The following is a 56,878-nucleotide window of genomic DNA, read 5'->3' as shown; positions in this document are numbered from 1 at the left end:
ATTTCTTCCGCTACATGAAGACACCGAGCACTACGACACGCTAATAAAGTTCCAGCGGTTTTAAACCAGCAAAACCACCGGCATCCCCATGGATGCGGTGGTTTTCTTTTTATAAAAGGACGATGGATGAATTCAACAATTTTGCTGGCGCTCGCGCTGGTTTTGGTGCTGGAAGGCCTGGGCCCTATGCTTTATCCCCGTGCGTGGAAGAAAATGATTTCCGCAATGGCGCAACTTCCCGAAAATACTTTGCGTCGTTTTGGTGGAGGTCTTGTGGTTGCGGGCGTTGTGGTCTACTACATGTTGAGGAAAACGATTGGCTGATCAATAAGTAGCCTATTTTGCGGATTTTTGCATGCAAAAAGTGCTGTATATCTGAAAAAGCGGTGGTAGAATCCATTTTTAAGCAAACGGTGATTTTGAAAAATGGGTAACAACGTCGTCGTACTGGGCACCCAATGGGGTGACGAAGGTAAAGGGAAGATCGTCGATCTTCTGACTGAACGGGCTAAATATGTTGTGCGCTACCAGGGTGGTCACAACGCAGGCCATACTCTCGTAATCAACGGTGAAAAAACCGTCCTCCATCTTATTCCATCAGGTATTCTTCGCGAGAATGTCATCAGCATCATCGGTAACGGTGTTGTACTGTCTCCGTCCGCGCTGATGAAAGAAATGAAAGGACTGGAAGATCGTGGCATCCCGGTTCGCGAGCGCCTGCTGTTGTCTGAAGCTTGTCCGCTGATCCTTGATTATCACGTTGCGTTGGATAATGCTCGTGAGAAAGCGCGTGGCGAGAAAGCGATCGGTACTACCGGTCGTGGCATCGGTCCGGCTTATGAAGACAAAGTAGCTCGTCGCGGTCTGCGCGTTGGCGATCTGTTTGATAAAGCAACCTTCGCTGAAAAACTGAAAGAAGTGATGGAATATCACAACTTCCAACTGGTGAATTTCTATAAAGTTGAAGCAGTTGACTACCAGAAAGTGCTGGATGATGTGATGGCGATTGCCGACATCCTGACCTCTATGGTTGTTGATGTTTCCGATCTGCTGGACCAGGCGCGTAAGCGTGGCGATTTCGTCATGTTCGAAGGCGCACAGGGTACCCTGCTGGATATCGACCACGGTACCTATCCGTACGTAACGTCTTCCAACACCACCGCAGGTGGCGTGGCGACCGGTTCCGGCCTGGGTCCACGTTATGTGGATTACGTTCTGGGTATCATTAAAGCTTACTCTACACGTGTAGGCGCGGGTCCGTTCCCGACTGAGCTGTTTGATGACGTTGGCGAGTTCCTGTGCAAACAAGGTAACGAGTATGGCGCGACCACCGGTCGTCGTCGTCGCACCGGTTGGCTGGACTCCGTTGCGGTACGCCGTGCAGTACAGATTAACTCCCTGTCTGGCTTCTGCCTGACCAAACTGGACGTACTGGACGGTTTGAAAGAGGTGAAAATCTGTGTCGCTTATCGTATGCCGGATGGCCGTGAAGTAACGACTACCCCGCTGGCTGCAGACGACTGGAAAGGTATCGAGCCGATCTACGAAACCATGCCGGGCTGGTCTGAATCCACCTTCGGTGTGAAGGAACGTAGCGGTCTGCCGCAGGCAGCACTGAACTACATCAAGCGTATTGAAGAACTGACCGGTGTGCCGATTGATATTATCTCAACTGGCCCAGACCGTACTGAAACCATGATCCTGCGCGACCCGTTCGACGCATAATTCTGGTTATAGCGTGGCGTCGAATGGCGCTGCGCTTGCACTATCTTAGGCCGGATGAGGCGCTTTGCATCATAATCCGGCTTAAAATCACGTAAGTTCCTCGCTTTTTTCCTTCCTGAACTGAAATAAATTAGCGACCTGGCTGGTGGCTGGTTTATCATCAATGTAATTAATACCACCAGGTTTATCCGTTTTATCCCTTTTCCTGAGGTTGATGTGCAGTTAACAAGTTTCACCGATTACGGATTACGTGCGCTAATCTACATGGCGTCACTTCCCGAAGGACGTATGACCAGTATTTCTGAGGTGACAGAAGTCTACGGCGTGTCCCGTAATCATATGGTCAAAATAATCAATCAACTTAGCCGTGCGGGCTTCGTTACTGCTATTCGAGGAAAAAATGGCGGTATCCGCCTGGGTAAACCAGCTAAGGATATTGGTATTGGTGATGTGGTTCGCGAGCTGGAACCACTATCGTTGGTCAATTGTAGCAGCGAGTTTTGCCACATTACCCCAGCCTGTCGACTTAAACAGGCGCTTTCTAAGGCAGTGCAAAGTTTTCTCACGGAACTGGACAACTACACACTTGCTGATTTGGTTGAAGAGAATCAACCGCTTTATAAATTATTGCTGGTGGAGTGACGAAAATCTTCATCAGAGCTGACAATGGAGGAACCTCGATGTCACAAGATCCTTTCCAGGAACGCGAAGCAGAAAAATACGCGAATCCTATCCCGAGCCGGGAATTTATCCTCGAACATTTAACTAAACGTGAAAAACCGGCCAACCGCGATGAGCTGGCCGCTGAACTCAACATTGAAGGTGAAGAGCAGCAAGAAGCGCTGCGTCGCCGCCTGCGCGCCATGGAGCGTGACGGGCAACTGGTCTTCACTCGTCGTCAGTGCTATGCGCTGCCGGAGCGTCTTGACCTGCTGAAAGGTACCGTTATTGGCCACCGTGATGGCTACGGCTTTCTACGCGTTGAAGGCCGCAAAGATGACCTGTACCTGTCCAGCGAGCAGATGAAAACCTGTATTCATGGCGATCAGGTGTTGGCACAGCCGCTGGGAGCGGACCGTAAAGGTCGTCGCGAAGCGCGTATTGTGCGCGTACTGGTACCGAAAACCAGCCAGATTGTCGGTCGCTACTTCACTGACGCTGGCGTTGGGTTTGTCGTCCCTGACGACAGCCGCCTGAGCTTTGATATCCTGATCCCGCCGGAAGAGGTGATGGGTGCTCGTATGGGCTTTGTGGTCGTGGTTGAGCTGACCCAGCGTCCGACGCGTCGCACTAAAGCGGTGGGTAAAATTGTTGAAGTCCTGGGCGACAACATGGGAACCAGCATGGCCGTTGATATGGCGCTGCGTACTCATGAAATCCCGTATATCTGGCCTCAGGCGGTCGAAAAACAGGTCGCCGGACTGAAAGAAGAAGTGCCGGAAGAAGCGAAAGCCGGACGTGTCGATCTGCGCTCCCTGCCGCTGGTCACTATCGATGGCGAAGATGCGCGTGACTTCGATGATGCGGTTTACTGCGAGAAGAAGCGCGGCGGCGGCTGGCGTTTATGGGTGGCGATTGCTGACGTAAGCTATTACGTTCGCCCGCCGACTCCGCTGGACCAGGAAGCGCGCAGCCGTGGCACATCCGTCTACTTCCCATCGCAGGTTGTTCCGATGCTACCGGAAGTGCTGTCTAACGGATTGTGTTCGCTCAACCCGCAGGTGGACAGGCTGTGTATGGTCTGTGAAATGACCATTTCGTCGAAAGGCCGCTTAACAGGCTTTAAATTCTACGAAGCGGTTATGAGCTCCCATGCGCGTCTGACCTACACCAAGGTCTGGCACATGCTGCAGGGCGATCAGGAACTGCGTGAGCAGTACGCGCCGTTGGTTAAACACATTGAAGAGCTGCATAACCTCTACAAAGTGCTGGATAAAGCGCGTGAAGAGCGTGGCGGTATCTCGTTTGAAAGTGAAGAAGCGAAGTTTATCTTCAATGCTGAACGCCGTATTGAGCGTATTGAGCAGACGCAGCGTAATGACGCGCACAAACTGATTGAAGAGTGCATGATCATGGCGAACATCTCAGCGGCGCGATTCGTTGAGAAAGCCAAAGAGCCGGCACTGTTCCGTATTCACGATAAGCCGACGACCGAAGCGATTAATTCGTTCCGTTCGGTGTTGGCGGAGCTGGGGCTGGAGCTGCCCGGCGGTAATAAACCCGAGCCGCGTGATTACGCTGAACTGCTGGAGTCGATTGCTGACCGTCCTGACGCAGAAATGCTGCAAACTATGCTGCTGCGTTCAATGAAGCAGGCGATTTACGATCCGGAAAACCGCGGTCACTTTGGCCTTGCGTTGCAATCTTATGCACACTTCACCTCGCCGATCCGTCGTTACCCGGATCTCTCCTTGCACCGGGCGATTAAGTATCTGCTGGCGCAGGAGCAGGGCCATAAAGGCAACACCACGGAAACGGGTGGCTACCATTATTCGATGGAAGAGATGCTGCAGCTGGGTCAACACTGTTCGATGGCCGAGCGCCGTGCTGACGAAGCCACACGCGACGTCTCTGACTGGCTGAAGTGCGACTTCATGCTGGATCAGGTAGGTAATGTCTTCAAAGGCGTGATCGCCAGCGTGACCGGGTTTGGTTTCTTCGTCCGTCTTGATGAGCTGTTTATCGACGGTCTGGTGCATGTCTCCTCCCTGGATAACGACTACTACCGTTTTGACCAGGTTGGGCAGCGTCTGACGGGAGAATCCAGCGGTCAAATGTATCGCCTGGGCGATCGCGTGGAAGTTCGCGTGGAAGCGGTCAACATGGACGAGCGTAAAATCGACTTCAGTTTGATCTCCAGCGAACGTGCACCGCGCAATGAAGGTAAAACCGCGCGTGAAAAAGCGAAAAAAGGCGATGCGGGTAAAAATACCGGTAAGCGTCGTCAGATGGGCAAAAAAGTGAATTTCGAGCCGGATAGCGCTTTCCGCGGCGAGAAGAAAGGCAGAGCCAAACCTCAGGCGGATAAAAAAACGGCTGAGAAGAAAGGCGATAAAAAAGCGAAAAAACCATCGGCAAAAACGCTTAAAATCGCTGCCGCCACCAAAGCTAAACGCGCGACGAAAAAGAAAGTCGCGCAATAACAGCCATAAACAGTAAGTCGGGCAACCTCGCGTTGCCCGCGTTACGCATAAACTATTAACGAGTACATTCATGAGTGAAATGATTTACGGCATCCATGCGGTGCAGGCTCTGCTGGAACGTGCGCCTGAGCGCTTCCAGGACGTCTTTATTCTCAAAGGTCGTGAAGATAAACGCCTGCTGCCGCTGATCCACGCACTGGAAGCACAGGGTGTTGTCATTCAGCTGGCTAACCGCCAGTTCCTGGATGAGAAAAGCGAGGGTGCGGTACATCAGGGAATTATTGCTCGCGTGAAGCCGGGTCGTCAGTATCAGGAAAACGATCTGCCGGATCTGATTGCTACGCTCGATCAGCCGTTCTTTTTGATCCTCGATGGTGTTACCGATCCGCATAACCTGGGGGCATGCCTGCGTAGCGCCGATGCTGCTGGCGTCCATGCTGTTATCGTACCGAAGGATCGTTCTGCGCAGTTGAATGCAACGGCGAAAAAAGTGGCTTGCGGCGCGGCAGAAAGCGTACCGCTGATCCGTGTGACCAACCTGGCGCGCACTATGCGTATGCTGCAGGAAGAGAATATCTGGATCGTCGGAACCGCAGGTGAAGCTGACCATACTCTCTACCAGAGCAAAATGACCGGACGTCTGGCGCTGGTGATGGGCGCAGAGGGTGAAGGTATGCGTCGTTTGACCCGCGAACACTGTGACGAACTGATCAGCATCCCGATGGCTGGGAGCGTTTCGTCGCTGAACGTTTCAGTTGCGACGGGCATCTGCCTGTTTGAGGCTGTACGCCAGCGCGGCTAAACTATCTCCCTCATTTCTCTCTTCTCTCAAGCCATCCTTCGGGATGGCTTTTTTGTGACCGTTGTCCCATGCGTGCTCCCCTCTGTCTGACCATACTTAAGGTGACGGCCATTGACGGAGGGAGACACAATGCACTGGCAAACGCATACCGTTTTTAACCAACCTGTACCGCTCAATAACAGCAACTTATATCTGTCCGATAGCGCGCTGTGTGAAGCGGTTATCCGTGAAGGCGCTGGCTGGGACAGCGATCTTCTCGCCAGTATTGGTCAGCAGCTAGGGACTGCCGAGTCGCTCGAGCTTGGCCGTCTGGCCAATGCTTTTCCACCCGAGTTGTTGCGCTACGACTCGCAGGGTCAGCGGCTGGATGATGTGCGTTTTCATCCTGCCTGGCATTTACTGATGCAGGGATTGTGCGCCAATCGCGTACATAATCTGGCCTGGGAAGAAGACGCGAGGCAGGGAACATTTGTTGCCCGGGCGGCCCGTTTCATGCTGCATGCGCAGGTGGAAGCGGGCACGTTGTGTCCGGTTACCATGACTTTTGCCGCCACGCCGTTGTTACTTCAGATGTTACCTGCCCCCTTTCACGACTGGTTTACACCGCTGCTAAGCGACCGTTATGACTCGCATTTACTGCCCGGAGGGCAAAAGCGTGGGTTATTGATCGGCATGGGAATGACCGAGAAGCAGGGGGGGTCAGATGTGCTGAGCAATACCACTCAGGCAGAACGTCTTACAGACGGCTCGTATCGGCTGGTGGGACATAAGTGGTTTTTCTCCGTGCCGCAAAGCGATGCCCATTTGGTACTGGCCCAGGCAAAGGGAGGCTTATCCTGCTTTTTTGTACCGCGATTTTTACCCGACGGGCAGCGTAATGCTATCCGTCTGGAGCGGCTGAAAGATAAGTTAGGCAATCGCTCCAACGCCAGCTGCGAGGTTGAATTCCACGATGCGATTGGCTGGCTATTGGGTGAAGAAGGGGAAGGGATACGTCATATCCTGAAAATGGGTGGGATGACGCGTTTTGACTGTGCGCTCGGCAGTCATGGCATGATGCGACGTGCTTTTTCTGTCGCGATTTACCATGCGCACCAGCGACAGGTTTTTGGCAAACCATTGATCGAACAGCCGATGATGCGCCAGGTATTAGGTCGGATGGCGCTCCAACTGGAAGGTCAGACGGCGTTACTGTTCCGACTGGCGCGGGCCTGGGACCGTCGCGCTGATGCCAAAGAATCTCTGTGGGCCAGGTTGTTCACACCAGCAGCGAAATTCTCTGTTTGCAAGGCCGGTATGCCGTTTGTTGCAGAGGCGATGGAAGTGCTCGGTGGGATTGGCTACTGCGAGGAGAGTGAATTGCCGCGCCTGTATCGTGAGATGCCGGTAAACAGTATCTGGGAGGGCTCTGGCAACATTATGTGCCTCGATGTATTGCGGGTGCTGACAAAACAACCCGGCATATACGATATGCTCAGCGAAGCCTTTGCTGAGGTAAAAGGGCAAGACCGACATTACGATCGAATGGTACGTCAACTACAGCAGCGTTTACGTAAACCCAGCGAGGAGTTGGGACGGGATATTACACAGCAGCTTTTCCTGCTCGGTTGCGGGGCGCAGATGTTGCGCTATGCCTCTCCGCCAGTGGCGCAGGCCTGGTGTCAAATGATGCTCGATACGCGTGGTGGACTACGATTGTCCGAGCAGGTGCTGAACGACTTGCTCCTGCGGGCAACGGGGGGATTACGGTAATAATATGCCTGATGGCGACGCTGGCGCGCCTTATCATGCCTACATTCAATGTAGGCCGGATAAGTTTACGCCATCCGGCAATCTGTTAAGCATAGAGAATGGCCTGTACGCGCCAGTTGTCGGGCTGCTGGTCTTCGTACATCTGAATGATCCGATACCATGAGGCACCCTGTTCATCCGCTTTTAACGCGACTACTCGTTCTACATCCTGCGGATTCCCTGCAATGTTACTGACAGATATCAGGCCAATTTCGTTCAGGCCTGTAACGCAGTCAGCACTGGCGAACTCGGCAGACTGCGCCGTAGTACCTACCAGTCCGGCAGAAAGCAGCAGTGAGGATAAGGCAAGTGATTGTTTCATCGTCAGCTCCATTATTCGTACCCCTACACACGGCAGGGCATTCCATCGCGATTATAAACCTCAAGCTTCCTGCTGTTGGTTTATTGTGCACAGGTAAACGCATAGCGGCGCAAAGCAATGTAAAGCTGACTAAATTCCAACCCAATGTTATTTACGATACAAAATAGCCTGTGAATACCATTGGCCTGTCACGATGGTTTCATCCACTAATAAAACCACGTAGTAATCAGCTTTAGCCGCGACGGCTTTGTCACGGATCTCTGCCAGCGCATCATCCGGAGAGCCTCTTACCAGCGCGCTGACCGTTCCTATTCGCTGTAACCCATTACTCTGGTCACGGCGGATCTCCTGCGGGTGGTCGGCAACGGGCGGTGCGGGTTGGGGCGTTCCCTGTAGCACGCTACAGGCGCTTAAAAGCATCACCAGCAATAAAGAGGCAAACCGACGCATAACTCTATCTCGTTTCCTGATAGCCATAGTGTAGTGCCTTATCAATTTCCCTTTAGGGGAATGTTCCCGAAGTGTTATCTCTCACGCGATTTTCGAATGAAAATGTTGCGAAAGCGTAACCCAGTTCTCAACATTATGAATCATTGCCGAACACATTCGCTTGCGTTAAGTATTGCTGCATGGCATACCAGAAAAAAAGAGGCGAAAAATGATCGAAATTGAAACACGACAGTTGGCTGGTATCCCTGTCCTGCACGCCGTTCCGGCTGGCAAACGCGAGTGTTCACTCCCTTGCATTATTTTCTATCACGGGTTTACATCTTCAAGTCTGGTCTATAGCTATTTTGCCGTTGCTCTGGCTCAGGCCGGATTCCGGGTTGTCATGCCCGATGCGCCCGACCATGGTGCCCGCTTCAACGGTGATGCTCAGGAGCGAATGTTTCGCTTCTGGCATATATTGCAGCAAAACATGCAGGAGTTTACGACGTTACGTGCGGCGCTGGTGGCGGAAAATTGGCTATCAGATGAAAGACTTGCTGTTGCGGGGGCGTCGATGGGAGGCATGACGGCGTTGGGCATTATGGCCCGCCATCCCGAGGTTAAATGTGTAGCCAGCCTGATGGGTTCGGGCTATTTTACCCGTCTTGCACAGACGCTTTTTCCCCCTTTACGAGTCCAGACGCCAGAGCAGCAGGCGGAGTTCGATGCCGTTATCGCACCGCTCGCCGAATGGGACGTTACGCATCAGCTACAACGCCTGGCCGACAGACCGTTGCTGTTGTGGCATGGACAGGAGGACGATGTGGTGCCCGCGGTTGAAACCTTCCGCTTACAGCAGGCGCTGATTCAGGCAGGGCTGGATAACAATTTAACCTGCCTGTGGGAAGCGGGCGTACGCCACCGTATCACGCCAGAGGCGCTGGCTGCGACGGTAACGTTTTTTCGCCAGCACCTTTAAACGCGCACGATGCTTACGCCCTGAGCTTCAAGTTGTTGCAGAATCTCAGGGTTAGCATTTTTGCCGGTAATGAGCATATCGATTTGATCGGCGCGACTGAACAGCATCCCCGCGCGTTCACCGACCTTACTGCTATCGACCAGCACCACCAGTTTACCCACTACGTTAAGCATCTTCTGCTCAGCCATCGCGGTTAGCATATCGGTTTTATACAGTCCGTCCGCGGTCAACCCTTTACCGCTGGTAAACATCCAGTGTCCGGCATACAGGCTATTTTCGCTGCCTTGCGGACTAAGCGTGATGGACTGGCTTTTGTTGTATTGCCCTCCCATGATGATCACGCTGTCATGCTCCTGGTCGATCAGATAGTTCGCCAGCGGCAGATAATTGGTGATGATCTGCACTGGCTTGCCGCACATTTCACGACCAAGCAGGAAGGCGGTTGATCCGCAGTTGATCACCACGCTTTCACCCGCATTTACAAGCTGGGATGCGGCCTTGGCAATGCGAACTTTTTCATCGTGGTTCTGCGCCTGATGCAGATTCATAGGTGTCCAGCGCGGACGTTGCTGGGTGATGGCTTCTGCGCCATTGCGGACTTTCTTGAGTTTGCCGCTTTCGTCGAGTTTATTGATGTCCCGGCGTGCTGTGGCTGGTGAAATCCCCAGACGCTCAATCACGTTCTCAACGGTAACAAAGCCCAACTGCGCCAGCATATCCAGCAATATTTGATGTCTTTGTGCTTCAGTCATGAGCTATTCCGATACAAATTGATTTGAAAAGATGATATTTGAAATAGCCTGGAAATACTAAAGTAAATGGGAAAAATGCCGGAATGGCCCGGCATTTTGTAGGGGTCACAAGAAGGATTTAAACGGCAGATCCGGTTCAATCGTGAAGCAGTCATCAAAGCCGCGCGGGTAGTGATATTCAAAGTTATCTTTGTCCAACGGCCAGGTGAACTTACCGCCCACCTGCCAGATAAACGGCTTAAAGCCATACTTCAGTCGATCTTTTTTCATCTCCCACAGTACGCGGATCTCCTGAGGGTCGGCCTGGAAGTTTGACCAGATGTCATGATGGAAAGGGATCACCACTTTCGTATTCAACGCTTCCGCCATGCGCAGCATGTCGGAGCTGGTCATTTTGTCCGTAATCCCGCGCGGATTCTCACCATAGGAGCCGAGCGCAACGTCGATCTGGTGCTCGTTGCCATGCTTTGCGTAGTAGTTAGAGTAGTGCGAGTCTCCGCTGTGGTACAGCGTACCGCCCGGTGTTTTGAACAGGTAGTTTACCGCACGTGCATCCATACCATCCGGTAGCACACCTGCCGCTTTTTGATCGGCAGGTAGCGTGATTAATGCCGTACGATCAAACGCGTCAAGCGCATGAATTTCAATATCTTTCACTTTCACCACATCGCCTGGTTTTACCACGATGCAGCGCTCTTTTGGCACACCCCAACCGATCCACAGATCCACACAGGTTTGCGGCCCGATAAATGGCACGTCATCAGCGCAGTTTTGCATGACGGCGGCCGCGACATTCACGTCGATGTGATCGTTATGATCGTGTGTCGCCAGCACCGCATCGATCTGTCGAATTGCAAACGGATCAAGAACAAACGGCGTGGTGCGCAGGTTTGGCTGCAGTTTCTTCACCCCAGCCATACGCTGCATCTGGTGGCCGGTTTTCATTAGCGGGTTACCGTGACTCTGTTTACCCGTTCCGCACCAGAAATCGACGCAGATGTTCGTCCCGCCTTCCGACTTCAGCCAGATGCCGGTACAGCCAAGCCACCACATAGCGAATGTGCCCGGGGCGACCTGCTCCTGTTCGATCTCTTCATTCAGCCAACTTCCCCACTCCGGGAATGTGCTCAGGATCCATGATTCACGCGTGATGCTTTTTACTTTACTCATCGCATTTACCTTCATATTTATTCAGATTAAGTCAATTTATGATTTGTTTTGATTGATATTGACATCATTTTTTCAAGAAGGCAATGCGTTGATTTTTGGTGTTCAGCGGGGAAATGTGAGCAAATCACAGCGTGACAGGATGGTTTACTTGAATGTTTGATTTGTATTTTATTGTTTTAATAGAGTTTATTTTGGAAGTGATGAATTAGAAGTAAAGCCACTCTGCAAGTGTGTGAATTATTTGCGTACTGCATCACATTTAATCAAATTCAATCTTGTTGTGATTACTTTTGAAAACTAGAGTGAGGGCACAACATCCTGGGCATCTGTAATGAATGTTCAGCAACTTCGTCTACTGGAGATCGTTATGGAGATCCTCTACAACATCTTTACCGTCTTTTTTAATCAGGTTATGACCAACGCGCCCTTGCTGTTGGGTATTGTGACCTGTCTTGGTTACATCCTGCTGCGTAAAAGCGTCAGCGTTATTATCAAAGGCACGATCAAAACGATTATCGGTTTTATGTTGCTGCAAGCGGGATCGGGCATTCTGACCAGCACGTTTAAACCGGTGGTGGCGAAGATGTCCGAAGTTTACGGTATCAATGGTGCGATTTCCGATACCTATGCCTCCATGATGGCAACCATCGAACGTATGGGCGATGCCTATAGTTGGGTGGGTTATGCTGTGCTGTTGGCGCTGGCGCTGAATATTTGTTACGTACTGCTACGGCGTATTACCGGCATTCGCACCATCATGCTGACCGGCCACATAATGTTCCAGCAGGCGGGCCTGATTGCCGTCTCTCTCTACATCTTCGGTTACCCGATGTGGACCACCATCATCTGCACCGCGGTGCTGGTGTCCCTCTACTGGGGCATTACTTCCAATATGATGTACAAGCCGACGCAGGAAGTGACCGACGGCTGCGGTTTCTCCATCGGTCACCAGCAACAGTTCGCTTCATGGATTGCCTACAAAGTCGCGCCTTATCTGGGTAAGAAAGAGGAGAGTGTTGAAGATCTGAAGCTGCCGGGCTGGCTGAATATCTTCCATGACAACATCGTTTCTACCGCGATTGTTATGACCCTCTTCTTCGGCGCGATCCTGCTCTCTTTCGGCATTGATGTGGTTCAGGCGATGGCGGGTAAAACCCACTGGACGGTCTATATTCTGCAGACCGGTTTTTCGTTTGCCGTCGCTATTTTCATCATCACTCAGGGCGTACGTATGTTCGTTGCTGAGCTTTCAGAAGCGTTCAACGGTATCTCTCAACGTCTGATCCCGGGTGCAGTGCTGGCTATCGACTGCGCGGCGATTTATAGCTTTGCGCCCAACGCGGTGGTCTGGGGCTTTATGTGGGGCACCATCGGCCAACTGATTGCTGTGGGCATCCTGGTGGGTTGCGGCTCTTCTATTCTGATTATCCCTGGCTTTATTCCGATGTTCTTCTCGAACGCGACTATCGGCGTGTTTGCTAACCACTTTGGCGGCTGGCGCGCGGCGCTCAAGATTTGCCTGGTGATGGGGATGATCGAAATCTTCGGCTGCGTCTGGGCGGTGAAGCTCACCGGGATGAGCGCCTGGATGGGCATGGCGGACTGGTCAATTCTGGCGCCGCCGATGATGCAGGGCTTTGCCTCCATCGGCATCGTGTTTATGGCCGTCATTATTCTGATTGCACTGGCTTATATGTTTTTCGCAGGACGCACCTTGCGCGCTGAGGAAGACGCAGAAAAACAACTGGCAGAACACTCTGCTTAATAAGGAGTTCCGATTATGACCGTACGTATTTTGGCTGTATGTGGCAATGGGCAGGGGAGTTCCATGATCATGAAGATGAAGGTGGATCAGTTTTTAACCCAGTCAAATATTGACCATACGGTAAACAGTTGCGCAGTAGGCGAATACAAAAGTGAACTGAGCGGCGCGGATATCATCATCGCTTCTACCCATATCGCCGGTGAGATTACCGTATCGGGCAATAAATATGTTGTTGGCGTACGCAACATGCTGTCTCCCGCCGATTTTGGACCAAAACTGCTGGAAGTGATCAACGCGCATTTCCCTCAGGACGTGAAGTAAGGAGGCGGCCTATGAAATTACGTGATTCGCTGGCAGACAATAACGCCATCCTTTTACAGGCCGAGGCCAGCTCCTGGCAGGAAGCGGTAAAGCTGAGCGTGGATCTGCTGGTTAAGGCTGATGTGGTTGAACCACGCTACTACCAGGCCATCCTCGACGGAGTCGAACAGTTCGGCCCGTATTTCGTGATTGCGCCCGGCCTGGCAATGCCGCACGGCCGTCCGGAGGAGGGGGTCAAGAAAACCGGTTTTGCGCTGGTGACGCTGAAAACACCCCTGGTGTTTAACCACGAAGATAACGACCCGGTCGACATCCTGATCACTATGGCGGCAGTAGACGCCAACACACATCAGGAAGTCGGCATCATGCAGATCGTGAATCTCTTTGACGACGAAGCCAATTTCGACCGTTTACGTGCCTGCCGTACCGCGCAGGAAGTGCTGGATTTAATTGATAACGCCACTGTGGCGGCTGTTTAAAAGGATACCAAAATGTCATTACCTATGTTGCAGGTTGCGCTGGATAACCAATCAATGTCTTCCGCCTATGAAACGACGCGTCTGATTGCCGAAGAGGTCGATATCATTGAAGTGGGCACGATTCTTTGCGTGGCAGAGGGGGTGCGCGCCGTACGCGATCTGAAGGCGCTTTATCCGCATAAAATTGTGCTGGCAGACGCCAAAATCGCTGACGCGGGTAAAATCCTCTCGCGCATGTGTTTCGAAGCCAACGCTGACTGGGTTACCGTCATCTGCTGCGCGGATATCAACACCACCAAGGGGGCGCTGGAGGTGGCGAAAGAATTTAATGGCGACGTGCAGATTGAACTGACTGGTTACTGGACCTGGGAGCAGGTGCAGGAGTGGCGTGACGCGGGCATTGGGCAAGTGGTATATCACCGCAGCCGTGACGCGCAGGCGGCGGGTGTGGCATGGGGAGAGGCAGATATTAGCGCCATCAAACGCCTTTCTGATATGGGCTTTAAGGTCACCGTCACCGGCGGCCTGGCGCTGGAGGATCTGCCGCTGTTCCAGGGGATCCCTATCCACGTCTTTATTGCCGGACGCAGCATTCGCGATGCTGCCTCTCCGGTAGACGCTGCGCGTCAGTTCAAACGTTCCATCGCCCAACTGTGGGGATAAGGAGCGACTATGTTGTCGAAACAGGTCCCGCTCGGTATCTATGAAAAAGCGCTCCCCGGCGGGGAGTGCTGGCTGGAACGCTTGCAGCTGGCGAAGGAACTGGGCTTTGATTTTGTCGAAATATCGGTTGATGAGACCGACGATCGCCTGGCGCGTCTTGACTGGCGCCGCGAGCAGCGACTGGCGCTGGTGGCCGCTATCGCCGAGACAGGGATACGCGTACCGTCCATGTGCCTGAGCGCTCATCGTCGTTTCCCGCTTGGCAGTGAAGATGATGCGGTGCGCGAACAGGGGCTGGAGATCATGCGTAAAGCCATTCAGTTTGCGCAGGATATCGGTATTCGCGTTATTCAACTGGCGGGTTACGACGTCTATTACCAGCAGGCCAATAACGAAACGCGTCGTCGGTTTCGCGATGGGCTGAAAGAGAGCGTGGAGATGGCGAGCCGCGCGCAGGTGACGCTGGCGATGGAAATCATGGATTATCCGCTGATGAATTCGATCAGCAAGGCACTGGGTTATGCCCACTATCTCAACAATCCGTGGTTCCAGCTGTATCCCGATATTGGCAATTTGTCGGCGTGGGATAACGACGTGCAGATGGAGCTGCAGGCTGGGATGGGTCATATCGTTGCCGTACACGTGAAGGATACCAAACCCGGTGTATTCAAAAATGTGCCGTTTGGTGAAGGGGTTGTTGAGTTCGAACGTTGTTTTGCGACGCTCAAACAGAGTGGGTACTGCGGACCATACCTGATTGAGATGTGGAGTGAAACGTCGGACGACCCGGCACGTGAAGTCGCGAAGGCGCGCGACTGGGTGAGGGCGCGAATGGCCAGCGCAGGTCTGGTGGAGGCGGTGTAATGCAAAAACTTAAACAGCAGGTTTTTGAGGCCAATATGGATTTGCCGCGCTACGGGCTGGTGACGTTCACCTGGGGGAACGTCAGCGCCATTGACCGCGAGCGCGGTCTGGTGGTGATTAAGCCTAGCGGCGTCGACTACCAAACGATGCAGGTAGATGACATGGTGGTTGTGGATCTGGCCGGCAACGTAGTGAAAGGGCGCTATCGTCCTTCTTCTGATACCGCCACCCATCTGGAGCTGTATCGCCGCTATTCTTCTCTCGGCGGCGTGGTGCACACCCACTCAACCCACGCGACGGCATGGGCGCAGGCGGGTCTGGCAATTCCCTCGTTCGGCACGACGCATGCGGATTACTTCTTTGGCGATATTCCCTGCACCAGGGCGTTAACTGAAGCTGAAGTTCAGGGCGAGTATGAGCTAAATACCGGCAAGGTGATTGTCGAAACGCTGGGGGAGGTGGAACCTTTGCATACGCCTGGCGTAGTGGTGTACCAGCATGGCCCGTTTGCCTGGGGCAAGGATGCTCACGATGCGGTACATAACGCCGTGGTGATGGAGGAAGTGGCAAAAATGGCATGGATTGCGCGTGGTATTAATCCGGCTCTTAGCCCCATCGACAGTTATCTGATGAATAAGCATTTCATGCGTAAGCACGGTCCAAACGCCTATTACGGACAGAAGTAACGACTAAGTCCTGGAGCCCAATCATTCCGGGGATGTTATTGATCTGGCTGTGGGACTTTGTTGCAAAAAAAGCCCCCTGTGAAGGGGGCAAATTAAACTGCGGCAATGTTCTCGTTGGTTATTTCTGGTGCTAGCGGTAAATATCTGCACTGGCGTGCATATTTCCGTTACTACCGGGTTCCCTGGTGAGGATCACGTGGTAGTAGGTTGCGCCTTGCGCATCGGTCTCTTCATTCAGGGCCTGAGTGGCTTCACTTTCAGTGGCGAAGTTATGATTTATGTAAATGACGCCTAAGCTCTGCACATCATCCATATTCCTGGCCTGATGATTGTCAATTTTGATGGCTGCCGTTGCATTTGCACTAAGCAAAAGCATAGCCAGAAGGGTCAAAACACGGGCTCGCATATGTACCTCCTCGACTGCGGTCTCTGGTTGCCTCTCTCCTGTGAGTGATTAGCTTCTGATGTAATTTTAACCGTTACCGGCGCAGTCGATAGCGACCATTTCTGATGCAGTTGTTCAAAAAATTACCGCATGACCATCTTTTCTTTTATTAACAGGCCGCTGGTGTGTACCGCGCGGTGAAAAATACCTGTCTTTCGCGCATAAGCACTTACCAAATAGTCAATTTAATCGGGTGAGTACGCCGTTTATAGTGAGCCGGATAATTAATATAACTTTATGATAATAAGGCAAAAACTTATGGATACTTCATTCATGGATTTCAGCTACTTTGTGATTATGTTTATGGTCGCGCTGGTGGCAGGCTTTATTAACGTGGTGTCGGGCGGCGGTGGTTTTCTCTCGATTGGCGCACTGTTAATTTCTGGTTTACCCCCGGCGAATGCGCTGGCAACCAATAAAATTCAGGCGCTGGGCAGCTCGCTGACCTCCGGGATTTATTTTTTACGCCGGGGGCATATCAACGTGCAGGAGCACAAGTATGTGTTTTTATCTGCCTTTATCGGTTCTGCGATGGGAACGACGCTTATCCAGTTCATTGAACCGGAACTGCTGAAGAAACTGCTCCCGATCCTGATTATCGCGGTCGCTATCTACTTTATTTTTGCGCCAAATCTCAGCGAACCGAAAAGAAAGCAGCAGGTATCCCTGTTTCTCTTCTCGCTGATCGGCGGGGGATGCATTGGCTTTTATGACGGCTTTCTCGGTGCCGGGGCTGGCTCCTTTTATACCCTCAGCTATATCCTGCTGTGGGGATACAGCATCGATAAGGCGCAAATTCACTCGAATTTTATTAACCTGGCATCCAACATCGCCTCGATATTGTTCTTCATTTTTGGCGGTAAAATGATCTGGTCACTGGGGCTGGTGATGTTTGCCGGGCAGTCCCTCGGCGCACGTCTTGGCGCGACGGTCGTACTAACGCGCGGCAAGAAAGTTATCCGACCCATGATTGTCATTGTCTCCATTTGCATCAGCGTCAAAATGCTGCTGGATATGTATTAATGGCGACATGATAAATAATCGTACAATTACCTTGAGTTTAGTGGCAGGCGCCAGTATTATGACGCGTCAATTTTTCAGCCGACCTTTAACACGTTCCTTGCCTCCCCGGGCCTCGGCTGACCCAGACAGGAGGCTGAATAATCCGTAAGGAGCAATTCGATGCGTCATTACGAAATCGTTTTTATGGTCCATCCTGACCAGAGCGAACAGGTTCCGGGTATGATCGAACGCTACACTGCTGCCATCACTGGTGCAGAAGGCACGATCCACCGTCTGGAAGACTGGGGCCGCCGTCAGCTGGCTTACCCGATCAACAAACTGCACAAAGCTCACTACGTTCTGCTGAACGTTGAAGCGCCGCAGGAAGTGATCGATGAGCTGGAAACTACCTTCCGCTTCAACGATGCCGTTATCCGCAGCATGGTTATGCGTACTAAACACGCTGTTACCGAAGCATCTCCGATGGTTAAAGCGAAAGACGAGCGTCGTGAACGTCGCGATGATTTCGCTAACGAAACCGCAGATGATGCTGAAGCTGGGGATTCTGAAGAGTAATTTCTGATGACCAACCGTCTGGCGTTGTCCGGCACCGTGTGCAGGGCTCCCCTTCGAAAGGTCAGTCCATCAGGAATTCCTCATTGCCAGTTCGTGCTTGAGCATCGTTCTGTGCAGGAGGAAGCCGGGTTTCACCGGCAGGCGTGGTGCCAAATGCCCGTTATTATTAGCGGACACGAAAACCAAGCCATTACTCACAGTATAACGGTCGGTAGCGCAGTGACCGTTCAGGGGTTCATCTCTTGCCACAAGGCAAAGAACGGCCTGAGCAAAATGGTTCTGCATGCCGAGCAGATTGAATTGATAGATTCTGGAGACTAGCCATATGGCACGTTATTTCCGTCGTCGCAAGTTCTGCCGTTTCACCGCGGAAGGCGTTCAAGAGATCGACTATAAAGATATCGCTACGCTGAAAAACTACATCACCGAAAGCGGTAAGATTGTCCCAAGCCGTATCACCGGTACCCGTGCAAAATACCAGCGTCAGCTGGCTCGCGCTATCAAACGCGCTCGCTACCTGTCCCTGCTGCCGTACACTGATCGTCATCAGTAATCGGTCACGGTCCATTAATACGACTTTGAGAGGATAAGGTAATGCAAGTTATTCTGCTTGATAAAGTAGCAAACCTGGGTAGCCTGGGTGATCAGGTTAACGTTAAAGCGGGCTATGCTCGTAACTTCCTGGTACCACAGGGTAAAGCTGTTCCTGCTACCAAGAAAAACGTTGAATTTTTCGAAGCGCGTCGCGCTGAGCTGGAAGCTAAACTGGCTGACGTTCTGTCCGCTGCTGAAGCTCGTGCTGAGAAAATCAACGCACTGGAAACCGTAACCATCGCGTCTAAAGCTGGCGACGAAGGTAAACTGTTCGGTTCCATCGGTACTCGCGACATCGCTGACGCTGTAACTGCAGCTGGCGTTGAAGTAGCTAAGAGCGAAGTTCGTCTGCCGAACGGCGTTCTGCGTACCACTGGTGAGCACGAAGTGAGCTTCCAGGTTCACAGCGAAGTGTTTGCTAAGCTGACTGTAAACGTAGTTGCAGAATAAGTTTTTATTCTGATTACCGCGTAAAAGCGCCGGCCTCGTGTCGGCGTTTTGCTTTTCTGTTCCCTCCGCTTTTCGCTCTGGCTATTCTTTATCCTTTTCGGGATAATCATAAAAATAAAACATTATTTCAAAGTGGTGATGGAATGGAACCAACGCACCAACCTCTGTTTGCGCGTAAAAATGTTGTCTACCTGAGCGCAGCGTTCTGCTGTCTGCTGTGGGGGAGCGCCTATCCGGCGATCAAAAGCGGATATGAGATCTTCCAGATTGCCACGGATGACATTCCCTCAAAAATTGTCTTTGCCGGCTATCGCTTCCTGTTTGCTGGATTATTGCTGCTATTGCTGGCGGTGGCGCAGCGTAAACCGATTGGCCGGTTAAGCCCGCGTCAGTACGGTCAGCTCACGCTATTGGGACTGACGCAAACCTCGCTGCAATACATCTTCTTCTATATTGGCCTGGCGTTCACGACGGGGGTCAAAGGGTCGATCATGAACGCGACCGGCACCTTCTTCAGCGTGCTTCTGGCCCATTTTATCTATCAGAACGACAAGCTGAGCTACAACAAAGTGCTGGGCTGTATCCTGGGTTTTACCGGCGTAATGGTGGTGAACTTTAGCAGCGGACTGGATTTTAACTTCAGCCTGTTAGGGGACGGTTCAGTGGTGATGGCGGCCTTTATTCTTTCTGCCGCCACGTTATACGGTAAACGCATTTCTCAGACGGTAGACCCGACGGTAATGACAGGATATCAGTTGGGTGTCGGCGGTCTGGCGCTGGTTATCGGCGGCTACGCTTTTGGTGGCACGCTGACCGTACACGGCGCGTCTTCAGTGGCGATTCTGGGCTACCTGACGTTACTCTCTTCGGTCGCTTTTGCGTTGTGGAGTATTCTGCTCAAGCATAACCGCGTGGGGATGATTGCGCCGTTTAACTTCCTGATCCCGGTTTCGGGGGCGGTTCTGTCGGCGATATTCCTCGGCGAAAACATTCTCGAATGGAAATATGCGCTGGCGCTGGTGCTGGTCTGTTCCGGGATCTGGTGGGTGAACAAGGTGAAGCGCTGACGCTTCACCTTGATGTCTGATGCGCTGTGTTTATCAGGTCTACAGGTGTGCCGGTTAACGGGCGCGAATAAAACTGCCGTTAGGTTGTCGAGTAAACAGTACCTGCTGACCATTACCGGTATCAATGGTTAATCCCGTTACCACGCCGTTGGCATTCTGCCTGATTTGTACCATCTGGCCGTCTTTCAGGTTGCTCAGCGGTTTTCCGGCACCTTCAACCTGCGCCATTGCGTATACATCGGTTGGCGGGAGGTTATGGTCACGGAATACCTGCGCCAGCGTTTTGCCCGAGTCTACGCGATAGGAGCGCCACTGCTGCTCAATTCCACTATCCTGTTGGAAAGGTTGCGTCTGCGGCTGAGATTGCTGAGCCTGCGGCTGCGCGTCTGGTTCTCCTTCCTGAATTGGCTCAGGCGCAAGCGGAGCGACCTGGCCCGGATCGTTTTGCGGGGCGACCAACTGTGCCTGCAGTTGAGCTTCGGTCGGCGGCTGCGATTGTGACTGCAAATCCAGCTGGGCAGTACGCGTAACCACAGGGGCATCGCTGGTGTCACTGGAGGGCAGCAGGAAGCCTATCACCAGCACGATAGCAGCAATTATAATGCCGCGTCGGTGCATAGGCGGTAGCGGATCCATAATGCGAAAATTGTCCGGTGCATGCCAGATTTTCGCCAGGGTTGGTTTTAATTCAAAGCGCCCGGGCATGGCTTTCCTCCTGCTCCGCGTCTCGTTCCTCGATCATAGAGTATAGATGGCTAATGCTATGATGTTCGTCATATTACCCGCTTTCGTGACGTCAACGCGGGGTATTCCTATTGTTTATGTTTCCTCGCGATTTGTCATCTGTTCCCGAGACAAAGTTTTACCGGATGCGGCATGGCTGATATGCTGCCCGCTACTTTACATCCGATGAAAGGAAATATGATGGCTAACCCGACTTTTGACACTATCGAAGCGCAAGCAAGCTACGGCATTGGTTTGCAGGTAGGACAACAGCTGAGTGAATCCGGACTGGAAGGACTGTTGCCTGAAGCGCTGGTAGCGGGTATCGCTGACGCGCTGGAAGGTAAGCACCCGGCAGTGCCGGTTGATGTTGTGCATCGCGCACTGCGTGAAATCCACGAACGCGCTGATGCAGTACGTCGCGAGCGTTTCCAGGCTATGGCGGCTGATGGCGTCAAATATCTGGAAGAAAACCGTGAGAAAGAGGGTGTGAACAGCACTGAATCCGGTTTGCAGTTCCGTGTTCTGACTCAGGGCGAAGGTGCTATTCCTGCGCGTACTGACCGCGTTCGCGTGCACTACACCGGTAAACTGATCGACGGTACCGTGTTTGACAGCTCTGTCGCACGCGGCGAACCGGCTGAATTCCCGGTTAACGGCGTGATCCCTGGCTGGATTGAAGCGCTGACCCTGATGCCGGTAGGTTCCAAATGGGAACTGACTATTCCTCAGGAACTGGCTTACGGCGAGCGTGGCGCTGGCGCGTCCATTCCTCCGTTCAGCACGCTGGTGTTCGACGTTGAGCTGCTTGAGATCCTGTAAGCAGTGACTTCTGTTCCCTCCGAGGCCGGGGGGAACAAAAAAATAGCGTGAAAAGCTATAGTTACGTGGTTGTCGATATTTTATTTTGCAAATGCCTCGTTAGCGTGTATTTTTGTGAGCTGATTCGCGCTATCAGAGTGATATGACACTCACTTTAAACATTAAATTAACATTATATCTAAATCTTAGTATTCATCCCGCCAATTCTTACCTAATATCGATGAGTCCTGATAATCAGGAACGTCGTATCATAGACACACTAAAGGCCGTAGAGCCTGAACAACACAGACAGGTACAGGAAGAAAAAACATGGTAGATCAGGTAAAAGTCGACGCCGCTGAAGAGGCTTCGTCTGAACAGTCGCTACGGCGCAATCTCACAAACCGTCATATTCAACTTATTGCTATTGGTGGTGCTATTGGTACCGGCCTGTTTATGGGCTCTGGTAAAACCATCAGCCTCGCCGGACCGTCGATCATCTTTGTGTATATGATTATCGGTTTTATGCTGTTTTTCGTGATGCGTGCAATGGGTGAATTGCTGCTCTCGAATCTGGAGTACAAATCTTTTAGTGATTTCGCCTCTGACCTGCTCGGGCCATGGGCCGGGTATTTTACCGGCTGGACTTACTGGTTCTGCTGGGTTGTTACCGGGATGGCAGACGTTGTCGCCATTACGGCGTATGCGCAATTCTGGTTCCCCGAACTTTCAGACTGGGTCGCCTCGCTGGCGGTGATCGTGCTGCTGCTGAGCCTCAACCTTGCCACTGTAAAAATGTTCGGTGAGATGGAGTTCTGGTTTGCGATGATCAAAATCGTCGCCATCATCGGCCTGATTGTCGTTGGTCTGGTGATGGTGTTGACGCACTTCCAGTCGCCAACCGGCGTTCAGGCATCGTTCACGCATCTGTGGAATGACGGTGGCTGGTTCCCGAAAGGTCTGAGCGGCTTCTTTGCTGGCTTCCAGATAGCCGTGTTCGCGTTTGTGGGTATTGAGCTGGTGGGAACGACCGCAGCGGAAACCAAGGACCCGGAGAAATCTCTGCCGCGCGCCATTAACTCGATTCCGATCCGTATCATCATGTTCTACGTTTTTGCGCTGATCGTGATTATGTCTGTAACACCGTGGAGCTCGGTAGTGCCAACCAAGAGCCCATTCGTTGAACTGTTTGTGCTGGTCGGGCTGCCTGCCGCGGCGAGCCTGATCAACTTTGTGGTGCTGACTTCAGCTGCCTCTTCCGCAAACAGTGGCGTGTTCTCTACCAGCCGTATGCTGTTCGGCCTGGCACAGGAAGGCGTAGCGCCTAAAGCATTTGCCAAACTGTCTAAACGCGCAGTTCCGGCGAAAGGTTTAACCTTCTCCTGTATCTGTCTGCTGGGCGGCGTGGTGATGCTTTACGTGAACCCGAGCGTGATTGGCGCGTTCACCATGATCACCACCGTGTCGGCGATTCTGTTCATGTTCGTCTGGACCATCATTCTTTGCTCGTACCTGGTGTACCGCAAGCAGCGTCCGCACCTGCATGAAAAATCAATCTACAAGATGCCGCTAGGCAAGCTGATGTGCTGGGTATGTATGGCGTTCTTCGTCTTCGTACTGGTACTGCTGACGCTGGAAGATGATACCCGCCAGGCGCTGATCGTGACGCCGCTGTGGTTCATCGCGCTGGGTCTGGGATGGTTGTTTATCGGTAAGAAACGTATGGCAGGTATGCGTTAATTTTAGTGCCCGGTAGCGCGATGCTTACCGGGCCTGAATTCCGTAGGCCGGATTCGCGTTAGCGCTATCCGGCGATATCTTTACTCCCCGGCGAGAGCTCGCGGGAACAACACATTATTTTCCAGACTGATGTGTTCCATCAAGTCGTCGATCATCTCGTTAATGCCGTTATACATGGCTTTCCAGGTGGTGCAGGCTTCTGGCGGCGGCGTCACGTTATGGGTGATGTGTTTGATCACTTCGACCAGTTCACCGGCATCGTCATGTTCGCTTTCCATCACGCTGATTGGTCCCATCGCCTGGCTACCCATGCCCTGTTTGATCATCGGGAACAGGATCTGCTCTTCTTTCATCATGTGGCTGGACAGCTCTTCATGCAGCATGGTCAGGTTTTTCGCCAGACCGCGTGGTACGTTCGGTTTATCTGCGTGAACGCGTTCAACTTTCGTGGCCTGCAGAATCAGTTCCGGCAGCTGTTCGCGGTGTCTGTCGTGATAACGCACGATGATATGATCGATGATTTCAGCCAGTGCCACGGTACGCCAGTCTTTCTCCAGCGGCTGTTCAGCCAACTGCGCGAGCTGTGCCTCAATAACGTCTAAATCCAGCTCTTTACGCGCAGCAGCGCGTGCCAGCGTTTGCTTACCGCCGCAGCAGTAATCCATATCGTATTTACGAAACAGGGCCGAAGCGCGAGGAATAGAGAGCGCCAGTTCACCTAAAGGTTGATCGCGATAAGACATTGCCGTTACCTCATTCTCAATAATATAAGATGTATATTAAATGCAACTTATAGCGAAGGATATAACCCTTTCGGGGTGGGGTGTTTTGTAAGGAATGTCACGAAAATTTCTTGTTTCGTTAAGGTGCTGAATCTTATTAGAAAGGAGAGGGGCGGCGAAAAAAGCCGCGCGACAGGATTAAATAAGCGCACGCCGCTGCCGATAGTTAGACCTCAGACAATACCTGCATAATAAAAGGCTACAGATGTTTAAACGAATCAAAGTGATAACCTTACTTATCACCGTGTTACTCGCCCTGGGCGCGATGCAGCTCATCTCCGCGGGCGTCTTTATTGGCGCGCTCAATAACGATAAGCAAAACTTTAACGTCTCTCAGCTTTCCAGCCAGAACGTGGCCGAGTTTACCGATGCGTGGATTAGCCTGAACCAGGCTCGCGTCACGCTCAACCGGGGCATGTTGCGTTTACAGGGAACGATGGCTAGCGAGATTAACGGCGGTCAGTTGAAGGAACTGGTGAACACGGCAAATCGCCTGTTGGCCGAATCGAAAGAGCATTACGATAAATACTACGCCCTGCCGGAAACGCCGGGGCTTGATGAACATCTGGCCGATCGACTGGAAGAGCAGTACGGCATCTATTCTGCGACGCTGGCTAAAATGAACGCGCTGCTGGCTGAAGGTAAGCTGGAAGAGATGTTCAAGCAGAATGCCGAGCAAAAGCAAACGGCCATGCAGGAAGTCTATCGGGAATGGCGTAGCGCGCAAACGGCGCTGGCCACTGCCGGAGTGCAGGACAATGAGAGTGATTACCAGAAGATAATCTGGCTGTTATCCGCCGTGATGCTGATTGTCGTCACCGTGATTATCGCCAGCTGGCTGGCAATGCAGCGAGTGCTGCTCAAGCCTCTCCACGAAGTGATGGGGCATATTCGCCACATTGCTGCGGGTGATTTGACGCACAGCATCAACGCAGATGGCAGCAATGAGATGGCGCTGCTGGCAGTCAACGTTCGCGACATGCAGCAGGCGCTGGCGAACACAGTCAGCGTGGTGCGTGACGGGGCTGACACCATCTATACCGGCGCAGGTGAAATTGCCGCCGGCAGTAACGATCTCTCTTCACGTACCGAGCAGCAGGCCGCCTCTCTGGAAGAGACTGCTGCCAGCATGGAACAACTCACCGCTACCGTGAAGCAGAACGCGGATAACGCGCGTCAGGCGACCAGTCTGGCAAAAAATGCCTCACAGACGGCGCAGAAAGGCGGAACCGTGGTTGATGGCGTAGTGCGTACGATGGATGAAATTGCCACCAGTTCCAGCAAAATCGCGCAAATTACCAATGTTATCGACGGCATTGCCTTCCAGACCAATATTCTGGCGCTGAACGCGGCAGTAGAAGCGGCGCGTGCGGGCGAGCAGGGGCGCGGGTTTGCCGTGGTCGCTGGCGAGGTCCGTACACTGGCACAGCGTAGCGCTCAGGCGGCGAAAGAGATTAAGGCACTGATTGATGACTCGGGGAATCGGGTGAATGCCGGTACGGCGCTGGTGCATGAAGCGGGTGAAACGATGGCGGAAATTGTGAGCGCCGTGACCCGTGTGACCGACATCATGGGCGAGATAGCTTCGGCCTCTGATGAACAGAGCCGGGGTATCGATCAGGTAGGTCAGGCGGTTGCCGAGATGGATCGCGTGACGCAGCAAAACGCCTCGCTGGTGGAGGAGTCAGCTTCCGCCGCCGCCGCGCTCGAAGAGCAGGCAGCACGACTGAATCAGACCGTAGCGGTGTTTAAAGTTTAACGTCTACTCCGGCCTACAAAATAATATCTTGTAGGTCGGATTAGCGCAGCGCCGTCCGGGCCATTATGATTGTGGAACCACGACGACGCTTGGTTTCTGTGGTTTGGCTCTGACGGCTATGACCACCCCAACAATCAGCAGCGCAATGCCGCTTACCGTCAGCAGCGGCGGGAATTCCTGGCGCAGGATAAAGGTGTACACCAGGCCAGCCAGCGTTTCGAAGACAATCAGCGGGCCGAGGATCACCGTCGGCAATTTTTGGCTGGCGACGTTCCAGCACAGTGCGCCAACCCACGAACACAATACCGCAATCGCTATCATCAGGCCGATAAACACGCCCGGACGCGGGCCGAAGGGCAGGGCAAAGTCCGGCGTTTGCCCGTTCAGCCACAGGCAGGCTGCAATATAACCGAGCAGAGAAACAGGCAACGTTACCAGTGCCTGGGCCGTCGCCCACATCATCGGGTGCTTATCTGGATTCTCGCGCAGCCAGCGGGCATTACGCAGCGCATACCACGCCCAACACACTACCGAGATCAGCGCCAGCGCGATTCCAGAACCATAACGCCAGCCGCTAAAGTCGGGTAAGCCTTGATTCAGCTCCGAGATATTCACGCACAGCAGACCGATACCAATCAGCACCAGCGCAGGCGACAGACGCCACCATGATAATTTGCCGTCGCGCTGGCTGTAGAGCAGGTTAGCGAAGACCGGGATCACAACCGGCAATGTACCAATAATCATCGTTGAAACCGGCGCGCCAGTGCGCTGGATGGCGCTTGCCAGGCAAACGTAATAAATCAGATTACCCATCATCGTTAGCGCCAGCGCAGTGACCCAGTCTTTACGCGTCAACTGACGCAAGCGCACACGTCCCAGCCAGGCAATCGGCAACGCTATTAGCCCCAGCGCCAGATAGCGTCCCATCGACTGCAATACCGCCGGGTATTCCGGTACGATCAGCGGCCCAACAAAAATTAATCCCCACATCAGCCCAGCCAGCAGGGCATACAACACGCCGCTAATCATTTTTGACATCCACATCGCTTAACAATAAGTCGAGTGTAGGCAGGAAAAATGCAGCCGTATTGTATGAGATTGCTGTTCAACGCCGGACGACTTGTTTCTGATAACGTACCGGCGTAATACCGTAGCGATGGGTAAACGCGCGGGTGAGATGCGACTGGTCGGTGAGGCCGGTTGCGGCAGCGACCTCCGCGGCGGGCATTCCGTGAGTGAGAAAACCCTTGGCTCGCCACAGGCGGATCGCCATCAGCATCTGGTGCGGCGTGACGTGGAAATGAGATTTAAACTGGCGCTGAAAATGCCAGGGGCTCAGCGCTGCAACCCGCGCCAGTTCGTCGAGCGTGACCGGGTGCATATAATTATCGTGCAAATACTCGCGTACCCGTTCAAAGCGATGCGCTCCCTCCGGTAATACCGGCGCATGGCGGGCCAGCGGCTGGAACGTGTCGATCAGATCGAGTAATAGCCCTTTTTGCGCCAGCGGATCCTCAGTGTTCCACAGGCCATGAATCAGCGAGCAGATCTGGCGCGAGCGTAGCGGATCGTGACGCGTTACGTCATGAAACCACCAGTGGCGGATCCCGGTGACTTCTTCCAGAAGATCGGGCTCAAGATAGATCATCCGATAGCGCCAGCCGTCGGCGGTTTCCGCTTCGCCGGTATGTAGCTCATCGGGATTCATGGTGACGACAGAATGGGCGGGGGCCACGTACTGCGTGCCGCGATAGCGAAAACGTTCGGCTCCGGCTTCTATCGCGCCAATACCAAACGCTTCATGGGTGTGGGGTTCAAAGGCGTAACGCGAGATGTGCGCATGATACAGCTCAACGCCCGGCACCTGTGCCAGATGGCGAAAGCGGGCGCTGTCTTTCTCATCAATAAACTGCTCAGGTACACCTTGCACGTCTTCTCTCCCCACGCATCATCATGTCATTATCAGAGAGGATGCGCGAGGATGCCACCACAATTAACTAATTTTTAACACTTACACGATGCCTTTGACGCTGTCTGCCAGCGACGTGGTTGGGCGACCAATCAGTTTGCTCAGCGTATGGCTGTCGTCGAAGAGGCCACCTTTAGAGGCGCCAACGTCTGAGTCAGCCAGCATGTCCGCCAGTCCGGCAGGCAGACCAACACCTTTCAGCGCGGCGGCAAAATCAGCTTCGCTCAGGTTTTGATACACCACTTTTTTACCGCTCTGTTTTGCCAGTTCGGCCGCCAGCTGGCTCAGGGTCCAGCCTGCGTCGCCCGCCAGTTCATAGATTTTACCGGCATGACCGTCTTCACTGATGACGCGCGCAGCGGCAGCGGCATAGTCGGCACGGGTTGCCGAGGCGATTTTGCCTTCTCCCGCCGCCCCAATAAACACGCCGTGTTCCAGCGCGGCTGGTGCGCTGGCGAGATAGTTTTCGGTGTACCAACCGTTACGCAGCAGCGCGTACGCGATACCGGATTCAGCCAGCATCTTCTCGGTTGCGACATGCTCATCAGCCAGCCCCAGCGGGGAGCGATCGGCGTGCAGCAGGCTGGTGTAGGCGATAAATTTCACGTGGGCCGCTTTCGCCGCGTTAATCACGTTGCGATGCTGCGGGGCACGTTGTCCCACTTCGCTGGAGGAGATTAGCAGTAACTTGTCTATCCCCTGTAAGGCCGTGGTAAAGGCAGCTTCATCACTGTAATCCGCCTGACGAACGGTAATGCCCTGCTGGCTAAGCGCCGTCGCTTTAGCAGGATTACGCACAATAGCCACAATCTGGCTGGCAGGAACGGTTTTCAGTAGCGTTTCAATAACGTGTTGGCCCAGTTGGCCAGTGGCACCAGTAATCGCGATCATAGGATAACTCCTTTGGTATTGGTCTTGTGTTTAATCACATTAACACCTAAACTTACTTTTAGTAAGTACGTACAAAAAGGTTAGTATGAAAATGACAGCTTTGACGCTCTCCCAGCAATTACGTGATGGCAACTTGTTTGCCGAGCAGTGTCCCTCCCGCGAGGTGTTAAAACACGTCACCAGCCGCTGGGGTGTATTGATTCTGGTGGCGCTGCGCGACGGTACGCACCGTTTCAGCGATTTGCGCCGTAAGATGGGCGGCGTCAGTGAAAAAATGCTGGCGCAATCCCTGCAGGCGTTAGAACAGGACGGGTTTATCAATCGGGTGTCATATCCGGTGGTACCGCCGCATGTGGAGTATAGCCTGACACCGTTGGGTGAGCAGGTGAGCGAAAAAGTCGCAGCGCTGGCGGACTGGATAGAGGTGAATTTGCCGCAGGTTTTGGCAAATCATACCGTTAAGAACGAAGACGTCCCGGCATCAGCGTAAACGACCTGGTCGGGCTTGCCGGATGGCGCAGCGCCACCCGGCGTGGTCTTACTTACTCAAATCCAACTGATAAATGGCGAAGCCGATGTCATCGGTAGCGACTTTCTTCAGTGGATACTGGCCTTTCTCTTTGATAAACGCAGCGGCTTTATCAGACGGTGATGTTTCAAAGCGAATATCCAGTTGTGTCTCGCTGTGAATCGGCGCCAAACGCCAGTTGTTATCTGCCGCCGGATGAATTTCGCCTGCGCTCTTTGTCTGGGAACCTATCCATGCTGCCAGCACCGAGCGGTTTTCATCTGGTGATGCAAACGCGATGTGGCTGTCGCCGGTCCCGGCAAACTTACCGCCGTAGGCGCGGTAGTTGTTGGTCGCGACGAGGAAGGTTGCGTTCGGATCGATCGGTTTGCCGTTAAAGGTCAGATTTTTAATACGCTCCGCTTGCGGGTTAATCGTCTGGCATTCACCGTCATAGCGAGCGGGTTGTGAAACATCAATCTGATAATTCACGCCGTCAATCACGTCGAAGTTATAGGTACGGAAGCCATCCCAGTTAATTAACGACTGTGGTTTGCTGCTGTGGATATCAATCTGATTAAACTGCCCGGCAGAACATTCCAGCCACTCTTTCACCTCTTTTCCGCTGGCTTTCACCACGACCAGGGTATTGGGATAGAGATACAAATCAGCGGCGTTACGGAAGGTAAGCTGACCTTTTTCGACTTCGACAAAGCTGGCCGGATCGTTCTTGCGTCCACCGACTTTAAACGGCGCAGCGGCGGAAAGTACCGGTAGTTTTGCCAGGTCCGGATCGCCCTGGATAAAATGTTCCACATAGGCTTTCTGCGCGTTATTCACCACCTGCACGGTCGGGTCGTCCTGAACCAGCGCCAGATAGCTGTACATGTTGTCGGCAGATTTACCGATTGGTTTGCTGACAAATTCACGCGTGGCATCGTGATCGGCTTTTAGGATCTCAACGATTTTTTGGTCTTCGCCAGCCAGTGATTTTTTGGCCGCGGCGTCATAAATCGGGCGCGCCTGCGCTTTCCCCTGCGTAACCTGCCATTTACCGCTGTCGTTATTCAGCACTAAATCCACCACGCCCAGGTGATCGCCCCACATGCCCGGCATCACCGCAGGAACGCCATTGAGCGTACCTGTTGTGATATCTGCGCCTTTGATGTTGGCAAAGTCTTTCCCCGGGAAAACGGCGTGAGCGTGACCAAACATAATGGCATCCACGCCCGGAACTTCACTGAGGTAGTAAACGGAGTTTTCCGCCATCGCCTGGTATGGGTCGGCAGAAAGCCCGGAGTGAGCAACCACCACCACGACATCGGCACCTTTGGCTCGCATTTCCGGCACGTATTTACGTGCGGTTTCCGTAATGTCATTCACCGTCACTTTGCCGCTGAGGTTGGCTTTATCCCAGGTCATGATCTGCGGCGGCACAAAACCGATATAGCCAATTTTCAGCGTCTGCTTGTTTCCTTCCTGATCGACAACCTCAGTCTCTTTGATCAGATAAGGAGTAAACAGCGGCTTTTTGGTCTTAACGTCGATGATGTTGGCGTTAACGTAAGGGAACTTCGCCCCGGCTAGCGCGTTGTGCAGATACTCAAGACCGTAGTTGAATTCATGGTTGCCAAGGTTACCCACGGCGTAATCCAGCGTATTCAGTGCTTTATATACCGGATGCGTTTCGCCCGCTTTCAGCCCCTTGGCCGCCATATAATCCCCGAGCGGGCTGCCCTGAATCAGATCACCGTTATCAACCAGCACGCTGTTTTTGACTTCACCACGTGCTGCGTTGATCAGGCTTGCCGTACGAACCAGGCCAAATTTTTCAGTCGGCGTATCTTTGTAATAATCGAAATCCATCATATTGCTATGCAAATCAGTGGTTTCCATTATACGCAGATCGACGGTCGCGGCATTGACGCTGGCTGCAATCAGCGTGGCCAGAAACGTTGCACTAAACTTAATCATCAGGGGCATCCTTTTAAGATCTAAGCCACAAAAGAAAATGTATATAAATCTTCTTGCTTACAGAACTGTGAATCATGACATGAATATAGCGTTTAAAACCGCAGACGCTATCACAGTTGGCGGATCCTTTGGCGATCGGGTATAAGTAAAACAACGAGTTAACACCACGACAGAAACGAGGTGGAGAATGTTAGAACATGTATGCCAGCTTGCACGGAATGCGGGCGATGCCATTATGCAGGTCTACGATGGAATCAAACCGATGGAGATTACCAGCAAGCAGGACGATTCTCCGGTCACGGCGGCGGATATCGCCGCGCATACGGTGATCCTCGAAGGATTACTGGCGCTGACGCCGGATATTCCGGTCCTGTCTGAAGAAGCGCCTCCTGGCTGGGATGTTCGCCAGCACTGGCAGCGCTACTGGCTGGTAGACCCGCTGGACGGTACCAAAGAGTTCATTAAGCGTAACGGTGAATTCACCGTCAATATTGCGCTTATCGAGCAAGGAAAGCCGGTACTGGGCGTGGTTTACGCGCCGGTGATGAAAGTGATGTACAGCGCGGCAGAAGGTAAAGCGTGGAAAGAAGAGTGCGGCGTGCGCAAACAAATCCATGTTCGTGACGCGCGTCCGCCGTTGGTGGTGATTAGCCGCTCGCATGCTGACAATGAGTTAAAAGAGTATCTGCAACAGTTGGGTGAGCACCAGACCACGTCGATTGGCTCATCGCTGAAGTTCTGCCTGGTGGCGGAAGGGCAGGCACAGCTGTACCCACGTTTTGGGCCAACTAACGTATGGGACACTGCCGCTGGCCACGCCGTTGCTGCCGCAGCCGGGGCGCACGTTCACGACTGGCAGGGGAAATCTCTGGATTACACCCCACGTGAATCATTCCTCAACCCCGGCTTCCGCGTCGCTATTTACTGAGTAATTTGTGCAGCAGGGCAATAACCTGCTGCACCTCTTCCTGCGTCAACGCACCATCTTTTGCCCACTGAACGCGTCCGTCCTTATCAAGTACGGCGATAGCGGAGCTCTCTTCATCCAGTTGCCAGGCTTTACGCGCAATGCCATTACTGTCGACAATAAATTGTGACCACGGGTAGAGCTTCTTATTGCTCTCCAGACTGCTGCGCACAAACATACCGGAGCCAGGAATAGCGTCATCGGTGTTGACGATCGTGGTGGTCTGGTATTTGTCGTGCGGCAGGTTGGCCGCCTTGATTGCCTCGATCAGCGTAGCATTTTTCTCTTTGGCGGAGGTGCGTCCGGCAATGTGTTGCACAATTCGCACTTTCCCTGGCAACTGCGCGCTATTCCAGCTTTTGTAGCTAAACTTATCGTTATCGAGAATCAGTTCGCCGCGATCGGCGATCCCCACCGGCGGTACGCGCTGGTTAGTCTCAAACGAATGCGCACCGGCAATCATCGGTAGCAGCAGGCACGACAGCGCCAGCAGTTTTTGTAAGGTCATAGGTTTTCCTTCTTTCTTTATTTTGCAGGTGATCCGACCACTTGGGTCTGGAATTTAATCATATGTGCGATTGATGCTTTTTCCCGCAAGCGCGATGCCAGTTTGCGGACGGGCGCACAAATCCTGCGAAAAATGAAGGCTTATACTGAAGACAGCGAAGCGTTGAAAAGATAATTCTGAATATTTGTAACCTGAAGGTAAATAAACTTATACACGCTGGAAACATGAGCGAGATAGTCTATAGTCATAGGGCATTAAAATTTGCGCCTGAGGATTGTCGGACCGATTGTGGTACCGCAAAGGCGTAATGCTCAGCAGGAGACAACAATGAAAATTTTCCAACGATACAACCCGCTGCAGGTGGCGAAGTACGTGAAGATCCTGTTTCGTGGACGGTTATATATCAAGGATGTAGGCGCTTTTGAATTTGATAAGGGTAAGATTCTTATCCCAAAAGTGAAGGACAAACTGCATTTTTCCGTGATGTCCGAAGTTAACCGTCAGGTCTTGCGTCTGCAAACTGAGATGGCTTGATCAAAGTGCTATGCGGTAGTTAAAAAAACGGCTCCTGAATGGGAGCCGTTGATGTTTCTGCAGGACGTTAAGACGCCTTTGCCTCTTCTTTTGCATCCGGCAGTTTCGGTACCAGTACGGTAGGTTTACTGTCCAGACGCGTCACCAGCAGCTGATCGATCTTGTAGTTATCGATATCCACCACTTCAAATTTGTAGCCTGAATACTTCACCGAGTCGGTGCGTTTCGGGATTTTACGCAGCATGAACATCATAAAGCCGCCGATGGTTTCATAGTTGCCGGACTGCGGGAACTCATCGATATCCAGGACGCGCATAACGTCATCAATCGGCGTACCGCCATCGACTAACCATGAGTTTTCATCGCGCGCCACGATCTGCTCTTCCAGACCCTGACCGACTAAATCGCCCATCAGCGTAGTCATAACGTCGTTGAGCGTGATAATCCCCACCACCAGCGCGTACTCGTTCATGATGACGGCAAAGTCTTCGCCTGCGGTTTTGAAGCTTTCCAGCGCTTCAGAGAGCGTCAGCGTATCCGGCACAATCAGCGTATTGCGGATCTGTACGCCACTGTTCAGCGCCATGCTTTGGTTCGCCAGTACGCGGTTGAGGAGATCCTTTGAATCGACATAGCCAATGATGTGGTCGATATCTTCGTTACACACCAGGAATTTGGAGTGTGGGTGTTCCGCCACCTTGTTCTTCAGGCTTTGCTCATCTTCGTGGAGATCGAACCAGATAATATTCTCGCGCGAGGTCATGGAAGACGGTACGGTACGGGATTCCAGTTCGAACACATTTTCAATCAGCTCATGTTCCTGCTTACGCAGAACCCCCGCCAACGCACCCGCTTCGACCACGGCGTAAATATCGTCCGAGGTGATGTCGTCTTTACGCACCATCGGGATCTTAAACAGACGGAAGATGTTATTTGCCAGACCGTTAAAGAACCACACCAGCGGGCGGAAGACGAGCAGGCAGAAGCGCATCGGGTTGATGATACGCAAAGCCACAGCTTCTGGCGCAATCATACCGATGCGTTTCGGAGTTAAATCCGCGAACAGGATGAACAGGCCAGTAACCAGCGAGAACGACAGAATAAAGCTTAACTGTTCGGACAGCTCTGGAGTGAAGTACTTCGAGAAAAGGCTGTAAAACGCCGGGGAGAATGCCGCATCACCGACAATACCACCGAGAATAGCGACCGCGTTAAGGCCAATTTGCACGACGGTAAAAAACATGCCGGGGTTTTCCTGCATCTTCAAAACACGTTGTGCGTTTACGTTGCCTTCATCGGCAAGCAGTTTAAGTTTTATTTTGCGTGATGCAGCAAGCGAGATCTCGGATATCGAGAAAAACGCACTCACGGCGATCAGGCAGAGAATGACTAAAATACTGTTTAACATATCTTATCCGACCGTTAAGGCCAGATCCTCGGAAGGGATAAATTGATAAATCCGTGTGAAATACACATTGAAAACCGGTCCGAAGGGAGTGGACCGGCAATTTCAGGAGCTAGTATAGCGTAAGGTACTGTAAAGCCGCCAGAGGGTGGCGATTATCCTTGTGGCGGTAGACAAACGCCAATCCCGCCAATGCCACAGTACCCATAAGGATTTTTATGCAGATACTGCTGGTGGTCGTCCTCGGCATAGTAGAACGGGGTTGCGGTAGTGATTTCCGTTGTAATAGTGCGCTCGTCGCCAGCGGCGGTCATTGCTGCCTGAAAACGCTCAAGGCTTGCCCGTGCCGCGACGGTTTGCTCCGGCGTTAACGGGTAAATGGCGGAGCGATACTGCGTCCCCTGGTCGTTCCCCTGACGCATGCCCTGCGCCGGGTCGTGATTTTCCCAGAACACCTGCAGCAGTTGCTCGTAGCTGATAACATGCGGATCATAGACGACGCGTACCGCTTCGGCGTGTCCGGTATCGCCGGAACACACTTCCCGATAGGTTGGGTTAGGGGTGTAGCCGCCGGTATATCCGGCCGCTGTGCTGTATACCCCGGGTAATGACCAGAATAAACGTTCAACGCCCCAGAAACATCCCATGGCGAAAAAGGCTATCTCCATACCGTCGGGCACGTTGGTCATCGAATGTTGGTTAACCGCATGCAGCGTTGCCACTGGCATCGGGGTGTTGCGTCCAGGTAGGGCATCTGCTTGAGTAACAAGATGCTTTCTATCAAATAAACTCATGGCCGTTCTCCCGAAATCAGTCATTTGGGTTAAGGTTGTAACGAGACGCGTCTTTGCCCACAATAAACGGCGTGAATACGTCTAGAGTTAAACATAAGAAATATTTGGGTTGTCGTCTGTTTTTCAACTCTTATTGTTGATTTTTTGTTAAGCCGAGGAACGGCATAGTATTTTTTTCCAGGGGTGGGAAAAAAGGATATTCAGGAGAAAATGTGCCACATATCCGTCAGTTATGTTGGGTGGGATTACTGTGCTTAAGTGGCTCCGCCGCCGCAGCGAATGTTCGCTTACAGGTCGAAGGATTATCAGGACCGCTGGAGAAAAACGTCCGTGCGCAGCTATCCACGATTCAAAGTGATGAAGTCACTCCAGACCGACGCTTTCGTGCGCGCGTTGATGATGCCATCCGCGAAGGGCTAAAAGCGCTGGGCTACTTTGAGCCCACCATTGATTTTGAGCTGCGTCCGCCGCCGGCGAAAGGACGCCAGGTGCTGATTGCCAAAGTGACCCCTGGTGAGCCGGTGCTGATTGGCGGCACCGAAGTGATTCTGCGCGGTGGCGCACGTACGGATAAAGATTACCTGGATCTGCTGAAAACGCGACCGGCAATCGGCACCGTGCTGAATCAGGGGGACTATGATAACTTCAAAAAATCACTCACCAGCGTGGCGCTGCGCAAAGGCTATTTCGACAGTGAATTTAATAAAAGCCAGCTTGGGATAGCGCTCGAACGCCGCCAGGCATTCTGGGATATCGATTACAACAGCGGTGAACGCTATCGCTTTGGGCATGTCACTTTTGAAGGCTCGCAAATTCGCGATGAGTACCTGCAAAATCTGGTGCCCTTTAAAGAGGGTGAAGAGTACGAGTCGAAAGATCTGGGCGAACTGAACCGTCGTCTGTCGGCGACCGGATGGTTTAATTCCGTGGTCGTCGCACCGGAATTTGATAAAGCCCGTGAAACCAAAGTGCTGCCGCTGAAAGGCGTGGTGTCGCCGCGAACTGAAAATACCATCGAAACCGGGGTCGGTTACTCAACTGACGTCGGTCCACGGGTGAAGACCTCGTGGAAAAAGCCGTGGATGAACTCCTATGGCCACAGCCTGACCACCAGCGCCAGCATCTCTGCGCCAGAGCAGGTTCTTGATTTCAGTTATAAAATGCCGCTATTAAAGAACCCGCTGGAGCAGTATTACCTGGTGCAGGGGGGCTTTAAGCGTACCGATTTAAACGATACCGAGCAGGACTCCACTACGCTTGCGGTTTCCCGCTACTGGGATCTCTCCAGCGGCTGGCAGCGCGCGATTAACCTGCGCTGGAGCCTCGACCACTTTACCCAGGGTAACGTCACTAACACCACCATGCTGCTCTATCCGGGCGTGATGATCAGTCGGACGCGCTCGCGCGGCGGTCTGATGCCAGTTTGGGGCGACTCCCAACGTTATTCCATCGATTACTCCAACACGGCCTGGGGCTCAGACGTTGATTTCTCCGTCTTCCAGGCGCAAAACGTCTGGATCCGCACCCTGTACGATCGTCATCGCTTTGTGATGCGCGGCAACCTCGGCTGGATCGAAACCGGGGACTTCGACAAAGTACCGCCGGATCTGCGTTTCTTCGCCGGGGGCGATCGCAGCATTCGCGGCTACAAATACAAATCTATTTCGCCTGAAGGCAGCGACGGCAAGCTGAAAGGGGCCTCGAAGCTGGCGACCGGCTCGCTGGAATATCAGTACAACGTGACCGGAAAATGGTGGGGCGCGATGTTTGTCGATAGCGGCGAAGCGGTCAGCGATATCCGCAGAAGCGATTTCAAAACCGGTGCCGGGGTCGGCGTACGCTGGCAATCGCCAGTGGGACCCATCAAGCTCGACTTTGCTGTCCCTGTGGGCGACAAAGATGAACATGGTTTACAGTTTTACATCGGTCTGGGGCCTGAATTATGAGTTTATGGAAGAAGATAAGCCTCGGCGTGCTGATTTTTATCCTGCTGTTGTTAGGCACGGTGGCGTTCCTCGTCGGCACCACTTCGGGCCTGCATCTGATCTTCAAAGCGGCGAATCGTTGGGTTCCGGGGCTGGAGATTGGTCAGGTCACCGGCGGCTGGCGGGATTTATCGCTCAAAAATATTCGTTATGACCAACCTGGCGTGGCGGTGAATGCTGGCGAAGTGCATCTGGCCGTGGGGCTTAACTGCCTGTGGGACAGCAGCCTGTGCGTCAACGATCTGTCGCTGAAAAATATCAACGTGGCGATCGACAGCAAAAAGATGCCGCCATCAGCGCCGGTTGAAGAGGAAGAGAGCGGTCCGCTTAACCTTTCCACACCTTACCCAATCACGCTTTCGCGCGTGGCGCTGAACAACATCAATATCAAAATCGATGACACCACGGTTTCGGTGCTGGAATTTACCTCCGGCCTGAACTGGCAGGAAAAAACGCTAACCCTGAAGCCAACGTCATTACAGGGGCTGCTGATTGCCCTGCCTAAAGTGGCGGAAGTGGCGCAGGAAGAGGTTGTCGAACCAAAGATTCAAAATCCGCAACCGGATGAAAAACCGCTCGGCGAAACGCTAAAAGATCTGTTCTCAAAGCCGGTGCTGCCGGAAATGACCGATGTCCATCTGCCGCTCAATCTCAACATTGAAGCGTTTCGCGGCGAGCAGTTGCGCGTGACCGGGGATACGGATTTAACGGTACATAACATGCTGCTGAAAGTGAGCAGCATTGACGGCAACATGAAACTCGATGCACTGGATATCGACTCGAATCAGGGGACGGTAAAAGCCAGCGGCACGGCGCAACTGACCGACACGTGGCCGGTCGATATTACGTTAAACAGCACGCTCAACGTCGACCCGTTAAAAGGCGAAAAGGTGAAGCTGAAGGTCGGCGGCGCGCTGCGTGAACAGCTGGAAGTCGGCGTAAATCTGTCTGGTCCGGTGGATATGGATCTGCGCGCCCAGGCGCGTCTGGCGGAAGCCGGATTGCCGCTCAACCTTGAGGTGGTGAGTAAGCAGGTTTACTGGCCGTTTACCGGCGACAAGCAGTTCCAGGCTGATGACATCAAGCTCAAACTGACCGGTAAGATGACCGACTATACGCTGTCGATGCGTACCGCTGTGAAAGGTCAGGATATTCCTCCGGCTACCATCACGCTGGACGCCAAAGGCAACGAACAGCAGATCAATCTCGACAAACTCAGCGTTGCGGCGCTGGAAGGGAAAACTGAGCTGAAAGCGCTGGTGGACTGGCAGCAGGCGATCAGCTGGCGCGGGGAGCTAACGCTGGATGGCATCAACACGGCGAAAGCGATCCCGGAGTGGCCATCAAAACTGAATGGCCTTGTGAAAACTCGCGGCAGTCTGTACGGCGGAAGCTGGCAGATGGAGGTGCCCGAGCTGAAGCTGACCGGCAACGTGAAGCAGAACAAGGTTAATGTGCACGGCTCGCTGAAGGGTAACAGCTACCTGCAGTGGACGATCCCGGGCCTGCATCTGGAACTGGGACGCAACAGCGCCGATGTGAAAGGGGAACTGGGGGTCAAAGACCTCAATCTCGACGCGACGATTGATGCCCCGAGCCTGGATAACGCGCTGCCGGGACTGGGCGGTACGGCGAAAGGGCTGGTAAAAGTTCGCGGTACGGTTGAAGCGCCACAGCTGCTGGCGGATATCACCGCCCGGGGTCTGCGCTGGCAGGAGCTGTCCGTCGCTCAGGTGCGCGTCGAAGGCGACGTGAAATCGGCAGAGCAAATCGCTGGTAATCTCAACGTTCGCGTAGAGCGGATTGTACAGCCTGACGTGAATATTGGCCTGGTGACGCTCAATGCCAAAGGTAGCGAAAAGCAGCATGAGCTGCAGCTGCGCATTCAGGGGGAACCGGTCTCCGGGCAGCTCTCCCTGGCAGGTAGCTTTGATCGCCAAGAGCAGCGCTGGAAAGGTGCGTTAAGCGATACCCGCTTCCAGACGCCGGTCGGTCCGTGGTCGCTTAACCGTCCTGTCGCGCTGGATTATCGCAATCAGGAACAGAAAATCAGCATTGGGCCGCACTGCTGGAACAACCCGAATGCGGAACTGTGCGTACCGCAAACTATTGATGCCGGTGCACAAGGACGCGCGGTGGTGAACCTTAATCGCTTCGACCTGGCGATGCTAAAACCGTTTATGCCGGATACAACCCAGGCCAGCGGCGTTTTCACTGGCAAAGCTGATGTGAGCTGGGACACCACCAAAGAAGGGCTGCCGCAGGGGCAGGTTACGCTGAGCGGACGTAACGTGAAGGTCACGCAAAGCGTGAACGATGCGCCGCTCCCTGTGGCGTTTGAAACGCTGAATCTGACCGCCGACCTGCACAATAACCGTGCCGAGCTGGGCTGGCTGATTCGCCTGACCAACAACGGGCAGTTTGACGGCCAGTTGCAGGTAACGGATCCGCAAGGACGCCGCAGTCTCGGCGGCAACGTCAACATCCGCAACTTCAATCTGGCGATGGTGAACCCCATTTTCTCGCGCGGTGAAAAAGCGGCTGGGGTGATCAACGCCAACCTACGTCTGGGCGGTGATGTGCAAAGCCCGCAACTGCTCGGACAACTGCAACTGAGCGGTCTGGATATCGACGGCAACTTTATGCCGTTTGACATGCAGCCAAGCCAGTTAGCCGTTAACTTCACCGGAACACGCTCAACGCTGGCGGGCGTGGTGCGTACGCAGCAGGGCGAAATTAACCTGAGCGGCGATGCCGACTGGAGTCAGATAGACAACTGGCGGGCGCGCGTTGCGGCTAAAGGCAGCAGGGTTCGTATTACCGTGCCGCCGATGGTCCGCCTGGACGTATCGCCGGACGTGGTCTTTGAAGCCACGCCGAGCCTGTTTACCCTTGATGGCAACGTGGATGTGCCGTGGGCGCGTATCGTGGTACACGACCTGCCGGAGAGCGCGGTAGGGGTTTCCAGCGATATGGTCATGCTTAACAACAATCTGCAACCGGAGAAACCGCAGACAGCAGGTATTCCGATCAACAGCAACCTGAACATCCACGTCGGTAACAACGTGCGTATTGACGCCTTTGGTCTGAAAGCGCGTCTGACGGGCGATCTGAAAGTGGTGCAGGATAAGCAGGGGCTGGGGCTGAACGGACAAATTAATATTCCGAGCGGGCGTTTCCATGCCTATGGTCAGGATCTGATTGTGCGTAAGGGCGAGCTGTTGTTCTCCGGTCCGCCGGATCAGCCGTTACTCAACATCGAAGCAATTCGTAACCCGGAAGCCACCGAAGACGACGTGATCGCCGGGGTTCGCGTCACGGGCACCGCCGATGAGCCGAAGGCGGAGATCTTCTCCGACCCGGCGATGTCGCAGCAAATGGCGCTTTCCTACCTGCTACGCGGACAAGGACTGGATAGCGAACAGAGCGACAGCGCGGCAATGACTTCAATGCTTATTGGTCTGGGGGTTGCACAAAGTGGTCAGGTTGTGGGTAAAATCGGGGAGACATTTGGCGTAAGCAATCTGGCACTGGACACACAAGGGGTGGGTGATTCATCTCAGGTGGTTGTCAGCGGATACGTACTGCCAGGTCTGCAGGTGAAATATGGTGTGGGTATATTTGACTCCTTAGCGACACTCACGCTACGTTATCGTCTGATGCCTAAGCTATATCTGGAAGCAGTGTCTGGCGTAGATCAGGCACTTGATTTGCTCTATCAGTTCGAGTTTTAGCAATGCGAATATTTGTCTACGGCAGTTTACGAACCAAACAAGGCAACAGCCACTGGATGACCAATGCCCTGTTGCTGGGAAATTTCAGTATCGACAACTACCAGTTGTATAGCCTGGGCCACTATCCAGGCGCCGTTCCAGGAGAGGGAACAGTACACGGGGAAGTTTATCGTATTGATAACGCCACGCTGGCAGAGCTTGACGCTCTGCGTACCCGTGGCGGTGAATACGCACGCCAGTTAATTCAAACGCCGTACGGAAGTGCATGGATGTACGTGTACCAACGTCCGGTTGATGGCTTAACGCTGATTGAAAGCGGTAACTGGTTAGACCGAGACCAGTACTGATATGAACACGCCACCCTCGGGTGGCGTTGTTTTATTCTGGATTTAAAACTCCACGCGCGCGCCGAGGTTATAGCGGCGTCCTTCCACCTGTGCGGATTCGTTCCACGCGGTTGTCAGTTTCGGATCCTCATCCAGCACGTTGTAGACCCCAGCCATCAGTTGCGTGTGCTTATTGAGCTGATAACGTACGCCTACGTCCACCATCGTGTAGTCATCATATTTATAGTTATTGCCGCTGTTGCGGTTACTGCTGCGATAATTCACCGTACTCCATACGTCCAGGCTTTGCGTTGCCGCCCAGTTCAGCGACAGATTCGCCATATGGCGCGGATAATCGTTTAGCGCGTAGCCTTTGTTAACGCCGCTTTTTTGTTCGCTGTGGTTCCAGGTGTAGTTAGCGTTGGCTTTTACATCGGCGGTAATCTGCCAGTCGGCATTCAGTTCTATACCGTATACATCCGCCTCGCTGACGTTGAAGTATTTACTGACGGAATCCGCGTTGTAGCCGTTGACGGAGCACTGGTTCGTCGACGTGGTTTCACAAATAGTTTGTTCAGCAATTTTGTCTTTGAACTGCGTATAGAAGACGGTGCTGTCGAGCGATAGCGCATCTCCCGTCCAGTAGAGGCCCAGTTCAGAGTTAACGCTTTGTTCAGGTTTCAGGTCGTCGTTACCAACGGTGAGGAAGGGATAAGGAACGGTTGAGCCGTAAGGGGTTACGAAGTTGCTGGACGTCGCGCGCAGCTCCGGTTTTTTATAGCCTGCGGAAACGCCGCCTTTCAGCGCCCAGTCATTGCTAAAGGCCCAGTTACCGTACATTTTCGGCGTAATATGTGTGCCAAAATTGTCATCCTGGTCCATCCTCGCTGACGTGGTCAGGATGAAATCGCCAATGCTCCAGCCGTCTTCAGCAAACAATGCCCAACCGTTACGGCTGATTTTGGTCACCGGGTCAGATCCGGGCAGCGTTTTGTTGGCCACATCAAAGCGGTCATTCAGCTCTTCGCGCGTGAAATTCGCCCCAACGGTCAGTTTATGGGTGTCGAGCGTGAAAGTGGTTTGCGAATTGGCGACGTAGTTCTCCATCTGCACATACTGCGGGGACTGTCCGTCATAAACGTACTTCGAACGGCCTTTTTCATAGTTTATGTAGTTGGTCGTCGCGATGGTGTCGTCTGCATACCAGCCGGTATGCGTCAGGGTGGCGGCGTTACGATCGAACAGCCATGACCACGGCGCACCGCGTTTCTGGGTACGGTTTTTTTCCTGCTCACCGGTGACCACGTTGAGATCGAACAGGTTATTCTCGCTGGCGGCCAGGCCCAATGTCATATCAACGGATTTACGATTGTGTTTGCCAAAATAGTTATTGCGATCGTCATCGCGACGGTCAAGCCAGTCGGCCGCCACGCTAAGGCCGAGAACATCGGGCACAATCGGCCCCATGGTAAACAAATTCATCTGGCTGGTATTACCTAAATACTGGTGTTCCTGCAGCCAGGTATTGGCAGCAATTGCCGTGGTCCACTCTTTTGCGCCGTACGGTTTTTTGGTAATGACGTTAACCACACCGCCGATGGCGTCTGAACCGTACAGCGAGGACATCGGCCCACGGATAACTTCAATACGCTCAATGGCCTCCATTGGCGGTAAGAAGTTGGCTTCAGTACCAATATCATGTCCGTAAGGGCGAGATTCACCGGTATTTTGTTTGACGCTGTTGACCATAAAAGCGGTATAGGACGGGTCCATGCCGCGGATCATAATGCTACCGGCGTTCATGCCACTGCTGTTGGTGACCGAGACGCCGGGAAGGTTTTTAATGGCTTCACCGATGCTACGGTCCGGCTGAATATCCAGCGTGTTACGATCGATAACTGAAATAGTGGCCGGCGCTTCGCGTTTTTGCTGCGAGAATCCGGATGCGGTGATCACCATTTCATCTTCGCTAGTGCGTGAGGTCTCGGTGAGTTCTTCTGCCTGGGTGGGGAAAATAACACCGCCTGAGAATGCAACGATCCCTGTCAGCGTAATAAGTTGACGCGTTTTCATAATATAGACACCTGAAAAGTAAAAAATAAAAACATCACCTTGCAGCTCAAAAAAACTGCAAGGTGCAGATAGTTTTTTAATTATTAATATTTAGAGAGATCGATTTTCAGCACGTAGTCGGGCTTCACACCTGTCATTTTTTCCGACTGTTTGACGCTGACGTACAGGGTGTTAGCATCTGCCGAGAGCGCCAGACTGTTAGGTAAGGCATTGGTTTCAATGCTTTGTTTTACCTGATAGGTCTTGCTGTTCACAATGCTGATGCGTTTAGCATTACGGTGGGTGATATAAACTTCCTGGCGTTTTTCGTTATATATCACTGCCAGCGAGTTAATAACCTTAATTGGTGCAATAACCTTACCGGTATTAAGATCAACAACCAGTACGTCCGCTAAATCCGGATCGGTCAGGAATGCGCGGTTATTTTTTGCATCCAGGGCAATATTCAGGAAAAAATGTTTTTTATCTGGCTCAATGGTAAAGCGATTAATAATTTGATGGTTGGTGGTATCCAGCGTAATAAGTTCGTTTCGGCCATTCACAACATACAGGCGGTTCTTATTTGCATCCACGGCCATGCCGGTCGGGTACTGGCCCATGTTCTCGAGGGTGGCGATTTTCTCGCGCTTTTGTGTGTCCACCACCCAGACTATGCCCTTTTCAGCCACGCCGGAAACGTACAGACGGTGGTGCTGTTTATCGAGCACCATTTCACGCGTATGAACAATATCTTTCGGGTTTTTGGCTTCGCTCAGTTGCAGTATCGCCAGCTCTTTACCGCTGCGGGTATCGACTAGCGTTACTGAACCTTCCAGCGTGTTGCCGACATACAGCACCTGGTTTTCTTCATCCAGCGCGGTGGCAAAGGCACGACGACTGGTGTCGATGACTTCAGTCGTCGTGAGTTTCTCCAGATCGAGTTTGTAGATAAGCCCGCTGGTTTTATCTTTATCAAACGACGGCGACGAGGCGACAAAAAGCGCATTCTGCTGGCTATCAACCGCCAGCTCATACACGCCGTTACCGACATCGCGAGTCAGAAAATCTTTCTCAGGTAGCGTCTGCGCCACGCTGGACAGGCTGGTAAATAACAGCGCTGTGGCGAGTGCCACGCAGGAATAGCGTTTCAGGGACTTCACATTGTGGAGGTTCATTGACTTTTATTCACATTTATTTACATACTGAGAATGATAATGATATCTAATATCATTCGCAATTAAGATAAATGAAATGTGACTACCCATTCTGGTAGGTCAAAAAGAAAACAGCGAAGGGGAGAGGTGGTAGAACGTAGAAATTTAAAAACCCTTACTAACCAGAGACTGGCGTTCAGGGTTTTAAGCTAACGCGAACTTACTTCTTCGCGCGCTCGAAAGAAGCAACGATTTCAGCTTTAGCGGCTTCAGCGTTGTCCCAACCGTCAACTTTCACCCATTTGCCCGCTTCGAGATCTTTGTAGTGTTCGAAGAAGTGGGTGATCTGCGCTTTCAGCAGTTCCGGCAGGTCGGTCACATCTTTGATGTGATCGTATTCTTTGCTCAGCTTAGTGTGCGGAACCGCAACCAGTTTCGCATCTTCACCGGATTCGTCAGTCATTTTCAGCACGCCAACCGGACGGCAGCGGATCACTGAACCTGGCTCCAGCGGGTACGGAGTCGGGACAAGAACGTCTACCGGGTCACCGTCCAGAGACAGGGTGTGGTTGATGTAACCGTAGTTGCACGGATAGAACATCGCGGTGGACATGAAGCGGTCAACGAACAGGGCGCCGCTCTCTTTGTCAACTTCGTATTTGATCGGATCTGCATTGGCAGGGATCTCGATAACAACGTAGATATCTTCCGGCAGGTCTTTACCGGCAGGGACGTTGAGTAAGCTCATGTCTGTTTCCTTTAAATAAGCTATGGCAAACAAGTGGCGGGTATTATAGCCAACTCGCGCTGAATGTCTCCGCTTGTTTTCGCTTTCTCTGCGCTCATTTTCTTCTTTTTACCCCTCTCTCGTGACAGAAAAATCCATATCTTCAGCCGCATTTTTCATAGCGGGATGAAAGCGATTACAAAGTTGTGATTAACGTTTTATTTACTTTTTTGAAGTGTGATGTAACGCAATTCGTTACATGCTCAATTGTCTATAGTTTTTTCGCGACGGTTTATTAACCAACAATAATCACCCTACGAGGACGCACTTATGTGGAAGCGCTTACTTTTAGTCACAGCAGTTTCGGCAGCCATGTCGTCTATGGCAATGGCAGCCCCTTTAACCGTAGGATTTTCGCAAGTTGGCTCTGAATCCGGCTGGCGCGCCGCAGAAACCAACGTTGCGAAAAGCGAGGCTGAAAAGCGTGGTATTACGCTGAAAATCGCTGACGGCCAGCAAAAGCAGGAAAACCAGATTAAAGCAGTTCGCTCATTTGTTGCGCAGGGCGTTGACGCCATCTTTATTGCGCCGGTCGTGGCAACGGGTTGGGAACCGGTTTTAAAAGAAGCTAAAGATGCCGACATTCCGGTCTTTTTGCTCGATCGTTCCATCGATGTAAAAGACAAATCTCTCTATATGACCACGGTCACCGCCGACAACGTGCTGGAAGGTAAATTGATCGGCGACTGGTTGATTAAACAGGTGAACGGCAAGCCGTGTAACGTCGTTGAGCTGCAAGGGACCGTCGGGGCCAGCGTGGCCATCGATCGTAAAAAAGGGTTTGCTGAAGCCATCGCCAACGCGCCAAACATTAAGATTATCCGCTCACAGTCCGGCGACTTCACCCGCAGTAAAGGGAAAGAAGTGATGGAGAGCTTTATCAAAGCGGAAAACAATGGCAAGAACATCTGCATGGTTTACGCCCACAACGATGACATGGTGATCGGGGCAATCCAGGCGATTAAAGAAGCAGGCCTGAAACCCGGCAAAGATATTCTGACCGGTTCCATCGACGGTGTACCGGATATCTACAAAGCAATGATTGACGGTGAAGCCAACGCCAGCGTCGAGCTGACGCCGAATATGGCAGGTCCGGCATTCGACGCGCTGGAGAAATTCAAAAAAGACGGCACGATGCCTGAAAAGCTGACCATTACCAAGTCGATCCTCTATCTGCCGGATACGGCGAAAGAAGAGTTAGAGAAGAAGAAAAACATGGGCTACTAGTTTTGCTGCCGGTCTTCCGTAGGCCTGATGGCGTTGCGCTTATCAGGCCTACGAAAAGGCCGTGATTTCGTACCGGAGGAATGCCATGACCATCGACCCCCATCAGGAAATCCTCCGCACCGAAGGATTAAGCAAATTCTTTCCCGGCGTCAAAGCGCTGGATAACGTGGATTTCAGCTTGCGTCGCGGTGAGATTATGGCGCTGCTGGGAGAAAACGGAGCCGGTAAATCGACGCTAATCAAAGCCCTGACCGGCGTTTACCATGCCGATCGCGGCACGATCTGGCTCGAAGGCCAGCCTATCTCCCCCAAAAATACCGCCCATGCCCAGCAGTTGGGGATCGGTACCGTGTATCAGGAAGTGAATCTGCTGCCCAATATGTCGGTAGCGGATAACTTGTTTATTGGCCGTGAACCGCGGCGTTTTGGCCTGCTGCTGCGCAAGCAGATGGAAAAACGCGCGACGGAGTTGATGGCGTCATACGGTTTTTCCCTCGACGTGCGCGAGCCGCTGAACCGCTTTTCCGTGGCGATGCAGCAGATCGTCGCTATCTGTCGGGCGATCGATCTCTCCGCGAAAGTGCTGATCCTCGATGAGCCCACCGCCAGTCTTGATACCCAGGAGGTAGAAATGCTGTTCGGCCTGATGCGGCATCTGCGCGATCGGGGCGTCAGTCTGATCTTCGTTACCCATTTCCTCGATCAGGTCTATCAGGTCAGCGATCGCATTACCGTTCTGCGTAACGGCGGCTTCGTTGGCTGCCGTGAAACCCGCGAACTGCCACAGATCGAACTGGTCAAAATGATGCTGGGTCGCGAACTGGATACCCATGCGCTACAGCGTGCGGGCCGTACGTTGCTGAGTGATAAACCAGTGGCGGCCTTTAGCGACTTTGGCAAGAAAGGCACCATCGCGCCGTTTGATCTACAGGTGCGCCCTGGTGAGATCGTCGGTCTCGCTGGACTGCTGGGATCCGGGCGAACGGAAACGGCGGAGGTGATCTTCGGTATTAAACCCGCCGACAGCGGCAGTGCGCTGATCAAGGGCAAAGCGCAGACCTTGCGATCGCCGCATCAGGCTTCGTGTCTGGGGATCGGCTTCTGTCCGGAGGATCGCAAAACGGATGGTATTATCGCCGCCGCCTCGGTGCGGGAAAACATCATTCTGGCATTACAGGCGCAGCGTGGCTGGCTGCGGCCTATTCCGCGGAAAGAACAAAATGAGATTGCCGAGCGTTTTATCCGCCAGCTCGGAATTCGCACCCCCAACGCTGAACAGCCGATCGAATTCCTCTCCGGCGGCAATCAGCAAAAAGTATTGCTCTCGCGCTGGTTACTGACCAAACCGCAGTTCCTGATCCTCGATGAACCTACGCGTGGGATCGACGTCGGCGCGCATGCCGAGATCATCCGCCTGATCGAAACGCTGTGCGCGGATGGTCTGGCGCTGCTGGTGATTTCATCCGAACTGGAAGAGTTAGTGGGCTATGCCGATCGGGTCATTATTATGCGCGATCGCAAACAGGTGGCCGAGATCCCGCTGGCTGAATTGTCCGTACCGGCGATCATGAACGCCATTGCGGCCTAAGGAGACTATGGTGATGCCTCAATCTCTCCCTCAATCCACTCCGCCGCAACGGCGATTCCGCTGGCCAAAGGGCATGCCACAACTGGTGGCGCTACTGCTGGTGCTGCTGGTTGATTGCCTGGTCGCGCCGCACTTTTATCAGGTGATTTTGCAAGATGGTCGGCTGTTCGGTAGCCCGATTGATATTCTCAACCGTGCCGCCCCCGTGGCGCTGTTAGCGATTGGCATGACGCTGGTGATTGCCACCGGCGGCATCGACCTTTCCGTAGGCGCCGTCATGGCCATTGCCGGTGCCACCACCGCGGCGATGACGGTGGCCGGGCACAGTTTGCCGGTGGTGCTGCTTGCCGCCTTAGGCTCCGGCATTCTGGCAGGGTTGTGGAACGGGATTCTGGTGGCAATCCTCAAGATCCAACCGTTCGTTGCCACGCTAATCCTGATGGTGGCCGGGCGCGGAGTGGCGCAGCTTATCACCTCCGGGCAGATCGTCACCTTCAATTCGCCCGAACTGTCGTGGTTTGGCAGCGGCTCGCTCTTACTGTTCCCCACGCCAGTGATCATTGCACTGCTAACGCTGGTGGTGTTCTGGCTACTGACGCGTAAAACGGCGCTGGGGATGTTTATTGAAGCGGTAGGCATCAACATTCGTGCGGCAAAAAATGCTGGGGTGAACACGCGCATTATCGTGATGCTCACCTATGTGCTGAGCGGTCTGTGTGCGGCTATCGCCGGCATTATCGTCACGGCGGATATCCGCGGGGCAGATGCCAATAACGCCGGATTGTGGCTGGAACTGGATGCCATCCTGGCGGTAGTTATCGGCGGTGGCTCGCTGATGGGCGGGCGCTTTAATCTGCTGTTGTCGGTGGTCGGGGCATTGATTATTCAGGGCATGAACACCGGGATTTTACTGTCGGGCTTCCCGCCAGAACTAAATCAAGTGGTCAAAGCCGTGGTGGTGTTGTGTGTGCTGGTCGTGCAATCACAACGCTTTATCAGCCTGATAAAAGGAGTGCGTGGTCATGATAAAACGTAATTTACCGCTGATGATCACCCTCGGCGTGTTTGTGCTAGGTTACCTCTACTGCCTGACACAGTTTCCGGCTTTTGCTTCAACCAGAGTTATCTGCAATATCCTGACCGATAACGCTTTTCTGGGCATCATCGCCGTGGGCATGACCTTCGTGATTCTCTCTGGCGGGATCGACCTGTCCGTTGGCTCGGTGATCGCGTTTACCGGCGTATTTCTGGCGAAGGCCATTGGCTACTGGGGTATATCTCCGCTGCTGGCGTTTCCCCTGATTCTGCTGATGGGCTGCGCGTTTGGCGCGTTTATGGGGTTACTGATTGATGCGCTGAAGATCCCGGCATTCATTATTACCCTGGCGGGAATGTTCTTCCTGCGCGGTGTCAGCTATCTGGTGTCTGAAGAGTCGATCCCAATTAACCATCCGGTTTATGACATGCTCTCAAGCCTGGCATGGAAAATTCCCGGCGGCGGTCGCCTGAGTGCAATGGGATTGCTGATGCTGGCGGTAGTCGTCATTGGCATATTCCTGGCGCACCGTACGCGCTTTGGTAATCAGGTTTACGCTATTGGCGGCAACGCCACCTCTGCCAACTTGATGGGGATCTCAACCCGCAGCACGACCATCCGTATCTATATGCTGTCGACCGGGCTTGCGACGCTTGCTGGCATTGTCTTTTCAATTTACACCCAGGCGGGTTATGCGCTGGCGGGCGTCGGCGTTGAGCTGGATGCGATTGCCTCAGTCGTGATTGGCGGAACCCTGTTGAGCGGTGGGGTCGGTACGGTGTTAGGAACGTTGTTTGGTGTCGCCATTCAGGGGTTGATCCAGACCTACATTAATTTTGACGGCACATTAAGTTCCTGGTGGACGAAGATCGCGATTGGCATTTTATTGTTTATTTTTATTGCCTTACAGCGCGGTCTGACGGTACTTTGGGAAAATCGTCAAAGCTCGCCAGTAACCAGAGTGGGCACGGCGGCAACACCAAAGTAACATCCTGATTTTTCACTAAACATTTAAATACCTAAACTTTTTCCGGTTGTAGTCGATAGGTTCTGTACAGGTCTGTTTTAACCCTACAACCGGAAATATAACGATGCCAAAATCCCTTTCAATTCGATCAAGTTTGTTGGTGTTATTGTCTCTGCTGACGTTCCTTCTGTTGCTGACCGGCGGTATGGGGCTATATGCCTCTACCCGTATCATTACTTCGTTGATTTACCACGGTATTATGAGTGCCTCGATGTTGGCTGCCCTCGCATTGCTGGCGGTGATTTGGTTCATGCTGCGAAATAAGTTTCTCAAGCCGCTGGATAATATGGTTGAGCAACTGGAACGCCTGGCGACGGGGGATTTGTCGCCGGTTACCGCGCTGTCGGCCAGCGCCGAATTCAACCGTCTGAACGCGGCAATGGATGAAATGCGCCATGCGTTGGGCGACTCGGTACAGCGTGTCCGCGATGCCAGTTTACAAATTGATATTGGTAGCCGTGAGCTGACGGCCGGGAACCAGCATCTGGCGCAACGTACTGAATCGACAGCCACTTCGCTGGAGCAGACCGCCGCCAGTATGGAAGAACTCACGGCGACCGTGAAACAGAATGCGCAGAACGCGGAACAGGCACACCAGTTGGCAAAATCGGTGTCGGATACCGCCGATCGCGGCAGTGAGATGGTGTGCTATGTGATTGAGAAAATGCGCGATATTTCCGGCAGTTCCAGCCGAATCGCCGACATCCTCAGCGTAATCGACGGTATTGCTTTCCAGACCAATATCCTGGCGCTCAATGCTTCTGTTGAAGCGGCGCGTGCCGGTGAGCAAGGGCGGGGCTTTGCGGTCGTTGCGGGTGAAGTGCGTAATCTGGCCAGCCGCAGCGCCGAGGCGGCAAAAGAGATCCGCACGTTAATCAGCGATTCACACACCCACGTGGGAGAAGGCAGCGAGCTGGCGCAGCAGGCGGGCGAAACCATGGATGAGATTGCCAATGAAGTGATGCGCATGACCAAACTGATGCGTGAAATTGCCAGCGCGTCGCAGGAACAGAGTCGCGGCATTGAGCAGGTGAATATCGCGGTGATTCAGATGGATGAAACGGCGCAGCAAAATGCGGCGCTGGTACAGCAATCTTCAGCGGCTACCCGCTCACTGGAAGAGCAGTCACATGCGCTGCTCGAAGCAATGGCGGCGTTTAAAGTACAAACGGCGTAGGGGATAAATTTGCCGGATGATGGCGTTAACACGTCTCATCCGGCAAAGCGTATTACGCGTCCGGGAATTCGCGGATAAAGCGTTCTACATCTTCAACCATATGGTCGTTACCTACGAAGAAGGAGCGACGCTGGTGCAGGCTTTCCGGGGTGATATCCAGAATGCGATCTTTACCATCGCTCGCTTTGCCGCCCGCCTGCTCGGCCAGGAAGGCCATCGGATTGCATTCGTACAGCAGGCGCAACTTCCCTTGCGGGTGGCTGGCGGTGCTTGGGTACAGGTAGATCCCGCCTTTGAGCAGATTACGATGGAAATCCGCAACCAGAGAGCCAATGTAGCGCGAGGTGTACGGGCGCTGAGTTGACTTATCTTCTTCCTGGCAGAATTTAATGTACTTCTTCACGCCGTTCGGGAATTTAATGTAGTTGCCTTCGTTAATGGAGTACGTGCTGCCTTTCGCCGGGAAGCGCATACGTTCCTGGCTGAGGCAGAATACGCCCAGAGAAGGATCGTAGGTGAAGGCGTGTACGCCACAGCCGGTGGTATACACCAGCATGGTGGAAGAACCATAAACAACGTAGCCCGCAGCAACCTGCTTGTTGCCTGGTTGCAGGAAATCCTCTTCCGTGACCGGCGTGCCGACTGGGGTTACGCGGCGATAAATAGAGAAAATCGTACCGACAGAGACGTTAACATCGATGTTGGATGAGCCATCCAGAGGATCCATCAGCACAACATATTTTGCGTGTTCACAGCCTTCAAAGACGACGATTTCATCTTCTTCTTCCGAGGCAATGCCCGCCACAATGTCGCGCGCCTTCAGTGCAGCTTTCAGTTTTTCGTTCGCGAACAGATCGAGTTTTTGCTGAACCTCTCCCTGCACGTTCTCAGCACCGCTGGCACCCAGGATATCGACCAGACCGGCCTTGTTGATATCGCGGTGGATGATCTTGGCGCCCAGCTTTATTGCCGACAACAAAGCAGTGAGTTCACCGGTAGCATGAGAAAACTCGTGCTGCTTTTCGACAATAAATTCACCTAACGTTTTCATAACACTTTCCCTGCAATTTATGTGGAGTAAAGCGACCGCAACAATATTAACAAATATTTCCATTGCCGCGCTTAGGTGAATCGCGCCAGCAAACTACGGAATATCCTGAAATGCGTTTCTCACTTGCCGGACATGTGCGTAAAATGGCCCCCAGATTAAAAAAGGATAGTGACGTATGCGCATTCATATTTTGGGAATTTGTGGCACTTTCATGGGCGGTCTGGCGATGCTGGCGCGCTCACTCGGTCATGAAGTAACCGGTTCGGACGCCAATGTGTATCCGCCGATGAGTACCTTACTTGAGAAGCAAGGCATTGATCTGATTCAGGGTTACGATGCCAGCCAGCTCGATCCGCAGCCGGACCTGGTGATCATTGGTAATGCCATGACCCGGGGTAATCCGTGTGTGGAAGCAGTGCTGGAAAAGAACATTCCGTACATGTCCGGCCCGCAGTGGCTGCATGACTTTGTACTGCGCGATCGTTGGGTACTGGCGGTTGCGGGGACGCACGGCAAAACCACCACCGCCGGAATGGCGACCTGGATCCTCGAAGCCTGCGGCTATAAGCCTGGCTTTGTGATCGGCGGCGTACCGGGGAACTTTGAGGTTTCCGCGCGCCTGGGTGAGAGCGACTTCTTCGTGATTGAAGCGGATGAGTACGATTGCGCCTTCTTCGATAAGCGTTCTAAATTCGTACATTACTGCCCGCGTACGCTGATCCTCAACAACCTTGAGTTCGATCACGCGGATATTTTTGACGATCTGAAAGCGATCCAGAAACAGTTCCACCACCTGGTGCGTATCGTGCCGGGCCAGGGACGCATTATCTACCCGGAAAACGACATCAATCTGAAACAGACGATGGCGATGGGCTGCTGGAGCGAACAAGAGCTGGTTGGTGAACAAGGTCACTGGCAGGCGAAAAAGCTGACCACTGATGCATCCGAATGGGAAGTGTGGCTGGACGGTGAAAATGTTGGCGTGGTGAAGTGGGGCCTGGTAGGTGAGCACAACATGCACAACGGTCTGATGGCGATTGCTGCCGCGCGCCATGTTGGCGTCGTGCCTGCAGATGCAGCCAATGCGCTGGGCTCGTTCATCAACGCCCGTCGTCGTCTTGAGCTGCGCGGCGAAGCCAATGGCGTGACGGTGTATGACGATTTCGCCCATCACCCAACGGCCATTCTGGCAACGCTTGCGGCGCTGCGCGGTAAAGTGGGTGGCACGGCGCGCATCATCGCGGTGCTGGAACCACGCTCGAACACCATGAAAATGGGCCTGTGCAAAGATGACCTGGCGCCGTCGTTAGGGCGTGCGGACGAAGTGTTCCTGCTGCAACCCCCGCATATTCCGTGGCAGGTAGCAGAAGTCGCTGAAGCCTGCGTTCAGCCTGCGCACTGGAGCGGCGATGTGGATGCGCTGGCAGATATGGTGGTGAAAACTGCACAGCCTGGCGATCACATCCTGGTGATGAGTAACGGCGGGTTTGGTGGCATCCATCAAAAACTGCTGGATGGCCTGGCGAAGAAAGCCCAGGCAGAAGAAGAGTAAAAAATGCCCGGTGGCGCTATGCTTACCGGGCCTACGATCCGTTGTGGGCCGGATAAGGTGTTTACACCGTTATCCGGCACTTTCTCAGGAGCACGATCTCCGTTGCCATCCGGCCTTCTGGTTACGCCATACTTCTCAACGGAATGGGAAGCCTCCATATGGAAATTTATAACTCAGATCGCAGAAATTAATTTCTAAATCATAAAATCTATTTCCGCTTTTCCCTTGCTAATATCCCCTCGAGAGCCAATGTGGCGTAAGTGCCACATAATAAAAGGTGCGCTCCATGCGAAAAAATTTAACCAATAACGAACTGCGAGTTTATAAATTCTGTCAGGAGAACCCTGCTGATGTTTATAAAATGAAAATTCATGAACTGGCAGATCGCGTTTATACTACCGCGCCATCTATTTCTAAGTTGGTAAAGAAATTAGGCTTTAATAATTTCCAGGAGTTTAAGGTCAACATTCGGGACGTATTCTCCAGATCGCAAAACTCGCAGCACCATAACGCGTTTGTTAGCGAATATATACAAGAAATGCAGGATGCTTTAACCAGAGTGTCTGAGAATAAAGTCAAAGTCTTTTGTGATTTTTTGTCCGACTGCAAGACGATTATCACCTGGGGATACGGTACATCAGATAGCGTGGCGAACTATGTTAGCTATAATCTGATGGTGCTGGGCTTTAATATCCTCAATGAAACAGACTACACCAACTGTAATGTCCGCAGCCGCTTTCTGACCGCTAACGATTGTATGCTGATTGTTTCCAACAGCGGTGAGTCAGAAATGCTGGAAGAGATAATTTTTAATGCCAGAAAAAACGGCATCAAGGTGGCCGCGATTACCAGCCGGGAAAACTCTACGCTGGCGCTTAAGGCCGATGCGGTCTTGATCTACAAAAACGCCATTATTAAAGATACTGCTTTCGAAAATATAAGCTATCCGATCCAGATAGCCATCGTAGATATTATGCTTTTCCATTTATCCAATGTCAGAAAAGTGTCGTTGAAATTTAATTCAAAAGTAGAAGACTAATGAAAAAACTAAAACTCGTGGTGATAGGTGCGGGTAGCAGTTATACGCCAGAACTGATTGAAGGTGTAATTAAAAACTACCACCAGCTTCCCATCTCTCACATCGCTTTTGTCGACGTTGAAATGGGTAAAGAGAAAATGAACATCATTTTCGATCTCACCAAAAGAATGCTTGCCAAAGCAAATTTACCAATTGATGTCATCCAAACTTTTGACCGCAAAACAGCGCTGCTGGGTGCCGACTTCGTGGTGACTCAACTGCGCGTCGGTGGTATCGATGCCCGAATCGTTGATGAAAAACTGCCGAAGTCATACGGTTTTATTGGCCAGGAAACCAACGGCGCGGGCGGGATGTTCAAAGCTCTGCGCACCATTCCGGTCATCATTGAAATAGCGAATGAAATGAAGGCGATTTGTCCAAACGCCTGGCTGATTAACTTCACCAATCCAGCTTCCATGGTGACAGAAGCGGTACTCAAATACAGCCACAACAATCGGGTCATCGGCCTGTGCAATGGTCCTGTCAATATGACCCATCAGGTGGCCGGGCTGCTGAATGCCAACGTAGAGGATTTATACGTCGAGTTCAAAGGCTCCAACCATATGAACTTTATTACCAAAATTTTGCATAACGGCGTCGACCGTACCCGTGAAACCATCGAGATAATCAACGCCGCTGACGTCGATGCATTGAGCTTTAAAAACATCAGCAATGAGCAGTTTAATAAAGAGCTGCTGGCCGCCACCAATCTGATCCCCTCTTCCTATTTAAAATACTACCTCAAGACGACTGAAATGCTGGCCGAGCAGGAAGCAGCCGAGCAATCACGGGGTGAGATCGTCAAAAATATCGAAGCCGAACTGTTTAAAAAATACAGCGACGTTACGCTTCAGGATAAGCCTAAAGAGCTGGAAGCCCGCGGCGGTGCGCTTTATTCCACCGCCGCGCTGAACGTTATTCGCGCTATTTACCTCGACGATAAGAGCATTCAAACCGTCAACGTTCGTAACGGCGGTGCGATCACTAATTTACCGGAAGAGGCGGTAGTTGAAGTGAACTGTGTGATTACCCGTAATGGTCCGATTCCAATTTGTACTGGTGAGATCCCATCTCCTGCGAAAGGGATTGTTTCCATGATGAAAGACTATGAAGCGCTGATCGTCAAAGCCGCCGCCACCGGCGATTATCAAGCGCTTATTTCAGGCTTTATTTTCAACCCATTATGCTCAAGCGACACTTCGGGCGTGGCGTTAGTCAAAGAGATGCTGCTGGCCAATAAAAAGTATCTTCCTTTATTCGCCAAAAAGATTGAATCACTTTAATAGCGAGAAGAAACGGATGAAATGTACAACGTTTGATACCAATGCCGCGCTGGCTGAACAGGTCGTTAGTGAGCTATCCACGCTCAAACCACATTCTCGCGTGCTGATCCCCTCCGGTAGCACGCCTCACTGGATTTACGAAGCATTGGCAGCGACACCGTTTGCCGAACGCCTTACCTTCTTTGCGCTGGATGAGTGGGTCAACGTGCCCAGCGAATCAGATGGCAGCTGCCTGAACATGATTAATCAGGACTTTGTGCACAAATGTGCCTATCCGGTGCGGTTAGTCCATTTCAATCCGTTTGCCTCTACGGCACAAAATATTGCCCATTACCAAACCGCGCTCAACGGTGAAGAGTTTGACTATGTAATTCTGGGCGTGGGAATGAACGGGCATATCGGCTTAAACGAGCCGGGCGTGCCGTTTGATGAGGATTATCT

At 52.7% G+C, this 56,878-nt stretch carries 56 protein-coding genes (2 of these 56 running past the window's edge); 38 read left to right on the top strand and 18 right to left on the bottom strand.

Translation table 11 applies throughout. The features are described 5' to 3' along the window. The 7 genes from hflC to OGV93_RS16280 form a co-directional block, all read left to right on the top strand. Positions 1–44, top strand: partial view of a protease modulator HflC gene (gene hflC, locus OGV93_RS16310; protein WP_016155510.1) — the 3' portion only. The gene continues 961 nt to the left of window position 1, outside the view; the window shows 44 of its 1,005 coding nt (coding positions 962–1,005); its start codon lies off the left edge, out of view; the stop codon is at positions 42–44. Positions 45–126: 82 nt separating this feature from the next. Continuing rightward, a complete protein-coding gene (locus OGV93_RS16305; protein WP_019078201.1) occupies positions 127–324 on the top strand; it encodes a DUF2065 domain-containing protein in 198 nt (65 codons plus the stop codon). A 102-nt stretch (positions 325–426) separates the two neighbouring features. Then, positions 427–1,725 (top strand): adenylosuccinate synthase, encoded by a 1,299-nt coding sequence (gene purA, locus OGV93_RS16300; protein WP_003025606.1) that lies wholly within the window; start codon positions 427–429, stop codon positions 1,723–1,725. A 216-nt stretch (positions 1,726–1,941) separates the two neighbouring features. After that, positions 1,942–2,367, top strand: coding sequence for a nitric oxide-sensing transcriptional repressor NsrR (gene nsrR, locus OGV93_RS16295; protein ID WP_003025609.1), 426 nt, complete (start codon positions 1,942–1,944; stop codon positions 2,365–2,367). A gap of 38 nt (positions 2,368–2,405) precedes the next feature. Beyond that, positions 2,406–4,868: a ribonuclease R gene (gene rnr / locus OGV93_RS16290; protein ID WP_016151418.1), complete on the top strand. Its 2,463-nt coding sequence runs from the start codon at positions 2,406–2,408 to the stop codon at positions 4,866–4,868. A 70-nt stretch (positions 4,869–4,938) separates the two neighbouring features. Further along, positions 4,939–5,670 (top strand): 23S rRNA (guanosine(2251)-2'-O)-methyltransferase RlmB, encoded by a 732-nt coding sequence (rlmB, locus tag OGV93_RS16285; RefSeq protein WP_003830482.1) that lies wholly within the window; start codon positions 4,939–4,941, stop codon positions 5,668–5,670. Positions 5,671–5,799: 129 nt separating this feature from the next. Further along, entirely contained in the window at positions 5,800–7,422 is a 1,623-nt protein-coding gene (locus OGV93_RS16280; RefSeq protein WP_287109771.1) for an isovaleryl-CoA dehydrogenase, read from the top strand. An 85-nt stretch (positions 7,423–7,507) separates the two neighbouring features. Here the strand turns inward: OGV93_RS16280 and yjfN are convergent, their stop codons facing one another. Both yjfN and bsmA read right to left on the bottom strand, forming a co-directional pair. After that, complete coding sequence (yjfN, locus tag OGV93_RS16275; protein WP_016151420.1) at positions 7,508–7,783, bottom strand: DUF1471 family protease activator YjfN; 276 nt, start codon at positions 7,781–7,783, stop codon at positions 7,508–7,510. A 147-nt stretch (positions 7,784–7,930) separates the two neighbouring features. Beyond that, a complete protein-coding gene (gene bsmA, locus OGV93_RS16270; protein ID WP_029139740.1) occupies positions 7,931–8,260 on the bottom strand; it encodes a biofilm peroxide resistance protein BsmA in 330 nt (109 codons plus the stop codon). A 181-nt stretch (positions 8,261–8,441) separates the two neighbouring features. Here bsmA and yjfP point away from each other — a divergent pair, with 181 nt between their 5' ends. Beyond that, positions 8,442–9,191, top strand: a complete 750-nt coding sequence (yjfP, locus tag OGV93_RS16265) for an esterase (RefSeq protein WP_016155514.1) — start codon at positions 8,442–8,444, stop codon at positions 9,189–9,191. Here yjfP and ulaR read toward each other — a convergent pair. Together ulaR and ulaG are read right to left on the bottom strand one after the other, a co-directional pair. Further along, positions 9,188–9,943 carry an HTH-type transcriptional regulator UlaR gene (gene ulaR / locus OGV93_RS16260; RefSeq protein ID WP_016151423.1) on the bottom strand — a complete coding sequence of 252 codons (756 nt, stop codon included), beginning with the start codon at positions 9,941–9,943 and terminating at the stop codon, positions 9,188–9,190. The two genes, yjfP and ulaR, sit on opposite strands and share 4 nt — an antisense overlap. A 105-nt stretch (positions 9,944–10,048) precedes the next feature. Continuing rightward, complete coding sequence (gene ulaG / locus OGV93_RS16255) at positions 10,049–11,113, bottom strand: L-ascorbate 6-phosphate lactonase (protein ID WP_016151424.1); 1,065 nt, start codon at positions 11,111–11,113, stop codon at positions 10,049–10,051. Between the two features lie 367 nt (positions 11,114–11,480). Here ulaG and ulaA point away from each other — a divergent pair, with 367 nt between their 5' ends. The 6 genes from ulaA to OGV93_RS16225 are packed head-to-tail and all read left to right on the top strand — an operon-like array spanning position 11,481 to position 15,891. Further along, complete coding sequence (gene ulaA, locus OGV93_RS16250; RefSeq protein ID WP_016155515.1) at positions 11,481–12,878, top strand: PTS ascorbate transporter subunit IIC; 1,398 nt, start codon at positions 11,481–11,483, stop codon at positions 12,876–12,878. Between the two features lie 15 nt (positions 12,879–12,893). Beyond that, positions 12,894–13,199, top strand: coding sequence for a PTS ascorbate transporter subunit IIB (ulaB, locus tag OGV93_RS16245; RefSeq protein WP_016151426.1), 306 nt, complete (start codon positions 12,894–12,896; stop codon positions 13,197–13,199). Positions 13,200–13,210: 11 nt separating this feature from the next. After that, a complete protein-coding gene (ulaC, locus tag OGV93_RS16240; RefSeq protein ID WP_287109770.1) occupies positions 13,211–13,678 on the top strand; it encodes a PTS ascorbate transporter subunit IIA in 468 nt (155 codons plus the stop codon). A 12-nt stretch (positions 13,679–13,690) separates the two neighbouring features. Further along, complete coding sequence (gene ulaD, locus OGV93_RS16235) at positions 13,691–14,341, top strand: 3-keto-L-gulonate-6-phosphate decarboxylase UlaD (RefSeq protein ID WP_094168552.1); 651 nt, start codon at positions 13,691–13,693, stop codon at positions 14,339–14,341. 9 nt (positions 14,342–14,350) lie between these two features. Then, a complete protein-coding gene (locus OGV93_RS16230) occupies positions 14,351–15,205 on the top strand; it encodes an L-ribulose-5-phosphate 3-epimerase (protein ID WP_080859608.1) in 855 nt (284 codons plus the stop codon). After that, positions 15,205–15,891, top strand: coding sequence for an L-ribulose-5-phosphate 4-epimerase (locus tag OGV93_RS16225; RefSeq protein WP_287109767.1), 687 nt, complete (start codon positions 15,205–15,207; stop codon positions 15,889–15,891). Before OGV93_RS16230 ends, OGV93_RS16225 begins: the two co-directional genes overlap by 1 nt. Before the next feature lie 130 nt (positions 15,892–16,021). Here the strand turns inward: OGV93_RS16225 and yjfY are convergent, their stop codons facing one another. Further along, positions 16,022–16,297 (bottom strand): DUF1471 family protein YjfY, encoded by a 276-nt coding sequence (gene yjfY / locus OGV93_RS16220; protein WP_016155520.1) that lies wholly within the window; start codon positions 16,295–16,297, stop codon positions 16,022–16,024. Between the two features lie 297 nt (positions 16,298–16,594). Here yjfY and OGV93_RS16215 point away from each other — a divergent pair, with 297 nt between their 5' ends. The 6 genes from OGV93_RS16215 to OGV93_RS16190 all read left to right on the top strand — a co-directional run bounded on the left by OGV93_RS16215 (position 16,595) and on the right by OGV93_RS16190 (position 20,025). After that, positions 16,595–17,359 (top strand): TSUP family transporter, encoded by a 765-nt coding sequence (locus OGV93_RS16215; RefSeq protein ID WP_016151432.1) that lies wholly within the window; start codon positions 16,595–16,597, stop codon positions 17,357–17,359. Between the two features lie 159 nt (positions 17,360–17,518). Next, complete coding sequence (gene rpsF, locus OGV93_RS16210) at positions 17,519–17,914, top strand: 30S ribosomal protein S6 (RefSeq protein ID WP_016151433.1); 396 nt, start codon at positions 17,519–17,521, stop codon at positions 17,912–17,914. Between the two features lie 6 nt (positions 17,915–17,920). Further along, positions 17,921–18,235 (top strand): primosomal replication protein N, encoded by a 315-nt coding sequence (gene priB, locus OGV93_RS16205; RefSeq protein ID WP_003025674.1) that lies wholly within the window; start codon positions 17,921–17,923, stop codon positions 18,233–18,235. Positions 18,236–18,239: 4 nt separating this feature from the next. Continuing rightward, positions 18,240–18,467 carry a 30S ribosomal protein S18 gene (gene rpsR / locus OGV93_RS16200; RefSeq protein WP_000135199.1) on the top strand — a complete coding sequence of 76 codons (228 nt, stop codon included), beginning with the start codon at positions 18,240–18,242 and terminating at the stop codon, positions 18,465–18,467. Between the two features lie 41 nt (positions 18,468–18,508). Next, positions 18,509–18,958: a 50S ribosomal protein L9 gene (rplI, locus tag OGV93_RS16195; RefSeq protein ID WP_003025676.1), complete on the top strand. Its 450-nt coding sequence runs from the start codon at positions 18,509–18,511 to the stop codon at positions 18,956–18,958. 143 nt (positions 18,959–19,101) lie between these two features. Next, positions 19,102–20,025 carry a DMT family transporter gene (locus OGV93_RS16190; RefSeq protein WP_016151434.1) on the top strand — a complete coding sequence of 308 codons (924 nt, stop codon included), beginning with the start codon at positions 19,102–19,104 and terminating at the stop codon, positions 20,023–20,025. A 54-nt stretch (positions 20,026–20,079) separates the two neighbouring features. Here the strand turns inward: OGV93_RS16190 and OGV93_RS16185 are convergent, their stop codons facing one another. After that, positions 20,080–20,730, bottom strand: coding sequence for a LysM-like peptidoglycan-binding domain-containing protein (locus OGV93_RS16185; protein WP_016151435.1), 651 nt, complete (start codon positions 20,728–20,730; stop codon positions 20,080–20,082). A gap of 219 nt (positions 20,731–20,949) precedes the next feature. Between OGV93_RS16185 and bamJ the strand changes: the two genes are divergently transcribed. Next, positions 20,950–21,570, top strand: a complete 621-nt coding sequence (bamJ, locus tag OGV93_RS16180; protein ID WP_003025685.1) for a BamJ family beta-barrel-assembly machinery protein — start codon at positions 20,950–20,952, stop codon at positions 21,568–21,570. Positions 21,571–21,879: 309 nt separating this feature from the next. Further along, positions 21,880–23,289: a D-serine/D-alanine/glycine transporter gene (gene cycA, locus OGV93_RS16175; RefSeq protein ID WP_016151437.1), complete on the top strand. Its 1,410-nt coding sequence runs from the start codon at positions 21,880–21,882 to the stop codon at positions 23,287–23,289. An 80-nt stretch (positions 23,290–23,369) separates the two neighbouring features. Here the strand turns inward: cycA and ytfE are convergent, their stop codons facing one another. Next, positions 23,370–24,032: an iron-sulfur cluster repair protein YtfE gene (gene ytfE, locus OGV93_RS16170; RefSeq protein ID WP_003025690.1), complete on the bottom strand. Its 663-nt coding sequence runs from the start codon at positions 24,030–24,032 to the stop codon at positions 23,370–23,372. Between the two features lie 244 nt (positions 24,033–24,276). Here ytfE and OGV93_RS16165 point away from each other — a divergent pair, with 244 nt between their 5' ends. Beyond that, positions 24,277–25,830 (top strand): methyl-accepting chemotaxis protein, encoded by a 1,554-nt coding sequence (locus OGV93_RS16165; protein ID WP_046275835.1) that lies wholly within the window; start codon positions 24,277–24,279, stop codon positions 25,828–25,830. A 63-nt stretch (positions 25,831–25,893) separates the two neighbouring features. On the opposite strand, the gene OGV93_RS16160 is transcribed toward OGV93_RS16165, so the two are convergent. The 3 genes from OGV93_RS16160 to OGV93_RS16150 form a co-directional block, all read right to left on the bottom strand. After that, positions 25,894–26,859, bottom strand: coding sequence for a DMT family transporter (locus tag OGV93_RS16160; protein WP_016151440.1), 966 nt, complete (start codon positions 26,857–26,859; stop codon positions 25,894–25,896). Positions 26,860–26,935: 76 nt separating this feature from the next. Beyond that, on the bottom strand, positions 26,936–27,760 hold the full coding sequence (locus OGV93_RS16155; protein WP_016155523.1) for an AraC family transcriptional regulator: 825 nt from the start codon (positions 27,758–27,760) through the stop codon (positions 26,936–26,938). 81 nt (positions 27,761–27,841) lie between these two features. Continuing rightward, positions 27,842–28,690, bottom strand: coding sequence for an SDR family oxidoreductase (locus tag OGV93_RS16150; protein WP_046275833.1), 849 nt, complete (start codon positions 28,688–28,690; stop codon positions 27,842–27,844). An 85-nt stretch (positions 28,691–28,775) separates the two neighbouring features. Between OGV93_RS16150 and OGV93_RS16145 the strand changes: the two genes are divergently transcribed. Beyond that, positions 28,776–29,180 (top strand): winged helix-turn-helix transcriptional regulator, encoded by a 405-nt coding sequence (locus tag OGV93_RS16145; protein WP_016151443.1) that lies wholly within the window; start codon positions 28,776–28,778, stop codon positions 29,178–29,180. A 48-nt stretch (positions 29,181–29,228) separates the two neighbouring features. Here OGV93_RS16145 and cpdB read toward each other — a convergent pair whose 3' ends face one another. Then, on the bottom strand, positions 29,229–31,172 hold the full coding sequence (gene cpdB, locus OGV93_RS16140; protein ID WP_016155525.1) for a 2',3'-cyclic-nucleotide 2'-phosphodiesterase: 1,944 nt from the start codon (positions 31,170–31,172) through the stop codon (positions 29,229–29,231). A 187-nt stretch (positions 31,173–31,359) separates the two neighbouring features. Between cpdB and cysQ the strand changes: the two genes are divergently transcribed. Beyond that, the gene (gene cysQ, locus OGV93_RS16135; protein WP_016151445.1) at positions 31,360–32,100 is read left to right on the top strand and encodes a 3'(2'),5'-bisphosphate nucleotidase CysQ; all 741 of its coding nucleotides are present in this window, start codon (positions 31,360–31,362) and stop codon (positions 32,098–32,100) included. Here cysQ and OGV93_RS16130 read toward each other — a convergent pair. Next, positions 32,090–32,647, bottom strand: a complete 558-nt coding sequence (locus OGV93_RS16130; protein ID WP_047358569.1) for a YtfJ family protein — start codon at positions 32,645–32,647, stop codon at positions 32,090–32,092. The two genes, cysQ and OGV93_RS16130, sit on opposite strands and share 11 nt — an antisense overlap. A 327-nt stretch (positions 32,648–32,974) precedes the next feature. On the opposite strand from OGV93_RS16130, the gene OGV93_RS16125 reads away from it, so the two are divergent. Further along, the gene (locus tag OGV93_RS16125) at positions 32,975–33,181 is read left to right on the top strand and encodes a DUF1107 domain-containing protein (protein ID WP_003025710.1); all 207 of its coding nucleotides are present in this window, start codon (positions 32,975–32,977) and stop codon (positions 33,179–33,181) included. A 67-nt stretch (positions 33,182–33,248) separates the two neighbouring features. Here the strand turns inward: OGV93_RS16125 and paeA are convergent, their stop codons facing one another. Next, entirely contained in the window at positions 33,249–34,589 is a 1,341-nt protein-coding gene (paeA, locus tag OGV93_RS16120) for a polyamine export protein PaeA (protein ID WP_003830418.1), read from the bottom strand. Between the two features lie 152 nt (positions 34,590–34,741). Beyond that, the gene (gene msrA / locus OGV93_RS16115) at positions 34,742–35,380 is read right to left on the bottom strand and encodes a peptide-methionine (S)-S-oxide reductase MsrA (RefSeq protein ID WP_016155527.1); all 639 of its coding nucleotides are present in this window, start codon (positions 35,378–35,380) and stop codon (positions 34,742–34,744) included. Positions 35,381–35,592: 212 nt separating this feature from the next. Between msrA and tamA the strand changes: the two genes are divergently transcribed. Genes tamA through OGV93_RS16100 form a run of 3 tightly spaced genes read left to right on the top strand, consistent with a single transcriptional unit; the run spans position 35,593 to position 41,446 of the window. After that, entirely contained in the window at positions 35,593–37,326 is a 1,734-nt protein-coding gene (tamA, locus tag OGV93_RS16110) for an autotransporter assembly complex protein TamA (RefSeq protein ID WP_016155528.1), read from the top strand. Continuing rightward, positions 37,323–41,099 carry an autotransporter assembly complex protein TamB gene (gene tamB, locus OGV93_RS16105; RefSeq protein WP_287109765.1) on the top strand — a complete coding sequence of 1,259 codons (3,777 nt, stop codon included), beginning with the start codon at positions 37,323–37,325 and terminating at the stop codon, positions 41,097–41,099. Before tamA ends, tamB begins: the two co-directional genes overlap by 4 nt. A gap of 2 nt (positions 41,100–41,101) precedes the next feature. Next, entirely contained in the window at positions 41,102–41,446 is a 345-nt protein-coding gene (locus OGV93_RS16100) for a gamma-glutamylcyclotransferase family protein (protein ID WP_016151451.1), read from the top strand. Between the two features lie 42 nt (positions 41,447–41,488). On the opposite strand, the gene OGV93_RS16095 is transcribed toward OGV93_RS16100, so the two are convergent. The 3 genes from OGV93_RS16095 to ppa form a co-directional block, all read right to left on the bottom strand. Next, positions 41,489–43,498 carry a TonB-dependent receptor domain-containing protein gene (locus OGV93_RS16095; RefSeq protein WP_016155530.1) on the bottom strand — a complete coding sequence of 670 codons (2,010 nt, stop codon included), beginning with the start codon at positions 43,496–43,498 and terminating at the stop codon, positions 41,489–41,491. An 83-nt stretch (positions 43,499–43,581) separates the two neighbouring features. Next, on the bottom strand, positions 43,582–44,652 hold the full coding sequence (gene yncE / locus OGV93_RS16090) for a 7-bladed beta-propeller protein YncE (RefSeq protein WP_016155531.1): 1,071 nt from the start codon (positions 44,650–44,652) through the stop codon (positions 43,582–43,584). Between the two features lie 199 nt (positions 44,653–44,851). Further along, positions 44,852–45,379: an inorganic diphosphatase gene (ppa, locus tag OGV93_RS16085; RefSeq protein WP_003025726.1), complete on the bottom strand. Its 528-nt coding sequence runs from the start codon at positions 45,377–45,379 to the stop codon at positions 44,852–44,854. Between the two features lie 309 nt (positions 45,380–45,688). Between ppa and ytfQ the strand changes: the two genes are divergently transcribed. From ytfQ to OGV93_RS16060, 5 genes are all read left to right on the top strand, one after another. Further along, positions 45,689–46,645, top strand: coding sequence for a galactofuranose ABC transporter substrate-binding protein YtfQ (gene ytfQ, locus OGV93_RS16080; RefSeq protein ID WP_016151454.1), 957 nt, complete (start codon positions 45,689–45,691; stop codon positions 46,643–46,645). Between the two features lie 85 nt (positions 46,646–46,730). After that, entirely contained in the window at positions 46,731–48,233 is a 1,503-nt protein-coding gene (ytfR, locus tag OGV93_RS16075; RefSeq protein WP_181626568.1) for a galactofuranose ABC transporter, ATP-binding protein YtfR, read from the top strand. Between the two features lie 13 nt (positions 48,234–48,246). Beyond that, complete coding sequence (gene ytfT, locus OGV93_RS16070; protein WP_287109763.1) at positions 48,247–49,269, top strand: galactofuranose ABC transporter, ATP-binding protein YtfT; 1,023 nt, start codon at positions 48,247–48,249, stop codon at positions 49,267–49,269. Next, a complete protein-coding gene (gene yjfF / locus OGV93_RS16065) occupies positions 49,256–50,257 on the top strand; it encodes a galactofuranose ABC transporter, permease protein YjfF (protein ID WP_016151457.1) in 1,002 nt (333 codons plus the stop codon). Before ytfT ends, yjfF begins: the two co-directional genes overlap by 14 nt. 103 nt (positions 50,258–50,360) lie before the next feature. Beyond that, a complete protein-coding gene (locus tag OGV93_RS16060) occupies positions 50,361–51,473 on the top strand; it encodes a methyl-accepting chemotaxis protein (RefSeq protein ID WP_016155535.1) in 1,113 nt (370 codons plus the stop codon). 52 nt (positions 51,474–51,525) lie between these two features. Here OGV93_RS16060 and fbp read toward each other — a convergent pair whose 3' ends face one another. Beyond that, positions 51,526–52,524, bottom strand: a complete 999-nt coding sequence (gene fbp / locus OGV93_RS16055; RefSeq protein WP_016151459.1) for a class 1 fructose-bisphosphatase — start codon at positions 52,522–52,524, stop codon at positions 51,526–51,528. Positions 52,525–52,699: 175 nt separating this feature from the next. Between fbp and mpl the strand changes: the two genes are divergently transcribed. The 4 genes from mpl to OGV93_RS16035 all read left to right on the top strand — a co-directional run. Further along, positions 52,700–54,076, top strand: coding sequence for a UDP-N-acetylmuramate:L-alanyl-gamma-D-glutamyl-meso-diaminopimelate ligase (mpl, locus tag OGV93_RS16050; protein WP_016151460.1), 1,377 nt, complete (start codon positions 52,700–52,702; stop codon positions 54,074–54,076). Between the two features lie 286 nt (positions 54,077–54,362). Beyond that, positions 54,363–55,115, top strand: coding sequence for a MurR/RpiR family transcriptional regulator (locus OGV93_RS16045; protein ID WP_200084363.1), 753 nt, complete (start codon positions 54,363–54,365; stop codon positions 55,113–55,115). Beyond that, positions 55,115–56,437, top strand: coding sequence for a 6-phospho-beta-glucosidase (locus tag OGV93_RS16040; RefSeq protein ID WP_115191066.1), 1,323 nt, complete (start codon positions 55,115–55,117; stop codon positions 56,435–56,437). Before OGV93_RS16045 ends, OGV93_RS16040 begins: the two co-directional genes overlap by 1 nt. A gap of 16 nt (positions 56,438–56,453) precedes the next feature. Beyond that, positions 56,454–56,878, top strand: the 5' portion of a protein-coding gene (locus tag OGV93_RS16035) for a 6-phosphogluconolactonase (RefSeq protein ID WP_200084364.1). The gene runs 265 nt beyond the window's last position; the window shows 425 of its 690 coding nt (coding positions 1–425); the start codon lies at positions 56,454–56,456; the stop codon falls past the right edge of the window.

The sequence above is a fragment of the Citrobacter sp. Cb031 genome (assembly GCF_030336725.1).
Taxonomy (GTDB): domain Bacteria; phylum Pseudomonadota; class Gammaproteobacteria; order Enterobacterales; family Enterobacteriaceae; genus Citrobacter; species Citrobacter braakii.
This window is presented reverse-complemented; position numbering and strand designations above follow the sequence as displayed.

What these genes read in the sequence shown, in the direction of transcription:
- OGV93_RS16100 (WP_016151451.1), top strand. Translation starts at nt 41,102, where the DNA reads ATGCGAATATTTGTCTACGGCAGTTTACGAACCAAACAAGGCAACAGC.
- OGV93_RS16145 (WP_016151443.1), top strand. Translation starts at nt 28,776, where the DNA reads ATGAAAATGACAGCTTTGACGCTCTCCCAGCAATTACGTGATGGCAAC.
- ytfR (WP_181626568.1), top strand. Translation starts at nt 46,731, where the DNA reads ATGACCATCGACCCCCATCAGGAAATCCTCCGCACCGAAGGATTAAGC.
- OGV93_RS16040 (WP_115191066.1), top strand. Translation starts at nt 55,115, where the DNA reads ATGAAAAAACTAAAACTCGTGGTGATAGGTGCGGGTAGCAGTTATACG.
- fbp (WP_016151459.1), bottom strand. Translation starts at nt 52,524, where the DNA reads ATGAAAACGTTAGGTGAATTTATTGTCGAAAAGCAGCACGAGTTTTCT.
- yjfP (WP_016155514.1), top strand. Translation starts at nt 8,442, where the DNA reads ATGATCGAAATTGAAACACGACAGTTGGCTGGTATCCCTGTCCTGCAC.
- rplI (WP_003025676.1), top strand. Translation starts at nt 18,509, where the DNA reads ATGCAAGTTATTCTGCTTGATAAAGTAGCAAACCTGGGTAGCCTGGGT.
- OGV93_RS16045 (WP_200084363.1), top strand. Translation starts at nt 54,363, where the DNA reads ATGCGAAAAAATTTAACCAATAACGAACTGCGAGTTTATAAATTCTGT.
- ytfE (WP_003025690.1), bottom strand. Translation starts at nt 24,032, where the DNA reads ATGTCTTATCGCGATCAACCTTTAGGTGAACTGGCGCTCTCTATTCCT.
- purA (WP_003025606.1), top strand. Translation starts at nt 427, where the DNA reads ATGGGTAACAACGTCGTCGTACTGGGCACCCAATGGGGTGACGAAGGT.
- OGV93_RS16280 (WP_287109771.1), top strand. Translation starts at nt 5,800, where the DNA reads ATGCACTGGCAAACGCATACCGTTTTTAACCAACCTGTACCGCTCAAT.
- yjfF (WP_016151457.1), top strand. Translation starts at nt 49,256, where the DNA reads ATGATAAAACGTAATTTACCGCTGATGATCACCCTCGGCGTGTTTGTG.
- ytfQ (WP_016151454.1), top strand. Translation starts at nt 45,689, where the DNA reads ATGTGGAAGCGCTTACTTTTAGTCACAGCAGTTTCGGCAGCCATGTCG.
- OGV93_RS16160 (WP_016151440.1), bottom strand. Translation starts at nt 26,859, where the DNA reads ATGATTAGCGGCGTGTTGTATGCCCTGCTGGCTGGGCTGATGTGGGGA.
- rnr (WP_016151418.1), top strand. Translation starts at nt 2,406, where the DNA reads ATGTCACAAGATCCTTTCCAGGAACGCGAAGCAGAAAAATACGCGAAT.
- bsmA (WP_029139740.1), bottom strand. Translation starts at nt 8,260, where the DNA reads ATGGCTATCAGGAAACGAGATAGAGTTATGCGTCGGTTTGCCTCTTTA.
- ulaA (WP_016155515.1), top strand. Translation starts at nt 11,481, where the DNA reads ATGGAGATCCTCTACAACATCTTTACCGTCTTTTTTAATCAGGTTATG.
- bamJ (WP_003025685.1), top strand. Translation starts at nt 20,950, where the DNA reads ATGGCTAACCCGACTTTTGACACTATCGAAGCGCAAGCAAGCTACGGC.
- OGV93_RS16225 (WP_287109767.1), top strand. Translation starts at nt 15,205, where the DNA reads ATGCAAAAACTTAAACAGCAGGTTTTTGAGGCCAATATGGATTTGCCG.
- OGV93_RS16185 (WP_016151435.1), bottom strand. Translation starts at nt 20,730, where the DNA reads ATGCCCGGGCGCTTTGAATTAAAACCAACCCTGGCGAAAATCTGGCAT.
- rlmB (WP_003830482.1), top strand. Translation starts at nt 4,939, where the DNA reads ATGAGTGAAATGATTTACGGCATCCATGCGGTGCAGGCTCTGCTGGAA.
- OGV93_RS16125 (WP_003025710.1), top strand. Translation starts at nt 32,975, where the DNA reads ATGAAAATTTTCCAACGATACAACCCGCTGCAGGTGGCGAAGTACGTG.
- yncE (WP_016155531.1), bottom strand. Translation starts at nt 44,652, where the DNA reads ATGAACCTCCACAATGTGAAGTCCCTGAAACGCTATTCCTGCGTGGCA.
- cycA (WP_016151437.1), top strand. Translation starts at nt 21,880, where the DNA reads ATGGTAGATCAGGTAAAAGTCGACGCCGCTGAAGAGGCTTCGTCTGAA.
- paeA (WP_003830418.1), bottom strand. Translation starts at nt 34,589, where the DNA reads ATGTTAAACAGTATTTTAGTCATTCTCTGCCTGATCGCCGTGAGTGCG.
- OGV93_RS16215 (WP_016151432.1), top strand. Translation starts at nt 16,595, where the DNA reads ATGGATACTTCATTCATGGATTTCAGCTACTTTGTGATTATGTTTATG.
- yjfY (WP_016155520.1), bottom strand. Translation starts at nt 16,297, where the DNA reads ATGCGAGCCCGTGTTTTGACCCTTCTGGCTATGCTTTTGCTTAGTGCA.
- ulaB (WP_016151426.1), top strand. Translation starts at nt 12,894, where the DNA reads ATGACCGTACGTATTTTGGCTGTATGTGGCAATGGGCAGGGGAGTTCC.
- ulaR (WP_016151423.1), bottom strand. Translation starts at nt 9,943, where the DNA reads ATGACTGAAGCACAAAGACATCAAATATTGCTGGATATGCTGGCGCAG.
- OGV93_RS16150 (WP_046275833.1), bottom strand. Translation starts at nt 28,690, where the DNA reads ATGATCGCGATTACTGGTGCCACTGGCCAACTGGGCCAACACGTTATT.
- mpl (WP_016151460.1), top strand. Translation starts at nt 52,700, where the DNA reads ATGCGCATTCATATTTTGGGAATTTGTGGCACTTTCATGGGCGGTCTG.
- cysQ (WP_016151445.1), top strand. Translation starts at nt 31,360, where the DNA reads ATGTTAGAACATGTATGCCAGCTTGCACGGAATGCGGGCGATGCCATT.
- priB (WP_003025674.1), top strand. Translation starts at nt 17,921, where the DNA reads ATGACCAACCGTCTGGCGTTGTCCGGCACCGTGTGCAGGGCTCCCCTT.
- yjfN (WP_016151420.1), bottom strand. Translation starts at nt 7,783, where the DNA reads ATGAAACAATCACTTGCCTTATCCTCACTGCTGCTTTCTGCCGGACTG.
- cpdB (WP_016155525.1), bottom strand. Translation starts at nt 31,172, where the DNA reads ATGATTAAGTTTAGTGCAACGTTTCTGGCCACGCTGATTGCAGCCAGC.
- rpsF (WP_016151433.1), top strand. Translation starts at nt 17,519, where the DNA reads ATGCGTCATTACGAAATCGTTTTTATGGTCCATCCTGACCAGAGCGAA.
- msrA (WP_016155527.1), bottom strand. Translation starts at nt 35,380, where the DNA reads ATGAGTTTATTTGATAGAAAGCATCTTGTTACTCAAGCAGATGCCCTA.
- rpsR (WP_000135199.1), top strand. Translation starts at nt 18,240, where the DNA reads ATGGCACGTTATTTCCGTCGTCGCAAGTTCTGCCGTTTCACCGCGGAA.
- OGV93_RS16095 (WP_016155530.1), bottom strand. Translation starts at nt 43,498, where the DNA reads ATGAAAACGCGTCAACTTATTACGCTGACAGGGATCGTTGCATTCTCA.
- ulaD (WP_094168552.1), top strand. Translation starts at nt 13,691, where the DNA reads ATGTCATTACCTATGTTGCAGGTTGCGCTGGATAACCAATCAATGTCT.
- OGV93_RS16165 (WP_046275835.1), top strand. Translation starts at nt 24,277, where the DNA reads ATGTTTAAACGAATCAAAGTGATAACCTTACTTATCACCGTGTTACTC.
- OGV93_RS16130 (WP_047358569.1), bottom strand. Translation starts at nt 32,647, where the DNA reads ATGACCTTACAAAAACTGCTGGCGCTGTCGTGCCTGCTGCTACCGATG.
- tamB (WP_287109765.1), top strand. Translation starts at nt 37,323, where the DNA reads ATGAGTTTATGGAAGAAGATAAGCCTCGGCGTGCTGATTTTTATCCTG.
- ulaC (WP_287109770.1), top strand. Translation starts at nt 13,211, where the DNA reads ATGAAATTACGTGATTCGCTGGCAGACAATAACGCCATCCTTTTACAG.
- OGV93_RS16230 (WP_080859608.1), top strand. Translation starts at nt 14,351, where the DNA reads ATGTTGTCGAAACAGGTCCCGCTCGGTATCTATGAAAAAGCGCTCCCC.
- ytfT (WP_287109763.1), top strand. Translation starts at nt 48,247, where the DNA reads ATGCCTCAATCTCTCCCTCAATCCACTCCGCCGCAACGGCGATTCCGC.
- OGV93_RS16190 (WP_016151434.1), top strand. Translation starts at nt 19,102, where the DNA reads ATGGAACCAACGCACCAACCTCTGTTTGCGCGTAAAAATGTTGTCTAC.
- OGV93_RS16305 (WP_019078201.1), top strand. Translation starts at nt 127, where the DNA reads ATGAATTCAACAATTTTGCTGGCGCTCGCGCTGGTTTTGGTGCTGGAA.
- ppa (WP_003025726.1), bottom strand. Translation starts at nt 45,379, where the DNA reads ATGAGCTTACTCAACGTCCCTGCCGGTAAAGACCTGCCGGAAGATATC.
- OGV93_RS16060 (WP_016155535.1), top strand. Translation starts at nt 50,361, where the DNA reads ATGCCAAAATCCCTTTCAATTCGATCAAGTTTGTTGGTGTTATTGTCT.
- ulaG (WP_016151424.1), bottom strand. Translation starts at nt 11,113, where the DNA reads ATGAGTAAAGTAAAAAGCATCACGCGTGAATCATGGATCCTGAGCACA.